Origin of the sequence: Pseudomonas sp. F8002 (genome assembly GCF_013385495.1) — a bacterium.
Classification (GTDB): domain Bacteria; phylum Pseudomonadota; class Gammaproteobacteria; order Pseudomonadales; family Pseudomonadaceae; genus Aquipseudomonas.
The window spans coordinates 1-57,174 of record NZ_JACAPW010000046.1 but is presented as its reverse complement, the minus strand read 5'-3'; the positions used below and the strand labels follow the sequence as shown (position 1 = coordinate 57,174).

Annotated in this window: 49 protein-coding genes and 1 riboswitch (1 of these 50 only partly in view); of the genes, 20 read left to right on the top strand and 29 right to left on the bottom strand. The window is 61.3% G+C overall.

Annotated features, from left to right (window positions below):
- Window positions 1-79, top strand: the end of a protein-coding gene (locus tag HX811_RS29520; protein ID WP_003216842.1) for a cytochrome b. Its footprint begins 473 nt before the window's first position; 79 of the gene's 552 nt are visible here — the last part of the coding sequence; its start codon lies beyond the left edge, outside the window; it ends in the stop codon at window positions 77-79.
- Window positions 80-111: 32 nt separating this feature from the next.
- Window positions 112-708 carry a YceI family protein gene (locus HX811_RS29515; RefSeq protein WP_003216844.1) on the top strand — a complete coding sequence of 199 codons (597 nt, stop codon included), beginning with the start codon at window positions 112-114 and terminating at the stop codon, window positions 706-708.
- Window positions 709-777: 69 nt separating this feature from the next.
- Here HX811_RS29515 and HX811_RS29510 read toward each other — a convergent pair whose 3' ends face one another.
- From HX811_RS29510 to ahcY, 5 genes are all read right to left on the bottom strand, one after another.
- Complete coding sequence (locus HX811_RS29510; protein ID WP_003216846.1) at window positions 778-2,661, bottom strand: DEAD/DEAH box helicase; 1,884 nt, start codon at window positions 2,659-2,661, stop codon at window positions 778-780.
- Window positions 2,662-2,883: 222 nt separating this feature from the next.
- Window positions 2,884-3,687: an ABC transporter substrate-binding protein gene (locus tag HX811_RS29505; RefSeq protein WP_023659310.1), complete on the bottom strand. Its 804-nt coding sequence runs from the start codon at window positions 3,685-3,687 to the stop codon at window positions 2,884-2,886.
- A 70-nt stretch (window positions 3,688-3,757) separates the two neighbouring features.
- Entirely contained in the window at window positions 3,758-4,840 is a 1,083-nt protein-coding gene (locus tag HX811_RS29500; RefSeq protein WP_177048522.1) for a hypothetical protein, read from the bottom strand.
- A gap of 75 nt (window positions 4,841-4,915) precedes the next feature.
- Complete coding sequence (gene metF, locus HX811_RS29495; protein ID WP_177048520.1) at window positions 4,916-5,761, bottom strand: methylenetetrahydrofolate reductase [NAD(P)H]; 846 nt, start codon at window positions 5,759-5,761, stop codon at window positions 4,916-4,918.
- A 175-nt stretch (window positions 5,762-5,936) separates the two neighbouring features.
- Window positions 5,937-7,346, bottom strand: coding sequence for an adenosylhomocysteinase (gene ahcY / locus HX811_RS29490; RefSeq protein WP_003216850.1), 1,410 nt, complete (start codon window positions 7,344-7,346; stop codon window positions 5,937-5,939).
- A gap of 21 nt (window positions 7,347-7,367) precedes the next feature.
- A riboswitch (S-adenosyl-L-homocysteine riboswitch) is annotated at window positions 7,368-7,473 on the bottom strand.
- Window positions 7,474-7,671: 198 nt separating this feature from the next.
- Between ahcY and HX811_RS29485 the strand changes: the two genes are divergently transcribed.
- The 3 genes from HX811_RS29485 to HX811_RS29475 all read left to right on the top strand — a co-directional run bounded on the left by HX811_RS29485 (window position 7,672) and on the right by HX811_RS29475 (window position 11,073).
- On the top strand, window positions 7,672-8,076 hold the full coding sequence (locus tag HX811_RS29485; RefSeq protein ID WP_010167614.1) for an acyl-CoA thioesterase: 405 nt from the start codon (window positions 7,672-7,674) through the stop codon (window positions 8,074-8,076).
- Between the two features lie 97 nt (window positions 8,077-8,173).
- Window positions 8,174-10,117 carry a patatin-like phospholipase family protein gene (locus tag HX811_RS29480; RefSeq protein ID WP_177048518.1) on the top strand — a complete coding sequence of 648 codons (1,944 nt, stop codon included), beginning with the start codon at window positions 8,174-8,176 and terminating at the stop codon, window positions 10,115-10,117.
- Window positions 10,118-10,185: 68 nt separating this feature from the next.
- On the top strand, window positions 10,186-11,073 hold the full coding sequence (locus HX811_RS29475; protein WP_177048516.1) for a formate/nitrite transporter family protein: 888 nt from the start codon (window positions 10,186-10,188) through the stop codon (window positions 11,071-11,073).
- Here HX811_RS29475 and HX811_RS29470 read toward each other — a convergent pair.
- A complete protein-coding gene (locus tag HX811_RS29470; protein ID WP_008434094.1) occupies window positions 11,067-12,332 on the bottom strand; it encodes a sodium:proton antiporter in 1,266 nt (421 codons plus the stop codon). The genes HX811_RS29475 and HX811_RS29470 overlap by 7 nt on opposite strands.
- Window positions 12,333-12,489: 157 nt before the next feature.
- A complete protein-coding gene (locus HX811_RS29465; RefSeq protein ID WP_177048509.1) occupies window positions 12,490-12,636 on the bottom strand; it encodes a hypothetical protein in 147 nt (48 codons plus the stop codon).
- A 149-nt stretch (window positions 12,637-12,785) separates the two neighbouring features.
- Between HX811_RS29465 and HX811_RS29460 the strand changes: the two genes are divergently transcribed.
- Window positions 12,786-13,619, top strand: a complete 834-nt coding sequence (locus HX811_RS29460) for an EamA family transporter (RefSeq protein WP_063026578.1) — start codon at window positions 12,786-12,788, stop codon at window positions 13,617-13,619.
- A 31-nt stretch (window positions 13,620-13,650) separates the two neighbouring features.
- The gene (locus HX811_RS29455) at window positions 13,651-14,037 is read left to right on the top strand and encodes an MAPEG family protein (RefSeq protein WP_003216858.1); all 387 of its coding nucleotides are present in this window, start codon (window positions 13,651-13,653) and stop codon (window positions 14,035-14,037) included.
- 140 nt (window positions 14,038-14,177) lie between these two features.
- On the opposite strand, the gene HX811_RS29450 is transcribed toward HX811_RS29455, so the two are convergent.
- Complete coding sequence (locus HX811_RS29450) at window positions 14,178-15,347, bottom strand: murein transglycosylase A (RefSeq protein WP_177009109.1); 1,170 nt, start codon at window positions 15,345-15,347, stop codon at window positions 14,178-14,180.
- A 128-nt stretch (window positions 15,348-15,475) separates the two neighbouring features.
- Between HX811_RS29450 and HX811_RS29445 the strand changes: the two genes are divergently transcribed.
- Window positions 15,476-15,925, top strand: a complete 450-nt coding sequence (locus HX811_RS29445; RefSeq protein ID WP_008434083.1) for a cytochrome c — start codon at window positions 15,476-15,478, stop codon at window positions 15,923-15,925.
- 7 nt (window positions 15,926-15,932) lie between these two features.
- Here HX811_RS29445 and HX811_RS29440 read toward each other — a convergent pair whose 3' ends face one another.
- The 4 genes from HX811_RS29440 to HX811_RS29425 form a co-directional block, all read right to left on the bottom strand.
- Window positions 15,933-16,328 (bottom strand): DUF1090 domain-containing protein, encoded by a 396-nt coding sequence (locus HX811_RS29440; protein WP_008434082.1) that lies wholly within the window; start codon window positions 16,326-16,328, stop codon window positions 15,933-15,935.
- 81 nt (window positions 16,329-16,409) lie between these two features.
- Window positions 16,410-18,095: an NAD-dependent DNA ligase LigB gene (gene ligB, locus HX811_RS29435; RefSeq protein ID WP_256344486.1), complete on the bottom strand. Its 1,686-nt coding sequence runs from the start codon at window positions 18,093-18,095 to the stop codon at window positions 16,410-16,412.
- A gap of 143 nt (window positions 18,096-18,238) precedes the next feature.
- Window positions 18,239-19,429: a methionine adenosyltransferase gene (gene metK / locus HX811_RS29430; RefSeq protein ID WP_003216863.1), complete on the bottom strand. Its 1,191-nt coding sequence runs from the start codon at window positions 19,427-19,429 to the stop codon at window positions 18,239-18,241.
- 19 nt (window positions 19,430-19,448) lie between these two features.
- Window positions 19,449-20,444 carry a metalloregulator ArsR/SmtB family transcription factor gene (locus HX811_RS29425; RefSeq protein WP_003216864.1) on the bottom strand — a complete coding sequence of 332 codons (996 nt, stop codon included), beginning with the start codon at window positions 20,442-20,444 and terminating at the stop codon, window positions 19,449-19,451.
- Window positions 20,445-20,693: 249 nt separating this feature from the next.
- Between HX811_RS29425 and tkt the strand changes: the two genes are divergently transcribed.
- The 6 genes from tkt (at window position 20,694) to fba (ending at window position 26,976) form a co-directional block, all read left to right on the top strand.
- Window positions 20,694-22,691 carry a transketolase gene (tkt, locus tag HX811_RS29420; RefSeq protein ID WP_102370080.1) on the top strand — a complete coding sequence of 666 codons (1,998 nt, stop codon included), beginning with the start codon at window positions 20,694-20,696 and terminating at the stop codon, window positions 22,689-22,691.
- A 209-nt stretch (window positions 22,692-22,900) separates the two neighbouring features.
- A complete protein-coding gene (epd, locus tag HX811_RS29415; protein ID WP_008434077.1) occupies window positions 22,901-23,950 on the top strand; it encodes an erythrose-4-phosphate dehydrogenase in 1,050 nt (349 codons plus the stop codon).
- Between the two features lie 19 nt (window positions 23,951-23,969).
- Window positions 23,970-25,133, top strand: coding sequence for a phosphoglycerate kinase (locus HX811_RS29410; protein ID WP_003216867.1), 1,164 nt, complete (start codon window positions 23,970-23,972; stop codon window positions 25,131-25,133).
- Window positions 25,134-25,162: 29 nt separating this feature from the next.
- Window positions 25,163-25,390 carry a hypothetical protein gene (locus HX811_RS29405; RefSeq protein ID WP_003216868.1) on the top strand — a complete coding sequence of 76 codons (228 nt, stop codon included), beginning with the start codon at window positions 25,163-25,165 and terminating at the stop codon, window positions 25,388-25,390.
- A 60-nt stretch (window positions 25,391-25,450) separates the two neighbouring features.
- Window positions 25,451-25,786: an MliC family protein gene (locus HX811_RS29400; protein ID WP_003216869.1), complete on the top strand. Its 336-nt coding sequence runs from the start codon at window positions 25,451-25,453 to the stop codon at window positions 25,784-25,786.
- Window positions 25,787-25,911: 125 nt separating this feature from the next.
- Complete coding sequence (gene fba / locus HX811_RS29395) at window positions 25,912-26,976, top strand: class II fructose-bisphosphate aldolase (protein ID WP_003177554.1); 1,065 nt, start codon at window positions 25,912-25,914, stop codon at window positions 26,974-26,976.
- Window positions 26,977-27,035: 59 nt separating this feature from the next.
- Here fba and HX811_RS29390 read toward each other — a convergent pair whose 3' ends face one another.
- The 3 genes from HX811_RS29390 to HX811_RS29380 form a co-directional block, all read right to left on the bottom strand.
- Entirely contained in the window at window positions 27,036-27,329 is a 294-nt protein-coding gene (locus tag HX811_RS29390; RefSeq protein WP_008434070.1) for a hypothetical protein, read from the bottom strand.
- 485 nt (window positions 27,330-27,814) lie between these two features.
- Entirely contained in the window at window positions 27,815-29,044 is a 1,230-nt protein-coding gene (alr, locus tag HX811_RS29385) for an alanine racemase (protein WP_003216875.1), read from the bottom strand.
- Between the two features lie 141 nt (window positions 29,045-29,185).
- Entirely contained in the window at window positions 29,186-29,851 is a 666-nt protein-coding gene (locus HX811_RS29380) for a polysaccharide lyase family 7 protein (RefSeq protein WP_102605035.1), read from the bottom strand.
- A gap of 308 nt (window positions 29,852-30,159) precedes the next feature.
- On the opposite strand from HX811_RS29380, the gene HX811_RS29375 reads away from it, so the two are divergent.
- From HX811_RS29375 to HX811_RS29365, 3 genes are read left to right on the top strand one after another with little or no spacing between them, the layout of a single operon-like run.
- Window positions 30,160-32,271, top strand: a complete 2,112-nt coding sequence (locus HX811_RS29375) for a bifunctional diguanylate cyclase/phosphodiesterase (protein ID WP_087693222.1) — start codon at window positions 30,160-30,162, stop codon at window positions 32,269-32,271.
- Window positions 32,272-32,314: 43 nt separating this feature from the next.
- Window positions 32,315-32,815 (top strand): M48 family metallopeptidase, encoded by a 501-nt coding sequence (locus tag HX811_RS29370; RefSeq protein WP_003216881.1) that lies wholly within the window; start codon window positions 32,315-32,317, stop codon window positions 32,813-32,815.
- Between the two features lie 19 nt (window positions 32,816-32,834).
- A complete protein-coding gene (locus HX811_RS29365; protein ID WP_008434063.1) occupies window positions 32,835-33,131 on the top strand; it encodes a helix-turn-helix domain-containing protein in 297 nt (98 codons plus the stop codon).
- Between the two features lie 115 nt (window positions 33,132-33,246).
- Here HX811_RS29365 and HX811_RS29360 read toward each other — a convergent pair whose 3' ends face one another.
- Complete coding sequence (locus HX811_RS29360; protein WP_003216885.1) at window positions 33,247-33,699, bottom strand: GNAT family N-acetyltransferase; 453 nt, start codon at window positions 33,697-33,699, stop codon at window positions 33,247-33,249.
- Between the two features lie 220 nt (window positions 33,700-33,919).
- Here HX811_RS29360 and HX811_RS29355 point away from each other — a divergent pair, with 220 nt between their 5' ends.
- Window positions 33,920-34,657, top strand: coding sequence for an ABC transporter substrate-binding protein (locus tag HX811_RS29355; protein ID WP_102605038.1), 738 nt, complete (start codon window positions 33,920-33,922; stop codon window positions 34,655-34,657).
- A gap of 104 nt (window positions 34,658-34,761) precedes the next feature.
- Here HX811_RS29355 and yccS read toward each other — a convergent pair whose 3' ends face one another.
- From yccS to betI, 10 genes are all read right to left on the bottom strand, one after another.
- Entirely contained in the window at window positions 34,762-36,945 is a 2,184-nt protein-coding gene (gene yccS / locus HX811_RS29350) for a YccS family putative transporter (RefSeq protein WP_003216889.1), read from the bottom strand.
- A 238-nt stretch (window positions 36,946-37,183) separates the two neighbouring features.
- Complete coding sequence (locus HX811_RS29345) at window positions 37,184-38,362, bottom strand: NAD(P)/FAD-dependent oxidoreductase (RefSeq protein ID WP_177048514.1); 1,179 nt, start codon at window positions 38,360-38,362, stop codon at window positions 37,184-37,186.
- Window positions 38,363-38,522: 160 nt separating this feature from the next.
- Window positions 38,523-39,860 (bottom strand): ATP-dependent RNA helicase DbpA, encoded by a 1,338-nt coding sequence (gene dbpA / locus HX811_RS29340; protein ID WP_236260841.1) that lies wholly within the window; start codon window positions 39,858-39,860, stop codon window positions 38,523-38,525.
- Between the two features lie 130 nt (window positions 39,861-39,990).
- Window positions 39,991-41,418 (bottom strand): multidrug transporter subunit MdtD, encoded by a 1,428-nt coding sequence (mdtD, locus tag HX811_RS29335; RefSeq protein ID WP_003216894.1) that lies wholly within the window; start codon window positions 41,416-41,418, stop codon window positions 39,991-39,993.
- A 36-nt stretch (window positions 41,419-41,454) separates the two neighbouring features.
- Window positions 41,455-42,345 (bottom strand): alpha/beta fold hydrolase, encoded by an 891-nt coding sequence (locus tag HX811_RS29330; RefSeq protein WP_177048511.1) that lies wholly within the window; start codon window positions 42,343-42,345, stop codon window positions 41,455-41,457.
- A gap of 329 nt (window positions 42,346-42,674) precedes the next feature.
- A complete protein-coding gene (locus tag HX811_RS29325) occupies window positions 42,675-43,991 on the bottom strand; it encodes a TldD/PmbA family protein (protein WP_102370073.1) in 1,317 nt (438 codons plus the stop codon).
- On the bottom strand, window positions 43,991-45,433 hold the full coding sequence (locus HX811_RS29320; RefSeq protein WP_003216898.1) for a TldD/PmbA family protein: 1,443 nt from the start codon (window positions 45,431-45,433) through the stop codon (window positions 43,991-43,993). The genes HX811_RS29325 and HX811_RS29320 overlap by 1 nt, the downstream gene beginning before the upstream one ends.
- Before the next feature lie 216 nt (window positions 45,434-45,649).
- Complete coding sequence (betA, locus tag HX811_RS29315) at window positions 45,650-47,353, bottom strand: choline dehydrogenase (RefSeq protein ID WP_087693216.1); 1,704 nt, start codon at window positions 47,351-47,353, stop codon at window positions 45,650-45,652.
- 157 nt (window positions 47,354-47,510) lie between these two features.
- The gene (gene betB / locus HX811_RS29310; protein WP_003216900.1) at window positions 47,511-48,983 is read right to left on the bottom strand and encodes a betaine-aldehyde dehydrogenase; all 1,473 of its coding nucleotides are present in this window, start codon (window positions 48,981-48,983) and stop codon (window positions 47,511-47,513) included.
- 61 nt (window positions 48,984-49,044) lie between these two features.
- On the bottom strand, window positions 49,045-49,638 hold the full coding sequence (gene betI, locus HX811_RS29305; RefSeq protein ID WP_003216902.1) for a transcriptional regulator BetI: 594 nt from the start codon (window positions 49,636-49,638) through the stop codon (window positions 49,045-49,047).
- A gap of 376 nt (window positions 49,639-50,014) precedes the next feature.
- Between betI and HX811_RS29300 the strand changes: the two genes are divergently transcribed.
- Window positions 50,015-51,949, top strand: a complete 1,935-nt coding sequence (locus HX811_RS29300) for a BCCT family transporter (protein ID WP_236260840.1) — start codon at window positions 50,015-50,017, stop codon at window positions 51,947-51,949.
- A 259-nt stretch (window positions 51,950-52,208) separates the two neighbouring features.
- Here the strand turns inward: HX811_RS29300 and choV are convergent, their stop codons facing one another.
- From choV to HX811_RS29285, 3 genes are all read right to left on the bottom strand, one after another.
- Window positions 52,209-53,387, bottom strand: a complete 1,179-nt coding sequence (gene choV / locus HX811_RS29295; RefSeq protein ID WP_177027999.1) for a choline ABC transporter ATP-binding protein — start codon at window positions 53,385-53,387, stop codon at window positions 52,209-52,211.
- On the bottom strand, window positions 53,384-54,229 hold the full coding sequence (gene choW / locus HX811_RS29290; protein WP_003216909.1) for a choline ABC transporter permease subunit: 846 nt from the start codon (window positions 54,227-54,229) through the stop codon (window positions 53,384-53,386). Before choW ends, choV begins: the two co-directional genes overlap by 4 nt.
- A gap of 67 nt (window positions 54,230-54,296) precedes the next feature.
- Entirely contained in the window at window positions 54,297-55,244 is a 948-nt protein-coding gene (locus HX811_RS29285) for a choline ABC transporter substrate-binding protein (RefSeq protein ID WP_003216912.1), read from the bottom strand.
- A gap of 436 nt (window positions 55,245-55,680) precedes the next feature.
- Between HX811_RS29285 and HX811_RS29280 the strand changes: the two genes are divergently transcribed.
- Entirely contained in the window at window positions 55,681-57,057 is a 1,377-nt protein-coding gene (locus HX811_RS29280; RefSeq protein ID WP_177048510.1) for an L-serine ammonia-lyase, read from the top strand.
- The last annotated feature ends 117 nt before the right edge of the window (window positions 57,058-57,174 follow it).

Here is a 57,174-nt window from a genome sequence, read left to right as displayed (position 1 = left end):
GCATGGCGTGGCCGCGCTGAAACACCATTTCATTGATCGTGATGTGACCCTGGTTCGTATGCTGGGGCGCAAAGCCTGATGTTCAACCTCGACTCACAAGGAATAGAAAGCATGTTGAAAAAGACTCTCGCCGCTCTGGCCATCGGTTCTGCCCTGCTGACTGCCGGTCAGGCGATGGCAGCTGACTACGTTGTCGACAAGGAAGGCCAGCACGCCTTCGTTGACTTCAAGATCAGCCACTTGGGCTACAGCTTCATCACCGGTACCTTCAAGGACCTGGACGGCAAGTTCAGCTTCGATGCTGCCAAGCCTGAAGACAGCAAGATTGAGTTCAACGTCCGCACCGCCAGCGTGTTCACCAACCACGCCGAACGTGACAAGCACATCGCCAGCAAAGACTTCCTGGACGTTGGCAAGTTTGCCGATGCCAAGTTCGTCTCCACCAGCGTCAAGACCACTGGCAAGAATGCTGCTGGCCAAGTCACTGCTGACGTGACCGGCGACCTGACCTTTCACGGCGTGACCAAGCCGATCGTCGTCAAGGCGACCTTCCTGGGTGAAGGCAAGGATCCATGGGGCGGCTACCGTGCCGGCTTTGAAGGTACTACCTCCTTCAATCGCCAGGACTTCGGCAAGCAGATGGACCTGGGTCCAGCGTCCAACAACGTTGAGCTGTACGTGACGTTTGAAGGTGTGAAAGCGAAGTAATTTTCGCCGGCCACACAAAAATGCCCCGGATCTCGCGATCCGGGGCATTTTTTATGGCGCTTTGAAAACTCAGCGGTTGCGGGTCAGCAACGCCGGTTTTTCACCACGTGGACGGCCCGGCAGTTGATCCAACTGCTCAGGTGTCAGCGTGCGATCGCTTTTCGACTCTTTGTGGATGATCTTCGGTGCCGGGCCGCCGCGCGGGTTTTGCACCGCTGGCTCCGACAGACGAGGTTGATCATCACGGGCCGGGCGACGGTTGCGCGACTCTTCGCGACGGGCCTGGCCGTCACGCGGTGCACCGTTGCGCGGGCCGCTGCGCTTGGCAGGCGGGGTGCCGGTGGTGGCGCCGTTGCTGCTGCGCGGACCGTTCTGGCGACCTTGTGGCTGCCCGCCAGTACGCGGAGTACCTGCGCCTGCGCCCTGGGCCGGAGCGCCCGGACGACGACCACGGCCCTGGGCCGGCTTGGCCTGGGGCACGTAGTCAACGCGGTTACCGAAGTTGTCCACATCGTCGTCCAGGAACTCGTCCGGAGCACGGTCGGCAGCAGCGCGTGGCGGCTGGCTCGGCTGGCGCTGTTCGCGGGCCGGGGTGCCTTCACGGGGCTTTTGCTCACGGGCCGGGCGTTCGCCACGGCCATTGGTCGCAGCCTTGTCCTTGCCGCCCTTGTCCTTGCCCTTGTCTTTACGACCGCCACCACCGCCGCCGCCGTTCGGGCCATCGCCCTTCGGACCGCGTGGGTTGTTGCGCGGGTTGCGCACGTCCGGACGTTCGCGCACTTCAGGCTTCTCGGCCTCAACGGCGCTGGAGTCGAAGCCCATCAGGTCGCCGTCGGCGATTTTCTGCTTGGTCATGCGCTCGATGCTTTTCAGCAGCTTTTCTTCGTCCGGTGCGACCAGGGAAATGGCCTCGCCCGAACGACCGGCCCGGCCAGTACGGCCGATACGGTGCACGTAGTCTTCATCGACGTTTGGCAGCTCGAAGTTGACCACGTGGGGCAGTTGGTCGATGTCCAGGCCGCGAGCGGCGATGTCGGTGGCGACCAGGATGCGCACTTCACCGGCCTTGAAGTCGGCCAGGGCTTTGGTGCGGGCGTTCTGGCTCTTGTTGCCGTGGATCGCGACGGCGGTGAGGCCGTGCTTGTCCAGGTACTCGGCCAGGCGGTTGGCGCCGTGTTTGGTGCGGGTGAACACCAGCACCTGTTCCCACGCGCCGGCGGTGATCAGGTGGGCCAGCAGCGAACGCTTGTGAGCGGCCGGCAGGCGGAATACGCGCTGCTCGATACGCTCGACGGTGGTGTTCGGCGGCGTGACTTCAATGCGCTCGGGGTTGTGCAACAACTTGCCCGCCAACGCGGTGATGTCGTTGGAGAACGTGGCCGAGAACAGCAGGTTCTGGCGTTTGGCCGGCAGGCGCGCGAGGACCTTTTTCACGTCATGGACAAAGCCCATGTCGAGCATGCGGTCGGCTTCGTCCAGCACGAGGATTTCCACGTGGGACAAATCGACGCTGCCTTGGCCGCACAGGTCGAGCAAGCGACCCGGGCACGCAACCAGTACGTCGACACCGCGGGACATGGCCTGAACCTGTGGGTTCATGCCGACGCCGCCAAAGATGCAGGCGCTGACGAACTTCAAGTCGCGGGCATACAGCTTGAAGCTGTCATGCACTTGGGCGGCGAGTTCGCGGGTAGGGGTCAGGACCAATACGCGCGGTTGGCGCGGGCCGTGACGCTGGGATTTGTCCGGGTGACCGTTGGGGAACAACCGCTCCAGGATCGGAAGGGCGAAGCCGCCGGTTTTACCAGTACCTGTCTGAGCCGCAACCATCAGGTCGCGGCCTTGCAACACGGCGGGAATGGCCCGCTGTTGCACCGGAGTAGGCTCGGTATAGCCCGCTGCCTCGATGGCGCGGACTAAAGCCTCGGAGAGACCGAGGGAAGCAAAGGACATGAGTAATCCTGTTTTAGTTAGGGCTTGGCCCAGAGGGATAGTCTTGCCTGGCGTGAATGGCGTTTAGATGAACGCAATCCCGTCCGGTCCTGCTGGGGCTGGCGGGCACTCAGACGGCTCGCGCGGGCTTGAAAGCTGCGCTGTAGCGGGGTCGGGTGCCTTTTGCAAGACCGAAGCGTCCGGGCGTAAGCCTGGCGGAAAGGCCGGAGTATAACAGAGCAATCACTCTGCGCTGCTTTCCTGCTGCTCAACGGTGCGTACGGGCAGGGCTGATGCGCTGGTTTGCGGGCTGCTGCCTGCATATTTGGCGCTCAAGGCCGCGTAGGCAGGCTCTTGCTTGAAGCGTTTGAGTTCGGCGGCGAAGCGTTGCACCAGCAAATCCATGCCCGCCCCGCGGCGCACGGCCAGGAACTGAGGCTGGCTGCTGACTACCTGGGGTGCCTGGGTGACCTGGTCCTCAAGTCCAAGGGCCTTGAGTACATGCTGGCCAACCCGACGGTCCGTGATCACCAGGTCGATCCGGCCAAGGGCCAGTTTGCCGAAGTTGGCCTCATGGCTGGCGGCCGGCTCCTGCTTGAACAGGGTGGACTCGCTGAATTCGGCGCCATAGAGGTAGCCTGGCGAGGTGCCGATGGTCAGGCCGCGCAGGTCGTCGAAGGTCTGGAACGGGTGTGGGCGCTGATTGGCGTAGAACAGCACGAACTCCACCTCGGACAGCGGCTCGCTGGGGTACAGCAGCACCGCGTCGCGTTCATGGCTATGGAAAATATCCAGTGCGCCGTCGGCCTGGCCCTGGTCGAGCATCGCCAGGCAGCGCTTCCAGGGCAGGAATTGCCAATCCACATCGATGCCCAGGCGCTGGAACACGATCACCGTGGTCTCGTAGTCGAGCCCGCGCATGGTGCCGTTGTCGTCGTAGACGTAAGGCGCCCACGGCTCGGTGACAATGCGCAGTTTCTCGCCATGGGCACCGAGGCTCAGGCAAGCGAAAAGAACAGCAGTCAATAACCGGAAAGTGACAGGCATACCCTGAGATTACGACTGTATCGGGCTAAAGAGAAGCTCTGGCACAGTGATCTGCGGGCGCCCGCCAGGTTTACTTGCCCGGAGATTTGATCAGGTGTTCGTAGATCGCCTCGCGCCGCTCGCCGAGAATCAGCCGCACCACGGGATTGCCAAACCAGTGCTCCAGCAGATGGGCATCCACCGGTCGGCCCTGGCGCTCTTCCTGGTTTTGTCGGGCCTTGTCCCACCAAACCGGGCCACACGCCTGGTCGAACTCGTTTTCATGTTCGTAGCAGCCGTAGAGGATTTCCCGGATGAACTGCTGCTGGTGCTTGGGCAGTGCCAGGGTGATCAGCTTGTACATCAAGCGTTGCAGACGAGGCGGGCGGGGCAGGTGGGCGGAAACCTGGCGCGTGTCATCCAGGGCCGTGGCGCTGGTGGGGTTTGCCCGATGCTTGGCGATCCACGCCTTGACCTTGGCCCGGAACAGCTGCTTGCGGCTCCAGTAGTGGTGGATCAGGTCCGGGCATTCGCGCACGTTGAGGGTGCGATAGGCGGCAATGGACAGGCAGAACTCTTCCAGGGTGTAGGCGCCCTGGGCATGGGGAAACAGTTCGTCCATCAACTCGATCGAGCGGTCGAGGATGTGCGCGTCCTGCTGCGTCAGGCCCATGACCCCGGAATTGAGGGTCATCATGTCATCGTCGGCCACGCCCATGTCCAGCAGGCGCTGGTACAGGGCGCTGTACAGAATGCTTTCGTGGTTGTCGCCGTACTTGGTGTAGAAGGCGTTGCACAGCAGGGTGCCCGGCTGCACGCGTTCAAACAGCGCCAGGGGCGAATGATGGAAAAACGTATCGGTGTCGATCAGCAGCGCCACTTCGGATTCTTGCAACACTTGCCGCAGCACCACGTGCTTGGTGCGAAAGTGGTAGCCGTGAGGCTCGCTCCAGCGTTTGCGCGTGGCTTCGTCCAGCGGGCGTACACGTACCGGCAGCAGGCGATAGGGCTCGGGGTTGTCGCTGAAGACCTGGATGTCGATGCCTGTGTCCGGCTCGTCCCGCAGGAATGACAGGGCGCTGGCGATGCTGAATACCGCTTCCTGATGGTAAGTCTCTGCGCCGAACACCAGGTAGACCAGTTGCGGGCGGGACGTCGGGGCGGTTGTATTCATGGACTGCAGAATTCCGTGGGCGTTTAGAACGGCAAAGGCCCTCATTATGAGGGCCTTTGCATTTCGGAACAGACCTTAGCGTGGCAGCTTCAGGTTGTTCCAGACAGCGAGGCTTGGCTCAGCCTGGTTCAGGGTATAGAAGTGCAACCCTGGCGCGCCACCTTGCAACAATTGTTCACACATTTCGCTGATGACCTGTTCGCCGAACGCCTGGATGCTCTTGACGTCGTCGCCGTAGGCTTCCAGTTGTTTACGAATCCAGCGTGGGATTTCCGCGCCGCAGGCGTCAGAGAAGCGCGCCAGTTTGCTGTAGTTGGTGATCGGCATGATGCCCGGCACGATCGGGATGTTCACGCCCATCGCTTGTACACGCTCAACGAAGTAGAAGTAGCTCTCTGCGTTGAAGAAGTACTGGGTGATCGCGCTGTTGGCGCCGGCGTTGGCCTTGCGCACGAAATTCTGCAGATCGTCTTCGAAATTGCGCGCCTGGGGGTGCATCTCCGGATAAGCGGCCACTTCGATGTGGAAGTGATCGCCGGTTTCTTCGCGAATGAAGCTCACCAGGTCATTGGCGTAGCGCAGCTCGCCGCTGGCCATGCCCATGCCGGACGGCAGGTCACCGCGCAGGGCGACGATGCGCTTGATGCCGGCTTGCTTGTATTGGGTCAGCAGGCTGCGCAGGTCGGCCTTGCTGTCGCCCACGCAGGACAAATGCGGAGCTGCAGGTACTTTGACTTGGCTTTCCAGCTGCAGCACGGTGTTGATCGTGCGATCGCGGGTGGAGCCACCGGCACCGTAGGTGCAGGAGAAGAAATCGGGGTTGAAGCTGGCCAACTGCTTGGCAGTTGCCATCAGTTTTTCATGCCCAGCATCGGTCTTGGTCGGGAAGAACTCGAAGCTGTAGCGACGGTCTTGGGACATGGTCATACCTATGGAAACTCATAAAGCCAGAAGGTGCACACCGTCAATGTGGGAGCGGGCTTGTGTGGGAGCCGGGCTTGCCCGCGATGCAGGCACCTCGGTGCGTCAGTCACACCGAGGTGATGCTATCGCAGGCAAGCCAGCTCCCACTTAGAGCCGGTGCCTACAGTAGGACTTAGTAGCGGTAAGCGTGCGGCTTGAACGGGCCTTCGACCGTCACGCCGATGTAGTCGGCCTGGGTCTTGGTCAGTTGAGTCACTACGCCGCCGAAGCCGCGGACCATTTCCAGGGCCACTTCTTCGTCGAGTTTCTTCGGCAGTACTTCCACGGTCAGGCGCTCGGCTTTCTGGGCGGGCGACAGGTCGGCGTATTTCTGGCCGAACAGGAAGATCTGCGCCAGTACCTGGTTGGCGAACGAGCCATCCATGATGCGGCTTGGGTGGCCAGTGGCGTTGCCCAGGTTGACCAGACGGCCTTCGGCCAGCAGGATCAGGTAGTCATCGTTCTGCGGGTCGAAATCGCCAGCACCGGTACGGTGAACCTTGTGTACCTGTGGCTTCACTTCTTCCCATGCCCAGTTCTTGCGCATGAAAGCGGTGTCGATTTCGTTGTCGAAGTGACCGATGTTGCACACCACGGCGCGCTTTTTCAGGGCCTTGAGCATGTTCGAGTCGCACACGTTCACGTTGCCGGTGGTGGTCACGATCAGGTCGATCTTGCCCAGCAGGGCCTTGTCGATGCTGGCTTCGGTGCCGTCGTTCTGGCCGTTGATGAACGGCGAAACCACTTCGAAACCGTCCATGCAGGCTTGCATGGCGCAGATCGGGTCGACTTCGGAGACTTTAACGATCATGCCTTCCTGACGCAGGGACTGGGACGAACCCTTGCCCACGTCACCGTAGCCGATCACCAGCGCTTGCTTGCCGGACAACAGGTGGTCGGTGCCGCGCTTGATCGCATCGTTCAGGCTATGACGGCAGCCGTACTTGTTGTCGTTCTTGCTCTTGGTCACCGAGTCGTTGACGTTGATGGCCGGGATTTTCAGCTCGCCCTTGGCCAGCATGTCCAGCAGGCGGTGAACGCCGGTGGTGGTTTCTTCGGTCACGCCGTGGACGCGGTCGAGGATCTGCGGGTACTTCTTGTGCAGCAGCTCGGTCAGGTCGCCGCCGTCGTCGAGGATCATGTTGGCGTCCCATGGCTTGCCATCCTTGAGGATGGTTTGCTCCAGGCACCACTCGTACTCTTCTTCGGTTTCGCCTTTCCAGGCGAACACGGCGATACCGGCAGCAGCGATAGCGGCAGCGGCCTGGTCTTGAGTCGAGAAAATGTTGCAGGACGACCAGCGTACTTCGGCACCCAGGGCAACCAGGGTTTCGATCAGCACGGCAGTCTGAATGGTCATGTGGATGCAGCCGAGAATCTTCGCGCCCTTGAGCGGCTGCTCAGCGGCGTACTTGCGACGCAGGCCCATCAGGGCTGGCATTTCGGATTCGGCGATAAAGGTTTCGCGACGGCCCCAGGCAGCGAGGGACATGTCGGCGACTTTGTAGTCGGTAAAACCTGCAGGCGTGATTACAGCGCTCATGAAGAGCCTCCATTCGTAGTGTGCGAATGGGCGCCGTTGTGCGTTTAGTATCCAGCTGGCTAACCAGGCCGGACAACGCCCCATCCGAGCCTGACAGGTCGAGCCTGCTGCAGCGCCCCTCGGACAGGTGGCGGGAGAACGGTATCAATCGAAGATGACCGTTTTGAAGCGGAGGCGATTATAGCCGCCTGCGCCTGACTTCTAAAGCCTTTCTGTCGGCGGCATGAAGATCGCTCATGGGGTTGATAGGCAATGGCTCATAGAGCTTGGGCCCGGCCTCTGCCATGATGTTGCCCATCATTTCGCAACACGCTTTGGAGTGAACATGAACTTCCACACTCGCAAATGGGTAAAACCCGAAGACCTCAACCCCAACGGCACCCTGTTCGGTGGCAGCCTGCTGCGCTGGATCGACGAAGAAGCGGCCATCTACGCGATTGTCCAGTTGGGCAACCAGCGGGTGGTGACCAAGTACATCTCTGAAATCAACTTCGTCAGCGCCTCGCGCCAGGGCGACATCATCGAACTGGGCATCACTGCCACCGAGTTCGGCCGCACCTCCATCACCCTGACTTGCGAAGTGCGTAACAAGATCACCCGCAAGAGCATCCTGACCGTGGAAAAAATGGTCTTCGTGAACCTGGGTGAAGACGGGTTGCCGGCGCCCCACGGCCGTACCGAGATCAAGTACGTGAAGGATCAGTTCCAGGAAGACGGCATCAGCGAATAACCCGGAGCCGGGGTAATTTTTTACTGAATCGTTCCGGACGGATCGCCCTGGGGCTCTCTCGTCACTCAGGACTAACTCCTGAAGAGAGATCCCGCGTATGCAATTGCCTGAAACCTCGCGAAACCACCTCGCCGTGGCGCCGATCATCGAGCGTCCCGCGACCTCTGCGGCGCCCGCCAAAACTGTAGACACTCCCCTGGTAGAGAACGCAGGCGAACGCAAACTGACCCTTGTTCGCGCCAGCAGTGGGCAGACCGAGGTGCTGTTGTCGCCGGGGCCGATCAAACATCTGGTGCTCAGCGGCGGCGGGGCCAAGGGCATTGCATTTCCGGGTGTCGTGCAGGCGCTTGAAGAAAACAAGGCCTTGGCAGGCATCAAGGTTATTTCCGGTTCGTCTGCGGGTGCGATCTCCGCCGCCGTACTGGCCAGTGGCATGGATGCCAAGGCGTTCGAAACGCTTTCCAACAACCTTGATCTCCCTGAACTGCTGAACAGCAAAAACCCTCTGGTGGCGTGGCTGCAAAACGCCAGTTCCAAACTCGGCAAGCTCGCTGGGCGCTTGCCCGGCGCCGCTGGCAATATTTCCCAACTGCTATTCACAATGCTGCCGCGCCTGCAAACCCAAGCGCTGCCGCTTGAGGAGTTGGTGCGTAACGAGTCACGCAAGTCGATTCTTGCGCACATCGCCAAGACGCCCAGGCAGACCCGTCCCGCCGAGGTCATGAAGATTGCCGACAAACTCAGCGCCGGTGGAGCACCAACCTTTGGCGATCTGGCGGTGTTGAGCCGGCACATTCCTGCAATCAAGCAGCTGAACATCACCGGCACCGGCATGTTTGACGGGCGACCGCAGTTGGTGGTGTTCAACGCCAGCCTGACGCCGGACATGGACATCGCCCGGGCGGCGCATATATCCGGTTCGTTGCCGGTGTTATTCAAGAGCCCAAGCGAAAAAGGCCACGGCTTCCAGGCCTCTGCCGAAGAAACCGCGTTCAAAGACGGTGGCCTGTTGCTCAATACGCCTGCCTCGGGGGTGATTGACCCTGCGTTTCCAGAAAGTCCCTTGAGCAAGGCCGAGTCGCTGGTGATCGACTTCGAGTCCGAGGCTCCCGCCAAGCCCAAAGACCGCGGCGGCATTGGCGATAGGCTGGTCGACGGCATCACCGGCACGCCCCACTCGGCTGCCGAGGCCTATCAAAACGTCCGACTCAAGGCAGTGGCAGACCAGAGCGTGACGCTACCCCTGAATACCGACAAGGGGGATTTTCGCAGCCTGCTCACCGGCACGGTGAATTTCACCATGACTGCCGAGCAGAAGAAAAATCTACAGATGCTGGCCCGCAAGGCGGTCGAGACCCACATGGAGAGCCGTGCCACGGTGCGTGAGCAGCATCAATTCAGCTCATTGGACGCAGCCGTACTGGCCATGGACGACGAAATGTTTACCAGTGCGCAGGCAGGCCTGGAAAAGGACAGGGCCGCGGGCGATGTGCTGCTGTTTCGAAAGAGCGCCATCCAGGTTTTGCAGGCCCTGGATAACGCCATCGCCGAAGCCAATCAGGCAAAGGATACATTGACGATCACGCCGAAGATCGCATCTGCCTTGCGTAACCTGGATGCGCTCGCTCGCCGGCCTGAACATGTGGAATGGCTGGGGCGGCGACTTAACGCCGTGGGCAATCCCAATTTCCAACAACTTCTGCAAGTCATGGCCAAGCCATCGGGTGATAAGGCCGCGATGTCCAAGGTCATGACACGCGCGGTTGTCGAGATGAAACGGCGCGATATCTCGGTGATTGCCGGCAACTTCACGCGGGAGGTGATCTACCCGTCGCTGTTCCGCCCAGGCCAGCCGGACTCCAACGTCGCGTTGTTGCGCCAGGCCGAATTTGACCTGACAAAGGTCACGACGCCGGCCGAATTCAACCGGGTGCTCGACAGCATCATCAACCACTATGTGGCGCGCAATAAACCCTGGAAGACGCCACTCAGTTCCACCACTGTCGAAATGGCCAGGGCATGGCGCCTGCCAGTTAAGTGATATGGCCACTGAACAGCCCTGAACGCCGCGTGTCGTAGCTAAAAGCACGCAACGGATTCAGGAACGCCATGACCACTGAAAAAGACGGTAAGACCCCCAATCTGTCGCAGGAAGAGCAGCACGACGTCGACAAGAACCAGCCGCCTCGCGCGGCGGTTCTGCATGAAATCATCCGCACTCAGGGCGATCAGGAACTGGAGCGCAACGTCGCCGCGTTGTGGTGGTCGGCGCTGGCCGCCGGCCTGACCATGGGCCTGTCACTGATGGGCATGGGCTTGCTCAACTCGCGCCTGCCGGATGGCGAAGAGTTCAAGGTGATCGCCAGTTTTGGTTACTGCGCCGGCTTTCTTGCCGTGATCCTCGCCCGTCAGCAGTTATTCACCGAAAACACCCTGACCGCGGTGTTGCCGGTGATGAGCAAACCCACGCTGAAGAATTTCGCACGCCTGCTGCGTTTATGGGCCGTGGTGCTGGTGGGCAACCTGTGCGGCACCTTGCTGGTGGCGTACGTGATGCTGCACTTGCCGATCTTTGACACCAAGACCGACCTGGCCTTCCTGGAAATCGGGCGCAAGGTCATGGAAAACGACGCCTACCAGATGTTCGCCAAGGGCATCGTGTCGGGCTGGATGATCGCCACCATGGTGTGGATGATCCCATCCATGGAAAGCGCCAAGATCTGGATCATCATCCTGATCACCTACCTGATGGCACTGGGAGACTTCACCCACATCGTGGTGGGCTCGGCGGAAGTGTCGTACCTGGTATTCGCCGGCGAGCTGCCGTGGAAAGACTTCTGGCTGGTGTTCGCCGGGCCGACGCTGGCGGGCAATATCATCGGCGGCAGCTTTATCTTTGCGCTGATCAGCCATGCGCAGATTCGCAGCGAAAGCAGCCTGCCGGGCAAAGCCGCTGCGGACCCGAGGCATCCGCAGCAGATCAACAAGGGTCAGTGAGTCTCCGGCGCCGCAGCAGGCGCCGGCTCATCCTTGGTCACATGCTTGACCAGCTTGCCGATGCTCAAGCCCTGCAACAGGATGGACGACAGCACCACGATGTAGGTGATGCTCAGCAGCAAGTCACGCTCCGGGCCCAGTGGCAGGGCCAGGGCCAGTGCCACGGAAACCCCGCCGCGCAAGCCGCCCCAGGTGAGGATGCGGATGGTGCCGCGGGGCACTGTGCGCCAGCGCCGCAGCAGCAGGATCGCCGGGGCCACCGTCAGCAGGCGTGACAACAGGATTGCCACGGCCAGCAAACTGGCGGCCAACACGTGCAGCCAGTTGAACGGCAACAGCAGCAGTTCCATGCCGATCAGCGCAAACAGCAGGGCGTTGAGCATGTCATCGAGCAGTTCCCAGAAGCCGTCCAGGTAGCGCCGGGTCATGTCGTTCATCGCCAGCTTGCGGCCGAGGTTGCCGATGATCAGGCCCGCCACCACCATCGCAATGGGTGCCGAGACGTGCAGTTCAGTGGCCATCGCCGAGCCGCCGATCACCAGGGCCAGGGTCAGCATCACTTCGATCTGATACTGCTCGATGCTCTTGATCATCAGGTACACGATGTAGCCGATCAGCCCGCCAAACACCACGCCGCCAATCGCTTCATGGGCAAACAGCATGGCCGTGGCGCCGACCGTAGGCGTCTCGCCCAGTTGCGCGATGCCCAGCAACACGGTGAACACCACCACCGCCGTGCCGTCGTTGAACAGCGATTCGCCGACGATGGTGGTTTTCAGCGGTTTCGACGCATTGGCGGTCCGCAGCACACCGAGTACGGCGATCGGGTCGGTGGGGGAAATCAGCGCGCCGAACAGCAGGCAGTACAGGAAACTCACGTGCCAGCCGAACAGGGCAAAGATGTAGAAGGCCAGGCTGCCGATCACCACCGTGGCAATCAATACGCCGAAGGTGGCAAGCAGGCCGATGGGCCAGCGGTAGCTGCGCAGGTCGCTCAGGTTGACGTGCAAAGCGCCGGCGAACAGCAGGAACGAGAGCATCCAGTTCATCAGCAGGTCGCCGAAGTCGATCTGGCCGATCAACTGCTGGATGCGCTCTTCAAGGCCGGGGTAGCCGATAAAGCTCAAGCCTTGCAGCAGCAGGGAAAACATCAGTGCCGTGACCATCACACCGATGGTGGGCGGCAGGCCGATGAAGCGGTAGTTCACATAGGTGAGCAGGGTGGTCAGGCAAATAAACGCAGCGACAAGTTCAAGCATCCGGGGTCCTTGGATGGAGGAGTGAGTAGAGATCATATGTGGGAGCTGTCGAGCCCCAGCGAGGCTGCGATGGCATCACCTGGGTGAGGCTGCAAGACCGCAGCGCCTGTATCGCAGCCTCGCTAAAGCTCGACAGCTCCCACACAGAACACATTTATCAGTTGGCTACGTTGACCGCAGCAGGGCGACGACGTTGCAGGTCGATGAACAAAAGTGCCACCACCACCATCCCGCCGATCCATGCACCGAGCGGCAGGCGAGGATCTCCTTCGGTAATCGCGGCGCTCTGATCAGGCATACACATGCCGACGCCCGGATCGGCGAAGATCGGGCAGCAGCAAAAATTTATTGGTCCAGGTCTTTGCGCAACTGAGTGCGGCGTGGTCGGCTTTAGTATAAACAGGTGCTGAAATATGACGAATCAATTCCGCTTTTTATGACTGGGGAGTCACCGTGATTGCAACAGCTCTGGTACTGGTAGCGGCGTTGTTGCATGCGACGTGGAACACCTTGATCAAATTCAGCGGCGAGCGCCTGTTGGTCATCGCGTGCATGGACACGGTGGCATTGCTGTTTGTGGTGCTGGCGGTGGGGTTTGTATCGTTTCCGCCACTGGAAATCTGGCCGTGGATCATCGCCTCGGCGTTGTTTGAATTGCTTTACCGCTACCTGCTGATCCAGGCCTATCGCGTGGGTGACCTGGGCCTGGTGTACCCACTGATGCGCGGCTTGTCGCCTTTGGTGGTGCTGGCGCTGACGCTGGTGTTTGCCGGTGAGGTGCTCAGTACACAGCAGATTCTCGGCATTCTGCTGATTCCGTTCGGCATGCTGTGCCTGTTATGGCAGGGCGGCGGTGGCGACCGGTTGCCCTGGTCGATGCTGCCGGTGGTGGCGTTGATCGGCTTGTGCATCGGTTGCTACACCTTCCTCGATGGCCAGGCATTGCGCCGTTGGTCACACCCGCTGGACTACCTGGTGTGGCTGACGCTGATAAGCGCATGGCCGTTTCCGTTGCTGGCGATGGTGCGCAAACGGGCGGCGTTCGGGCTGTTCTGGCGCACGCAGTGGCGGCTGGGGCTGAGTGTCGGGTTGTGCGTGTTGTTGAGCTACGCTCTGGTGCTTTGGGCCATGCAGTTGGGCTCGATTGCCGAAGCCGCTGCGCTGCGGGAAGTCAGCGTGATCCTGGTGGTGCTGTTCGGCATGCGTTACCTGAAAGAACCTTTCGGCCGCCCACGGCTCATAGCCTGTGGGTTGGTGCTGATCGGCATGTTCGTGATGAAACTCTAACCGTCGGATAAAACTAAAAAAGGAATGGGTTATGACAGTCGCTTTCTGGTGTGTGTTGATCGCAATTTTTCTGCCGTACCTGTGCACGGGCGTGGCCAAGTTCAGCGGCGGCAAGTTCGGGCCCCGGCAGAACCATGATCCGCGGGCGTTCCTCGACACCCTCGAGGGGTTTGCCAAGCGCGCCCACAGTGCGCAACTCAACAGCTTCGAAGTGACCCCGGCCTTTGCGGCCGCGGTGATCATTGCCCATCTGGCTGGCGTTGCGTCGCTGGTGACGATCAACGTATTGGCGGTGCTGTTTATTACCAGCCGGTTGCTCTACATCATCTGCTACCTGGCGGACTGGGCGATGCTGCGGTCGGTGGTGTGGGCGGTGGGGATGGCGTTGATTGCGAGCTTCTTCTTCGTCTCGATCTGAAGCCTGACACTGTTCAAATGTGGGAGCGGGCTTGCTCGCGAATGCGGTGGATCAGTCGATACATCCGGTGACTGACACACCGCATTCGCGAGCAAGCCCGCTCCCACACAAGCCCGCTCCCACATAGGCCGTGGTGTTCTTCAGGTGCCTGTCGGCGCATCCGGCACTTTCGGCAACGCTGCGCCTTTGGGCCACAGCATCCAGATCTGGCCCTGCTGCTTCATGTTGCCCGCCAACTCACCAGCGGCATCACCGGTTCCCCAGAACAGGTCGGCCCGCACTTCGCCGGTAATTGCACCACCGGTATCCTGCGCAGCCACCGGGCGGGCAATCGGCGCACCATCCGGTCGGGTAGTCGACAGCCACAACAGGCTGCCCAGCGGAATCACCTTGCGATCCACCGCAACGCTATACCCCGCAGTCAGCGGCACGTTCAGCGAGCCACGCGGGCCTTCGTTGCTGTCGGGGCGGGCACTGAAGAACACGTAGCTGGGGTTGCTTGCCAGCAATTCAGGAATACGCTGCGGATGCGCCTTGGCCCAGGCCGCGATGGCGCCCATGGTCACGTCTTCTTTTTTCAGCTCGCCCTGCTCCACCAACCAGCGGCCGATGGGGCGGTACGGGTAACCGTTCTGGTCGCCGTAACCCACCCGCAATTGGCGGCCGTCGGCCAGTTGGATACGACCCGAACCCTGGATCTGCAGGAATTGCAGGTCCATCGGGTTGGTCAGCCAGGCGATGGGCTTGGCGGTGGAGCCTTGGTGGTTGATGGTGCTGGCGTCGTCATAGGGTTTGAGTACCCGGCCTTCCAGGCGACCGCGTAGGCGCTTGCCCTTGAGCTCCGGGTAGATGCTTTCCAGGTTGACGATGATCAGGTCATCCGGCACGCCGAACACCGGTACATGGGCGGTGGCGGTTTCGGTGAGGCTGCCGGGGTAAACCGGTTCGTAGTAGCCGGTGATCAGGCCGTTGGGGCTGTTGTCGGCCGAGCGCAGGCCGTAGACGTCGAGGTTGGCCTTGAGGAAGTCACGAATCGCCACTGCGGTCGACGGCACGGTGGCCGATGCCGCACACGTCGCGCCCCATACCGGGTCAGCCTTGAGGCGTTGACAGGCACTGCGCCAGGATTCGAAGCCGGCTTGCAGGTCGCTGTCCGACACGGCCGGCAGGTTTTCCCAGGTGGCGCCGACGTAGGTAGCAATGGCGTGGGGCTTGGCTTTTTCGTCCTTGCCGGTGTCGCAACCGGCCAGCAGCGCGATCATTGGCAGGGCCCACACGAGGCGGCGCCAAGGCTTAAAACGGGTATTCATACACAAAATTCCTGAAGCGATTGCTCGTATCGGCTGGCGTTCGAGCAACCCTTATTATTAATAGGGGTATTGGTCTTTGCGGGCGGGGCGAGGATACTGGCCGCCGTTTCCCGTGACCTTGAGCCATCATGACTTTTAAAAGACTGACCGTTGTATTGCTGGCCTGCCTGACACTGTCCGCCTGCGGCGGGGTTGATCCGAATTCGCCCCTTGGCCAGCGCAAGGCCATTTTCAAGCAGATGCTCAAGACCGGCGAAGACCTGGGCGGCATGTTGCGTGGGCGCATTCCATTCGACGGCGGCAAATTTGCCGAAGGCGCGGTCAAGCTTGATGCGTTGTCCCACGAACCGTGGAAACATTTCCCGAGCGTGCGTGAAGAAGACCACACCAGCGCCAAGGACGACGTGTGGCAGCAACAGGCACGCTTTCAGGAAATGGCTCGAAACCTTGAAACGGCCACCGGTGAATTGGTGATCGCCAGCCAGGTCCAGCCCTACAAGGCCAGCAACCTCGGGCCGGCGGTGCAGAAAGTCGAAGATGCCTGCACCGCGTGCCATAAACAGTTCCGCGATCACTGAGGCCGTCTTACTTGTCCAGTTCGTCCAGGGCTTCCTGCAAGTCCTTGCGTGACTGGGCCAGCTTGTCCTTGCGCTTGTTGATCTTGTCGGAATCACCCTTCTTCATGGCCTTGTCGAGGTCAGCCTGACGGCGGCTGACTTCGTGCTTGGCGTCGAGCACCTTGTTTTCCCGCTCCTTTTTCAAGGAGGCATCGGTGCAGTTGGCGGTGACTTCACTCAAGGCTTTTTCCAGGCCGGCTTGTTGCTCACTGTTGCCGTGGGCCTTGGCTTGTTCGATCTGGGTGCTGATGGACTCGCGCTTGGCGGCGCAGCCTGTGAGTGGCGCAGCTTCCTCGGCTGCCAGCAATGGCGCGGACATAAGGGTAGCGACGGTCAACAGGGCAAAAGGTGCAAGAAATTTCATAAAGGCTCCAAGGCAAACAAGGTCGCAATCAGGTGGGCAGGATGAATTCTGCCGGCACCGGTTAATGCCGTCGGGCGGAGGTCAAAAACCATCTATCCCGGCAGCCCGTAATGTTTCACTCAAGGCCAGTACCTGCGGGTCGCGAAAAAAAGCGCTCAGTTGCGCCGCGCGACCCGGGCCTATGCCGTCTTCGGCCAGCCAGGCTTGAGTGTCTCTGGCGGCCAGGGTTTGCCAGCCGCCTTGTAGATTGTTGCGGGCCGTGGGCGGTACTCCCAGGGCCATCAGCCATTGCGCGAACGGTCGCTGCCGGGCGCTGCGCAAGCTGTCGAGTAAACGCGCACTGCTGCGTTCGCCGAAGCCATCAATGTTAGCAAGCTCTGCCTCATCCAGGGTTAACCAATCGAGCAGGCCGTCGATCAGGCCGGCCTGGATCAAGGTGTTCCAGGTTTCGCGGCCGATGTGTGGCAGGGCCAGGCCCTGGGCGCCGCTCAGCCAGGTCAGGCGCGCGAGCAGCTGTTCTTCGCAACCCGGGGCCAGTTGCCAGCAACTCCAGGGGTGGAAGTCCCTGGCCTGCGGGACCTGCAACTCGGCCCGTGGCTGGCTGCGCAGGATGACGCGGTCAAGGCGTGGGATGACGTGCCCGGCGAGGCTGATGGAGACCTGGTCGCCAGTACGGATATCCAGTTCCCGCCAGCGTTTCAGGGAACCGACACTGACCCGGCTGATCTTCCGGTCATCGAGCAGTACCGGTTCCAACTCCAGGATGGAGGTGATGCGCCCGGTGCGGCCAATCTTGAAGTGCACCTTGCGCACATGGGCCAATGCCTTGGCCACCGGGTACTTCCAGGCAACCGCCCAGTAGGGCGCGCTGACCCGCCAGCGCTCGGCCGGGGCCCGCTGGCCTTGATGCAATACCACGCCGTCGCTGGCGAAGGGCAGCGGGTGGCTGTACCAATAGCTGCGCCAGTGCGCCGCTTCGGTAATGTCCTTGATCGGGTGGCTGTAGCGCCCGCTGTCGGTGAAGCCCCATTGCGCCAGTTGGCTCAGCCGCTCGGAAAAGTCATCGGGGCCCTGGGGCCAGGCCCAGACAAACAGACCGATATTGGCGGCCTCGGCGTCGCTCAACTGCCGGCGATTCATCAGCCCGGCCACTTTGCCGCGGGCGCCGAGGCCACCTTTGGCAGCTTGCACATGGTCATTCAGTCGCCAATAGAGTTCGCCCTGCAACAGCAGGTCAACGGGCTCGGGCAGTTGCTGCACGATCCCGGGAATCCGGCGGGCGGAGGCTGACCAATCCTGGCCCAGCCGGCCATCGCCGCGACTGATGACCCGGCTCAACCGGCCCTTGCGGTAAACCAGCGTGACGGCGACGCCATCGACCTTGGGCTGGACCCACACGTCCTGGCGAGTCCCCAGCCAGGTTTGCACGGCGTCATCGTCCAGCAGTTTTTCCAGGCCGGTGTGGGGCGTCGGGTGGGCGATCGTGCCCCGCGCGCTGCCCAGCGGGTCGTCCGTGACTGGGGCGGAGGGGGTGAAACACCTGCGCCATTGGGCAAGGCGCTGGCTGGCCTGGTCATACAGCTCATCGCTGATCAATGACTGGCCGAGCCGGTGGTAGCTGTCATCCCACAGGCGGATTTGTTGCGCCAGGGTGCTGATCTGGGCCCGGGCGTGATCGGCCTCCCAGTCGGGGCACTCCTGCGACCACGCAGTGAGTGGCGAGAAGCTGAGTAAAAGGAAAAACAGCCAGCGCATAAGTGACGTCATCATGAGCATCCTTGCTCTGAAAAGGGCGCCCAGCCTAAGCCATCCCCGCGGGCATAAAAAAGCCCCGCAACCGCGAGGCTTTTTACCCGATGTTTCTGCTCGCTTGAACAGAACGCCGGGGCTTTGTGTACACCGTAGGACGATTACAAGCCGGCGGCAGTACGCAGGTCGTTGGCACGGTCGGTCTTTTCCCAGGTGAACGTAGTGAACGTGTCGTTGCCGACAGTCTTCTGCTCAGGGGTACGACCGAAGTGGCCGTAGGCCGCAGTTTCCTGGTACATCGGGTGCAGCAGGTCGAGCATGGTGGTGATTGCGTACGGACGCAGGTCGAAGATCTCACGCACCAGCTTGACGATCTTGTCGTCGCTGATCTTGCCGGTACCGAAGGTGTTCAGCGAGATCGACGTAGGCTGGGCCACACCGATTGCGTAGGACACCTGAATCTCGCAACGCTCGGCCAGGCCGGCGGCCACGATGTTCTTGGCCACGTAACGACCGGCGTAGGCCGCCGAACGGTCAACCTTGGATGGATCCTTGCCGGAGAACGCGCCACCGCCGTGACGGGCCATGCCGCCGTAGCTGTCGACGATGATCTTGCGACCGGTCAGGCCGCAGTCGCCCACCGGGCCACCGATGATGAACTGGCCGGTCGGGTTGATGTGGAACTGGGTGTCCTTGGTCAGCAGTTCGGCAGGCAGCACGTGCTTGACGATCAGCTCCATGACGCCTTCGCGCAGGTCGGCGTAGGAAACGTCCGGGTTGTGCTGGGTCGACAGTACCACCGCGTCGATGGCGACGACTTTGCCGCCTTCATAACGGCAGGTCACCTGGGACTTGGCGTCCGGGCGCAGCCATGGCAATGCACCGGATTTACGGGCTTCGGCCTGGCGCTTCACCAACTGGTGGGAGAAGGTGATCGGTGCCGGCATCAGCACGTCGGTTTCGTTGCTGGCATAGCCGAACATCAGGCCCTGGTCGCCGGCGCCCTGATCTTCAGGCTTGGCACGGTCGACACCCTGGTTGATGTCAGGGGACTGCTTGCCGATGATGTTCATCACGCCGCAGGTCGCACCGTCGAAGCCGACGTCGGAGCTGTTGTAGCCGATGTCGATGATCACATCACGCACGATCTGCTCCAGGTCTACCCAGGCAGAGGTGGTGACTTCGCCGGCGATGATCGCCACGCCCGTTTTCACCAGAGTCTCGCACGCCACTCGGGCGAACTTGTCTTCAGCGATGATGGCGTCCAGCACCGCGTCAGAGATCTGGTCGGCGATTTTGTCCGGATGCCCTTCAGACACGGACTCGGAGGTGAAAAGGGAGTATTCGCTCATCTCGATGTTTTCCTGATATTTACCGATGGTGAGTGTCGCCAGCCGGCCGCTGAAAATGGCGGACCTGAATCTGGAAACCATTACGTAAACCTACATAGAGGCTTTCCCCGGGAACGAGTCCCGCAGCGGTGGCCCAACGGGCCAGATCGTCCTGTTCAAAACCCAGCCAGAGATCACCGCAGGCTTCCCTGGCCCAACTCTGGTTGTGGCTGCATAAATCCGTGACCAACAGGCTGCCGCCTGGTTGCAGCAAATTCGCCATCTGCCTGAGGGCGTCTGCCGGGGCGGCGAAATGGTGCAGGACCATGTTCAGCACCACGCAATCGGCCCGCAGGCTGGTGTCATTCAGGGCGTCCGCCAACTGCAGGTGGACATTGCCCAGCGCTTCGCGCTCACACAATTGGCGGGCCAGCTCCAGCATCGCCGGGCTGTTGTCCAGCGCCGTGACCTGATGAAAGCGCCGCGCCAGCTCCGGCAGGAAGCCGCCGTCACCCGGGCCCACTTCAACCGCCGTAGCCTCATCACTGAAGCTCAGCTTGTCCAAAAGTGCCAGCACGCTTTCGCGGTATTGCGCCAAGCCGGCGATCAGATCCTGCTGGGCGCGAAACTTCTCGGCTACCCGTGAGAAAAAGTCCTGGCTGGCGGCAGCACGTTGCCCGTGCACCTGGCTGATGCGCGACTGCACGTCAGCCGGCAGCGCCAGGCTGTCTATTTCTTCGAGCAGAGCGGCGTGCAGCTTGCCGCCCAGTTGCTCGGTGTGGGGCAGGGCGCGACGGTAAAAAATCGCATTGCCCTCGCGGCGGGTCGCCACCAGGTCGGCCTGGGCCAGTACCTTCAAGTGGTGGCTCATGCCGGATTGGCCGATGGCGAAGATCTGCGCCAGCTCCAGCACCCCGAACGAATCGTTGGTCAGCGCGCGCAACACATTCAGGCGCAACGGATCGCCACCGGCCTTGCACAGGGCTGCCAGCTCGTCGCTGTCGTCGGGTCGAATGGAAGGTGCGCTCAGGTTCATAAGGCCAGCAGTCTAGTGACGGTGGGAAAACCCCGCAAGGGCAATATCAAAAAGTTTTGATATTGGTCGATAATCGGTGGTTATAAGCAGCCGCTATAACCCATGGACGAAGCGGGGGGCGGTTTCTCCAGTCAATCCGCAGGAAAAACACCCCCAAGTGACTATCTGTCATTGCCCCGAGGGCCGTGGCTGAGGGAAAATGCCGATCCTTTTTTCCGTTTCTTTTATTCAACCTCCAGGAGATCAGCGATGCCCAGCCGTCGTGAGCGTGCCAACGCCATTCGTGCCCTCAGCATGGATGCCGTGCAAAAAGCCAACAGCGGCCATCCCGGTGCCCCGATGGGCATGGCGGATATCGCCGAGGTACTTTGGCGTGACTACCTGAAACACAACCCGAGCAACCCGTCGTTCGCCGACCGTGACCGGTTCATCCTGTCCAACGGCCACGGCTCGATGCTGATCTACTCGTTGCTGCACCTGACCGGCTACGACGTCACCATCGACGACCTGAAAAACTTCCGCCAGATCCACAGCCGCACCCCGGGCCACCCGGAATACGGCTACACCCCTGGCGTTGAGACCACCACCGGTCCACTGGGCCAGGGCCTGGCCAACGCCGTGGGTTTTGCCCTGGCTGAAAAAGTGCTGGCTGCGCAGTTCAACCGCCCGAACCACAACATTGTCGACCACCACACCTACGTGTTCCTCGGTGATGGCTGCATGATGGAAGGCATTTCCCACGAAGTCGCCTCCCTGGCCGGTACCCTGGGCCTGGGCAAGCTGATCGCCTTCTACGATGACAACGGCATCTCCATCGACGGCGAAGTCGAAGGCTGGTTCACCGACGACACGCCTAAGCGTTTCGAAGCCTACAACTGGCAGGTGATCCGCAACGTCGACGGCCACGATCCTGAAGAGATCAAGACCGCCATCGACACCGCCCGCAAGAGCGAGCAGCCGACCCTGATCTGCTGCAAGACCACCATCGGCTTCGGTTCGCCGAACAAGCAAGGCAAGGAAGACTGCCACGGCGCCCCACTGGGTGACGCGGAAATCGCCCTGACCCGCGCTGCGCTGAAGTGGAACCACGGCCCGTTCGAAATCCCGGCTGACATCTACGCCGAGTGGAACGCCAAGGAAGCCGGCCTGGCGGTCGAAGCCGAGTGGGACCAGCGTTTCGCGGCCTACTCCGCCGAATTCCCTGAGTTGGCCAACGAACTGGTTCGCCGCCTGGCCGGTGACCTGCCTGCCGACTTCGCTGAAAAGGCCTCGGCCTACATCGCCGAAGTGGCGGCCAAGGGCGAAACCATCGCCAGCCGTAAAGCCAGCCAGAACACCCTGAACGCGTTCGGCCCGCTGCTGCCTGAGTTCCTCGGCGGTTCGGCTGACCTGGCCGGTTCCAACCTGACCCTGTGGAAAGGTTGCAAAGGTGTTTCGGCGGAAGACGCCAGCGGCAACTACATGTACTACGGCGTACGCGAGTTCGGCATGAGCGCCATCATGAACGGCGTCGCCCTGCACGGCGGTTTGGTGCCTTACGGCGCGACCTTCCTGATGTTCATGGAATACGCCCGCAACGCCGTACGCATGGCGTCGTTGATGAAGAAGCGTGTGATCTTCGTCTACACCCACGACTCCATCGGCCTGGGTGAAGACGGCCCGACGCACCAGCCGGTCGAGCAACTGACCAGCCTGCGCACCACGCCGAACCTGGACACCTGGCGCCCATCGGACGCGGTCGAATCGGCTGTGGCCTGGAAGCACGCAATCGAGCGCAAGGACGGTCCTTCGGCGCTGATCTTCTCCCGTCAGAACCTGCAGCACCAAACCCGCGACGCGGCGCAGATCGAAGGCATCAGCCGTGGTGGCTACGTGCTGAAAGACTGCATCGGCGAGCCGGAGCTGATCCTGATCTCCACCGGTTCCGAAGTGGGCCTGGCGGTTCAGGCGTACGACAAGCTGACGGCCGCCGGTCGTAACGTGCGCGTGGTTTCCATGCCGTGCACCAGCGTCTTCGAAGCCCAGGACGCCGACTACAAGCAATCGGTGTTGCCGTTGCAGGTCAGCGCACGTATCGCCATCGAAGCGGCTCACGCCGACTACTGGTACAAGTACGTGGGCCTGGAAGGTCGCGTGATCGGCATGACCACCTACGGTGAGTCGGCGCCGGCGCCAGCGTTGTTCGAAGAGTTCGGTTTCACCCTGGAAAACATCCTGGGTCAGGCTGAAGAGCTGCTGGAAGACTAAAGCGCGTCCCCTTGTAGGAGCGAGCTTGTTGTGGCGAGGGAGCTTGCTCCCGCTGGGCTGCGAAGCGGCCCCAAGCCGTGCGATCGAGATGTGTCAGATACACCTCGTCAGCCGGTCTGGGAGTGCTTCGCACTCCAGCGGGAGCAAGCTCCCTCGCCACACAAGCGAGTTCCTGCAAAGGTTTGTGTCGCCCACAATGCGAGAACCCCATGCCTCAACCGCGTCCCTACAAAGTTGCACTCAACGGCTACGGCCGGATTGGTCGTTGCGTCTTGCGTGCTCTGTTCGAGCGAGGGCCGGCGGCCGGGTTTGAAATTGTCGCGATCAACGATCTGGCGGACATGGCCAGCATCGAATACCTGACACGCTTTGACTCCACCCACGGCCGGTTCCCCGGCGAAGTGCGGGTCGAGGACGATTGTCTGCATATTAATGGCAACTGCGTGAAGGTCCTGCGCAGTGCCACCCCTGAGGGCATCGACTGGGCGGCGCTGGACGTCGACCTGGTGCTGGAATGCTCCGGTGCCTATCACACCCGTGCCGACGGCCAGCGGTTTCTCGACGCCGGCGCACCACGGGTCCTGTTTTCCCAGCCGATGGCCAGCGAGGCGGATGTCGACGCCACCATCGTCTACGGCGTGAACCAGGATTGCCTGACCGGTGCCGAATTGCTGGTGTCCAACGCCTCCTGCACCACCAACTGCGGCGTGCCGCTGTTGCGCCTGCTGGACCAGGCGATTGGCCTGGAATACGTGTCGATCACCACCATTCACTCGGCAATGAACGATCAGCCGGTGATTGACGCTTACCACCATGAAGACCTGCGCCGTACGCGTTCGGCGTTTCAGTCGGTGATTCCGGTGTCCACCGGCCTGGCGCGCGGTATCGAGCGACTGTTGCCGGAACTTGCCGGGCGAATCCAGGCCAAAGCCGTACGGGTACCGACGGTGAATGTGTCTTGCCTGGACATCACCATGCAAACCGTCAGCGACACCGACGCCGGCGAAGTCAACCGGATCCTGCGCGACGCCGCCACCAGCGGCCCGCTCAAAGGCCTGTTGGCCTACACCGAGTTGCCGCACGCCAGCTGTGATTTCAACCACGACCCGCATTCGGCCATCGTCGATGCCAGCCAGACCCGCGTTTCCGGCCCACGGCTGGTGAACATCCTGGCTTGGTTCGACAACGAATGGGGTTTTGCCAACCGAATGCTGGACGTTGCAGAACACTATCTGCAAACAGCCTCTCCACAACTTTAGCTCTCAGGAATTGCCCCCCATGACCGTGTTGAAGATGACCGACCTCGATCTGCAAGGTAAGCGCGTACTGATCCGCGAAGACCTCAACGTCCCAGTCAAGGACGGTGTTGTCACCAGCGATGCGCGAATCCTGGCCTCGCTGCCGACCATCAAGCTGGCCCTGGAAAAAGGCGCGGCCGTGATGGTCTGCTCCCACTTGGGTCGTCCGACCGAAGGTGAATTCTCGGCAGAAAACAGCCTCAAGCCTGTAGCTGAATATTTGAGCAAGGCCCTGGGCCGCGACGTGCCGCTGGTTGCCGACTACCTGAACGGTGTGGACGTGAAGGCTGGCGACATCGTGCTGTTCGAAAACGTGCGCTTCAACAAGGGCGAGAAAAAGAACAGCGACGAACTGGCCCAGCAGTACGCTGCCCTGTGCGACGTGTTCGTGATGGACGCCTTCGGCACCGCGCACCGTGCCGAGGGTTCGACCCACGGCGTGGCCAAGTTTGCCAAAGTTGCCGCAGCGGGCCCGTTGCTGGCGGCTGAACTGGACGCACTGGGCAAGGCCCTCGGCGCTCCGGCCCAACCGATGGCCGCCATCGTTGCCGGCTCCAAGGTGTCCACCAAGCTCGACGTGCTGAACAGCCTGAGCCAGATCTGCAACCAGCTGATCGTCGGCGGCGGCATTGCCAACACCTTCCTGGCGGCTGCCGGTCACCCGGTGGGCAAATCGCTGTACGAGCCGGACCTGCTGGACACCGCCCGCGCCATTGCCGCCAAGGTCAGCGTGCCGCTGCCGGTAGACGTGGTGGTGGCCAAGGAATTCGCTGAAAGCGCCGAAGCCACCGTCAAGCTGATCGCTGATGTGGCCGCTGACGACATGATCCTGGACATCGGCCCGCAAACGGCAGCCAACTTCGCTGAACTGCTGAAGTCGTCCAAGACTATCCTGTGGAACGGCCCGGTCGGCGTGTTCGAGTTCGACCAGTTCGGCAACGGCACCAAAGTGCTGGCCCACGCCATCGCTGAAAGCTCGGCATTTTCCATCGCTGGCGGTGGCGACACCCTGGCGGCCATCGATAAATATGGCGTTGCTGACCAGATCTCCTACATTTCTACGGGGGGTGGTGCGTTCCTCGAATTCGTTGAAGGCAAGGTACTGCCGGCTGTCGAAGTGCTGGAAAGCCGGGCCAAGGGATAAGGCACTTGCTGAGGAAAAGGAGCATTCCGATGATCAGGTCGTTGGCACTGGTGATTGCAGCGGGCCTGCTGGCCGGCTGCGGCAGCACGCCGAAAGCGGCGCCCGAGGCTGAAAAGGCCGGGGCGGCGCGGCAAAAGAGTTGCTACCAGGCTGACTGGCAGGCCGAAACCATGCCGGTGATCAACAAGCGCATCGGGCCGGACGGGTTGGAGAAATACGACTCTGCGCCCAACGGTCAGGAACAGGGTTGCCCTTGACGGGTCTGATTCACTAACCGACAGCAGCGGTGGCCGCAGGTCGCCGCTTGAGGATTGGCAATGAAAGGCGTTTTCGCCCTGGCGGCACTGGCGTTATTGGCCGGATGCACCAACCTGAACATGTTCGACAAGAAGGCAGAGCCGGCAGACAAGTGGACCACCTGGACGTGTGACAGCCAGGCGCAAGTCAACTGGCGGTTTGCCGACCAGGCCCGCACCCAGGTGGATGTGCGCCTCGGCGGCTCGGACCAGGTGTATCGCCTCAAGCAGGATGTGGCGGCCTCGGGCGTGCTGTACAGCGACGGCCAGTTGGCGTTTCACACAAAAGGTGAGGAAGGCCTGGTTTACTGGGTTGCCACCGATGATTTGATCGGGCGTGGCTGTAAAGCGCAGTAATCCCGACAGCAATAACGATTCAGCAGGGCAGGCTTTGAAAGCCTGACCTTCAATAACTTGAATAGCAGCCGCCGCTACGGCAGGCTTGCACGATTAACGACCCTCGACCGGGAGAGAGACTCACAATGGCACTTATCAGCATGCGCCAGATGTTGGACCACGCAGCCGAATTCGGCTATGGCGTTCCAGCCTTCAACGTCAACAACCTTGAGCAGATGCGCGCCATTATGGAAGCCGCTGACAAGACTGACTCTCCAGTGATCGTCCAGGCTTCGGCCGGCGCGCGCAAATACGCCGGTGCCCCGTTCCTGCGTCACCTGATCCTCGCCGCGATCGAAGAATTCCCGCACATCCCGGTGTGCATGCACCAGGACCACGGCACCAGCCCTGACGTGTGCCAGCGCTCCATCCAGCTGGGCTTCAGCTCGGTAATGATGGACGGTTCCCTGGGCGAAGACGGCAAGACCCCGACCGACTACGAATACAACGTACGCGTCACCCAACAAACCGTGGCCATGGCTCACGCCTGTGGCGTTTCGGTTGAAGGCGAACTGGGCTGCCTGGGTTCCCTGGAAACCGGCATGGCCGGTGAAGAAGACGGTATCGGCGCCGAAGGCGTGCTGGATCACAGCCAAATGCTGACCGATCCGGAAGAAGCCGCCGACTTCGTGAAAAAGACCCAGGTTGACGCCCTGGCCATCGCCATTGGCACCAGCCACGGCGCCTACAAATTCACCAAGCCACCTACCGGCGACGTGTTGGCCATCGACCGCATCAAGGAAATCCACAAACGCATCCCTAACACCCACCTGGTGATGCACGGGTCTTCCTCGGTACCGCAAGAGTGGCTGGCGATCATCAACCAGTACGGCGGCGACATCAAAGAAACCTACGGCGTGCCGGTTGAAGAAATCGTCGAAGGCATCAAGTACGGCGTGCGCAAGGTCAACATCGACACCGACCTGCGCCTGGCCTCCACCGGTGCAATGCGTCGCCTGATGGCCACCAACCCGAGCGAATTTGACCCACGTAAATTCTTCGGCGCTACCGTGACGGCCATGCGTGACGTATGTATCGCACGTTATGAAGCCTTCGGTACTGCGGGCAATGCTTCGAAGATCAAGCCGATCTCGTTGGAAGCGATGTATCAGCGTTACCTGAAAGGTGAGTTGAACGCCAAGGTCAACTAAGCCTTACGCGTTAATGAAAAGCCCGCAGCGATGCGGGCTTTTTTGTGGCTGAAATTTGATCAGGCGGCTGCGGGGGTGTCGAAGCCGCGGTATTCGATGACGCGGAATACGTCGCTTACGTCCTGCACCAGGATGCGGGCGGTGTTGGCTACGTGGTTCAGGTCACGCTCCGCAAAATCGGGCAGGCTGGAGCAGGCCATCAGGTTGAGGTGTTCGAGGGCGGCGTTGAGGCGTTCACGCAGGCAGGCGTGCAGGTCCGTGAGTGGTGCATCGCTGTCGATCAATAGCACGGGGTATTCGGTGGCTGTTTCGGTGCAAGGGGTGAAACGGCGGGGTGGGAGTTGTGGCTTCATGGCAAATCCTTAACTCAAAAGAAAATTGGCCACCGTTTGCTGCGAAACAAATAGGGTGGCAGCTGTACGCGGGTTCGCAGACCGAGGAGTTAAGACCCGGCAGACCCGAAGGTCTCCCACGTACAACCGCCATAAAAAGCCGAGCATTGGCAGGACTGCCTATGTCGTATTTTGACGGGTACGGTATTAACTCTGTAGGGCTGCGAAACCCTATCGCCGTTCAATGCCGGCGACGGGGCGAACTATAAGCGGCGCTCCGATTCACCGCAACGGCCCTGTAGGACACAGGACCCATGTGGGAGCCGGGCTTGCCCGCGATGGCGGTGTGCCAGTCGAAGAATAAGTTGGCTGATACACCGCCATCGCGGGCAAGTCGAATCGTCGCACCGCCAGCTCCCACAGGGATACGTGTTGTTTAAGTGATTGTGTTAATCACCGAATGATCCTTGGGTCCATAGGACAGTGCCTACGAGATGTGAGGAGACTTAGTTCTCCACCAGCACCTTCGGATTCGAGTTACCCCACACCGTATACAGATCCGCCAGCAACGCACCGTTGATGTCTTCAACCTCCGCCTGGCTGGTCTCCACCGCGCCCTGCTTGCCGAACAACACCACCTCATCGCCGCTCTTCACGGTCGGCACGTCGGTGACATCCACCATCAGGGTGTTCATCGACACCTTGCCCACCACCGGCACCCGGTGCCCGTTGATCAGCACGATGCCTTTGTTGGTAAACGCCCGGCGATAGCCGTCGGAATAACCTACGGTGATGTTCGCCAGTTTCGAATCCCGCGCCAGGGTGTAGGTGCGGTCGTAGCCTACGGTGTTGCCTTTCGGGTAGCTGTTGACCGACGCCACGTGGGATTTGAACTGCATCACCCGCTTGTATTCGGTGAACGACGGCACGGTATCGCCAAACAGCAGGCCGCCCGGACGAACCATGTCCAGCCGCGACTCGGGCACTTCCAGGGTGGCGAAGGAGTTGGCGGCGTGCAGGGTGATTTTGCTGCGGTCGAGCTGGGCGACGTTGATCAGCCAGTTGGCTTGTTCGTTGAACGCCTTGAGGCCGGTGCGTACGTCAGCGGCGTCTTCGACGGCGAAGTGGGTCATGATCGCCGTCACCTGCAGGTTCGGCACCTTGGTAATGGCTACGGCGTCGCGGCGGCCCTGGGCGGTGGTCATTTCCACCCCGTTGCGGCTCATGCCGCTGGAGTTCAGGCCCAGGTGCACGACCAGTGGACGGCCGTGGTTTTCGGCGATCAGGCTGGCGCGCACGGCGAAGTCCAGATTGCCCACCAGCTCTTCGACGTTATACGGCAACGCAGCTTCCAGCTCGCTCAGGGCGGCGGTGCGTACGCGGATCAGTTGGCCCTTGAAGCCGCTTTCACGGACCACGCGGGCTTCTTCGTTGCTGGCGATGCCGACGCAGGGCACCCCCAGTTTGATCACCGAGGGCATCAGTAAACCGATGCCGTGACCGTAGGCATCCGCCTTGAGCACGGCGCAGATTTTCGACTTGTCAGCGAGGCTGGCTTGCAGGGTGCGGATATTGTTTTCGAAGGCGACCTTGTTGATTTCGACCCAGGCGTTGCTGTCCTGGATATTGACCTGGGCCACCCCGTCGGCCATCGAGAGGGGCGGGGCGGCGAAGGCCGGGTTTTGCAGCAGTGCCATGCCCATAGAGAGGGCGAGCAGGGTGCGGGAAAAGGGCATTGGGCAGTCTCCATGACTTTCTTGTAGGGGGTAGTGCGCGTGCGCGGCGCCATACTCGGATTGTCCTACAAGAAAGTCGAGACCCTGGGTCGCGGTTCTGTCCTAAAGCGTCGTGGGATAGATCGCTGAAGCGAATCAGCTTCAGTCGTGATCAATGTCCAGCTTGGCAAACGTCACGCGGGCGCCTTCCTTGCTGTTGCCGCTGTTGTCCTGCACGTAGGCGCCGGCCTTGAAGTACAACGGCTGTTTGCCCCACGCAGCGCCGATGCGTTCGTTCCACTGCCCGTTGGCGGCGTCGACGCTCAGCAGGCCGGCCTTGTTCAGGTGGATGACGTAGGTGAAGTTGCGGTCCAGCGGTACGTTCTCGGCGACGATGATCACCCGGCCTTCCGACTCGTCAGGGCGCATGCGCACCTTGGCGACGATGTTGCCGGTCTGGGTTTTTTCCTTGTATTGGTATTCGACCTTGATCAGTGGCTTCTGGCTTTCGTAGGCGTGGATTTGACCGATCACTACCTTGCCGGACGACGGCACCTTGTTGACCGCCAACGTGGCACGCAGGAAATTGTCGGCGTCGCTGTACAGCCAGTTGCGCAGGCGGCCGTCGGCGTAGGTTTCCCGCAGTTCGCTGCGAGGGTAAACGGCGTTCTCGGTACGCGTGCCGGTGACCGGGGTCCAGAATTGCACGCTGCTGCCTTCGGCCTGGAAGTATTGGTCCTTGAACCCGCTGAGCAGTTTCGGCGTGTCGATGGTCGAGGGCGGGGAGCCGACGGGGATGCTCAGGTTCCAGGTGGACAGATCAATCATTGAATACGCCTTTAACGGGGAGAGAAGGCCTTGGCTCGGGGGCCGGCACTTTCTTTATAGGTGGCTCGAAATGGATTGTTAATGGCTTTGTGGCGGATTGTTGGCGCCAATGAAATGTCAAAAAGCCATGTTTCCCGTAAACCGCGGGCTGTAGACACTGACCGTTAGTCGGTTGTCTGGGCTTTGGCGCAATGATGGCACCGTCGTGGCTTCTGCTTTATGGGATCCAGGGCTAGAGTGAGCCCTTATTGTTTATCCGGTTTTGTCGCAAAAATGACCGGAATGACTCCGACGAAAGAGAAGCAGCAATGGAATGCGCTCCAATCAAGCCTCGCGATGGTTGTTCAGTGCTTTTGGTGGTCGATGACTATCCCGAAAACCTGATCAGCATGCGTGCGCTATTGCAGCGTGAAGATTGGCATGTGGTGACGGCGGCCTCCGGGGTGGAAGCCCTGGGATTGCTGCTCGAACACGACGTCGACCTGGTGTTGCTGGATGTGATGATGCCCGGCATGGACGGGTTCGAGGTGGCCCGGCTGATGCGCGGCAGCCAGCGCACGCAACTGACCCCGATCATCTTTCTCAGCGCTCACGCCCAATCGCCGGCGGCGATGCTGGAAGGCTATGCCAGCGGCGCGATCGACTACCTGCTGAAACCCTTCGACCCGAATATCCTCAAGCCCAAGGTCCAGGCCCTGCTGGAGCACCAGCGCAACCGCCGTGCCTTGCAGCGCCTGAGTCACGATCTGGAATCGGCCCGGGCCTTCAATGCCTCGGTGCTCGACAACGCCGCCGAGGGCATTCTGGTGGTGGGCGAAGACGGCGTGATCAGCTACGCCAACCCGGCGATTTCGCGGCTGATCAATGCGCCGGTCGCTGAGATCCAGGGTGCCGAGTTCCTGGGCTTCCTACAGAAGCCCCATGTGCCTGGGTGGTCCGATTCTGCCTTGTATGAAGGCTACAAACGTGGTGAAACCTGGCGCCTGCACGACGCCATCTTGCGCACCGCGCCCGGCCAGCAGTTGCCCGTGGCGATGTCGTGCGCCCCGCTGCCGGCCGAGCAGAAAGCCATGGTGGTCACGGTGCTGGACATGTCCGAGGTGCGCCATCTGCATCAGCAACTGGAGTTCCAGGCCGTCACCGACCCGCTGACGGGCCTGCTCAATCGGCGTGGGTTTCACCAGTCGGTGGAGAATGTGCTGTTGCGCAGTGAGCGTAACGAGCAGTCGCTGGTACTGCTGTACCTGGACCTGGACGGGTTCAAGCGGGTCAACGATTCCCTCGGCCACGACGCCGGAGACCGCGTGCTGCGCTGGGTCTCGGAGCAGTTGAAGGCGTGCCTGCGCTCCTACGACATTCTTGGCCGCATGGGCGGGGATGAATTCACCGCGCTGCTGGAGCTGGAATTCCCGGAGCAGGCGGCCAAGATTGCGGAAAAACTGATCGAACGGGTGTCGATCTGTCAGCAGGTCGACGGTCTGGATGTGATGCTGGGCGTCAGTATCGGCATCGCCACTTTCCCGGACTGCGGCTCGGACCTCAACGGCCTGCTGCGCGCGGCCGACGTCGCGATGTACGAGGCCAAGCGCGCCGGGCGTCAGCAATATCGCTACTACGACCAGGAAATGAACGGCCGGGCCCGCTCGCGCCTGATGCTCGAAGACAGCGTACGCAGCGCCATCGACAGCAAGGATTTCACCCTGGTGTACCAGCCGCAGGTGTCGTTGCACGACGGCCATCTGCGGGGCGTCGAAGCGCTGCTGCGCTGGCAGCACCCGAGTGTCGGCGATGTGCCGCCGGGGCTGTTTCTGCCGTTGCTCGAAGAGGCGCGGCTGATCAGCCAGTTGAGCACCTGGATCTACCAGCAGGTGGCCGCCCAGCGGCAGGCATGGGCAGGGGTGTTCAGCGATGAGTTGGTCCTGAGCGTGAGCTTGAGCAGCAGCCAGTTCAATATGCCGAACCTGGCCAGCCAGCTGCAGCAGGTGCTGGAGCGACATGGGTTGCAAGGCCGGCAGCTTGAGGTGGAGATCAGTGAAGAAAGCCTGATGCACAATCTGGATGAGTCCACCAAGCAGCTCAAGCTGTTGCGCCGGGCCGGCGTGCGGATTGCCCTGGATGACTTCGGCGCGGGCAACTGCTCCCTGGCCCACCTGCGGGACCTGGAATTCGACACCCTAAAGCTCGACCCGAAGCTGATCGCCCGCCTGCCGGGTTCATCCCGTGACGCGGCGATGGCGCGCAGCATTATCGAATTGTGCCGGCATTTTGATCTGCTGGTGATTGCCGAAGGCGTCGAGACCCAGGAGCAAGTTGAGTGGCTCAAGGCCAACGGCTGCCAGTTCATCCAGGGCCCGCAGGTGGCGCCGCCGTTGATCGCGGATGAAATTGCCGACTGGCGCCTGCGCGCAGCGGCCCGCTGAATTCGCTACACTGGCGCCCATTCAAATACCCGTTGTTGACCCCATGACCGCGCTGAAATACCTCCAGGCCTACCCCCCAGCATTGCAGGAGCAAGTGCGCCAGTTGATTGCCAAGGACCAACTGGGCGACTACCTGACCCAGCGCTACCCCGAGCGGCATGGCGTGCAGAGCGACAAAGCGCTGTACAGCTACGCCCAGGCCCTGAAGCAGGAACACCTGCGCAACGCCCCGGCCATCGACAAGGTGCTGTTCGATAACCGCCTGGACCTGACCCACCGCGCCCTCGGCCTGCACACCACCATCTCTCGGGTGCAGGGTGGCAACCTCAAGTCGAAGAAAGAAATCCGTATCGCCTCGCTGTTCAAGGAAGCCGCGCCGGAATTTCTGCGCATGATCGTGGTACACGAACTGGCGCACTTCAAGGAATCGGACCACAACAAGGCGTTCTACAAACTCTGTGAATACATGTTGCCGGGCTACCATCAGGTGGAATTCGACCTGCGGGTGTACCTGACCTGGCGGGACCTGCAGGGCAAGCCCTGACCTTCAAAGGCGATCGAGCATGGATGTGAGCAAGACCAAAAGCAGCTTCTACCGGCGCCTGTATGTGGCGTACCTGATTGATAGCCAGCTGGCCAGCAGCGTCCCGGCACTGACCGAGGTGACGGGCATGCCCCGGCGTACTGCACAGGACACGATTGCGGCGTTGGCGGACCTGGATATTGTGTGTGAGTTTGAACAGGAAGACGGGGCCCGCAATCATGCCGGGCGCTATCGGATTCGTGATTGGGGCGCGATTGATCGGCGCTGGATCGAGGCGAACCTGGCGAGCATTAAACAGGTGTTGGGTTACCCCTGAAAGCTTGGGGTGACCGGGCTGACGCCTTCGCGAGCAAGCCCGCTCCCACATTCGACCGCATTCCAAAGGTGGAACTCGGTCAAATGTGGGAGCGGGCTTGCTCGCGAAGAGGCCCTCATGCCCGGCGCATGCCTATGTGTGGAATGTCATCCTCAAGATATTCCTCACCCGCCACCACAAACCCGTACCGCCCGTAATACCCCTGCAAATGCGCCTGGGCCGACAGATAGATTGGCACGTCGGGCCACTGTTTCTCCGCCTGCCTGAGGGCCTCATCCATCATCTGGTGGCCCAGCCCGGTACCCCGCGCGCTCGGCGCAACGATCACCCGGCCGATCACCACATCACCACCCTGTGATTCAGGATCCAGCAGTCGCAGGTAGGCCTGCAGTTGACCATCATCCCAGGCCATCAGGTGATGGGTGTCACCGTCCAGGTCCTGGCCGTCGATGTCCTGGTACACGCATTTCTGCTCGACCACGAAGACCTCCGAGCGCAGGCGCAAAATGGCGTACAGCTGCTCCTTGCCCAGGTCACTGTGGTGTTTGCAGACCCATTCGACTGTCATGGTGTTCTCTCGGCTGATTGTCTGGTCAGGATAGTAAGCGCGCGGGAGGCGAGTGTCTAAATTGCGGTTTTTTTGTGAGTGAGATCAATTTGCCATCATTCTCTGCATGCGACGCTGCCGTCTTTGTGTAATCTGCAGTACAGGCTCATTGATGAGCTACTGTTAAATCCTCGGGTTGCCCCAGAGGTCAGGCCATAGAATGCCCGCCAAGGACTTGAGCATGCCGCGATTTTCTCGTGCCGTTGCTTTGATCGGTTTGTTGTTGCTGGCCCAGGCGGTGGCGGCAGAACGCTTGCGACTGGTGGCGGATGCCTGGCCGCCGTTCACTGACGCCACCCTGGTCAATGGTGGTTTGGCCACCGACATCGTGACCACCGCCCTGGCCCGTGCCGGCTACGCCAGTGAGTTTGAACAGGTGCCCTGGGCCCGCGCCCTGATGGGTGTGGGCGATGGGCGTTACGACGTATTGGTGAACGCCTGGTACGACGATGCGCGTACTCAGTTGGGGCAGTTTTCCGGCGAATACCTGCTCAACCGGGTGCTGTTTCTCAAGCGCCGCGACGATCCCATCGACTACCAGAACCTGGAGCAGTTGCACGACTACCCCGTCGCGGTGGTGCGTGGCTATGCGTATTCAGCGGCGTTCGATGCCGATCCGCAATTGCAGAAAGTCCCGGTGCATAACTTCGCCATGGCCGTGCGCATGCTGGCGGCGCAGCGGGTGCGGCTGACGTTGGAGGACGAATTCGTCGCCCGCTACTATCTGGCTCGGGAGTCCGCCACCGTGCGCAACGCGGTGGAGTTTTTGCCGGTGCCGCTGAGCGAAAACAGCCTGCACATTCTGGTTAGCCTGAAAAATCCTCAGCATCAGCAGATTGTTGCCGGGTTTGATCGGGAGATTGCCAGGATGAAAGTGGATGGCAGTTATGCGCGGTTGATGAAGCAGCACGGGATGTAGTGAGGCTAATGGCCCCTTCGCGAGCAAGCCCGCTCCCACATTCGACCGCATTCCAAAGGTGGAACTCGGCCGAATGTGGGAGCGGGCTTGCTCGCGAAGAGGGTTCAGGCTTCGCTGGTATCTTTGATCAGGTGAGCCGCCAACGTGCGCAACGGCCCCAGTTGCCGGCAGATCAGCGCCAATTGCGTCTGCACCAGCCGCTGCCCTTCGTCAATTTCATCCGGCATCTGCTCCAGGTCCACTGCCAAGGCTTCCTCGGCATCACTCTGAATCGCGATCGGCTGCTTGTTCGCCAGCCCTGTGGCGATCTCGTCGATGCTCGCCGCCAGCGTCTTCCCGGCGCCTTCGATCAAGTGCTCGCGCACTTCCGCCGGCAGTTGGGTTTCGCGGTGGGCGCCCAGCCCCGACAGGTAGCTGAGCAGCGTGTGGGACAGCACCAGGAACCTGAACCCCACGTCCGCTTCCTTACGGAAGTGCCCCGGCTCCATCAGCATGTTCGCCAGGGTGGTGGACAGCGCGGCGTCGGCGTTGTGGGCATTGCGCCGGGCGAGGCGGTAAGCCAGGTCGTCGCTTTTGCCCGCGGCGTACTGCTGCATGATCTGGCGCAGGTAGATGCTGTTGCAGGTCAGGGTATTGGCCAGCACCTTGTTCAGGCGCCGGCCCTGCCAGTCCGGCAGGAACAGGAACACCGCCAGCCCGGCGATCAGGCTGCCGAGCAAGGTATCGAACAGCCGTGGCAGGAACAGCCCGTAGCCGTCGCCCACCTGGTTGAAGCAGAACAGCACCATCAGCGTGATCGCGGCGGTCGCCAGGGTGTAGCGCGTGGTGCGGTTGATAAAGAACACCAGGCCCGCGGCGATGGCGAACATCGACTGGATCAGCGGGTTGGGGAACAGGTCGAACAGCGCCCAGGCGATGGTCAGGCCGATGGCCGTGCCGATGATCCGCTGGCCCAGCTTGCGCCGGGTGGCGCCGTAGTTTGGCTGGCACACGAACAGCGTGGTGAGGATGATCCAATAGCCTTGGGACGGGTGAATCAAGTGCACCATCCAGTAGCCGATACTCAGCGCCAGGGGCAGGCGCAGGGCATGGCGGAACAGCAACGAAGTCGGCGTCAACTGCGTGCGCAGGCGCGTCCACATTTCCTTGAGGTTGCGCGGTGCACGGTCCAGCAGGCTGCTGTCGGTGGCATCGGCCAGGCTGTCGGGGTTGGCGGCGTCGCCCAGCAGGCGGTCCAGGGTCGACAGGTTGGCCGCCAGGGCGCGCAGGGAGCGCAGCAGGCCGCGCCAGGCCGGGTTGCTCTGGATGCGCAGGTGTTCCAGGGAGGCGTTGAGGTCGCCCAGGGCTTCGGCGAAGCTGTCGTCATAAACGAACGGCTGGCGCATCTGGATCGATTCGGCCAGGGTCTGGCAGGCCTTGCCTTGCTGGCGCAACAGGCGCTGGCAGCGGAACAGCACGTCGCTGTGGAAGAAGGCTTCGGCGAGGGCGTTGTAAGGGTAGTGCGAGGAGCTGGCGCGCTCGTGGATGTCCTGGGCCAGGAAGTACAGCTTGAGGTAGCGGCTGACCTTGGAGCCCGGGCGACCATTGCCGACCCGGTGCAGGATGATCTCTTTGGCGGCGTTCAGTGCTGCCACCACCCGGCCGTTCTGCTGCGCCAGTTCCAGGCGCCGCGCTTCCACATCCAGTTGGCGGATCGGTTCGAACAGCGACGACTTGAGCTTGAGGTAGCGTCCCAGCTCGCGAAACAGTCGCGCCAGGCTCTGCTGCACCGGCTGGTTGGAAAACAACACCTGCCACAACACCGACAGCGCGCCATACCACGCGGCGCCGGCCACCAGCAGCAAGGGTTCATGCCAGAAGTCGGTGACGGCGCCACCGCGCTGGTCCACGCCGATCATGGTGTAGACCGAGAGAATCAGGGTGGCCGAAGCGATCGCCCCATAACGCTCGCCGAGGGCACCGAGCATGGTCAGGCCGAAGCTGGACAGAGCCAGGAAGATCGCGAAGATCCAGGGATAAGGGAAAAGCAGTTCGACGGACAGTGCCGCAGTGCTGAAGCACACCAGTGTCACGGCCAGGGCGTTGAGCCGGCCTTGCCAGTTGTCATCGGTCTCGGCCAGGGCGCTGGCGATAATCCCCAGGAACAGCGGGATCAGCAGCGCCATTTCATTCTGGTACCAGCACAGCGCCATGCTGCCGGTCAGGGCGATGAATACCCGTACGCTGTAACTGAACTTATCCAGTGCCCAAAGGCGCCGCATGGACTGCTTGAAGGAGGTCGATGACATGAAGTCTGGGGTCTTCCGGGACGATGCCGCTAAATTGAGCCAGTAATGACGCCACGGCAAGCGTGGCGATCACATCCAACAGCAAAATTTATTACAGGCATTCTCTCAAGAACACCCCAAACCAATGTGGGAGCTGGCTTGCCTGCGATGGCGGTGTGTCAGTCAATCAAGATGTTGAAGGTGCCGGCCTCATCGCAGGCAAGCCAGCTCCCACAGTTTGACCGAGTACATCCTTGAATCAGGCAAATTGGGCAGCGGCATAACCGGAAGCCCACGCCCACTGGAAATTGAACCCGCCCAGGTGACCGGTCACATCCAGCACTTCGCCGATGAAGTACAAACCGGGGCTTTTCAGGGATTCCATGGTCTTGGACGAAACCTCCCGGGTGTCCACGCCACCCAGGGTGACCTCGGCGGTGCGATAGCCTTCAGTACCCGCCGGCACCAGTTGCCAGCTCCCCAGTTTGCCGGCGATGTCGGCAATCTCGGCGTGGGTGTACTGCTTCATCGGCTTGGAAACGAACCAGGTTTCCGCCAGCAGGTTGGCCATTTTCTTGGTGAAGATCTCACCCAGCAGGGTTTTCAGCTCGCTGTTCGGGCGCTCCACCTGTTGCGCTTGCAGCCAGGTGTGGGCGTCGTGGTCGGGCAGCAGGTTGATTTCCACCGTGTCGCCGGGTTCCCAGTAGGAAGAAATCTGCAGGATCGCCGGCCCGCTCAGGCCGCGGTGGGTAAACAGGAGGTTCTCACGAAAGCTCTGGTCGTTGCAGCTCACCAGGCAATCCACGGAAGTACCGGACAGCTCGCCGCACAATTCCTTGAGCTGGTCGGTGATGGTGAACGGCACCAGCCCGGCGCGGGTTGGCAGCAGTTCATGGCCGAACTGCTTGGCGACCTGGTAACCAAAGCCGGTGGCCCCCAGGGTCGGGATCGACAGCCCGCCGGTGGCGATCACCAGTGATTCGCAGCGCAACTCACCCAGGGTGGTTTGCAACTGATAGCCGCCATCGACCTTGGCAATCTCCTGCACCGAGGTGTCCAGGTGCATGCTTACGCCGACCTGGATGCACTCATCCAGCAGCATCCCGAGGATGTCGCTGGACTTGTTGTCGCAGAACAGCTGGCCGAGTTTTTTCTCGTGGTACGGCACGCCGTGCTTGGCCACCAGCGCGATGAAATCCCACTGGGTGTAGCGGGCCAGGGCGGACTTGCAGAAGTGCGCGTTGTGGGAGAGGAAGTTGGCAGGCTCCGTGTACATATTGGTGAAGTTGCAGCGGCCACCGCCGGACATCAGGATCTTTTTGCCGGCCTTGTTCGCGTGGTCGATCAACATCACCTTGCGCCCACGCCCGGCGGCGGTCAGCGCACACATCAAGCCTGCGGCGCCGGCGCCAATGATCACAACTTCGGTCGAGCGCACAGCCATGTCCTCATACAAATTCTGAATTGGAATACAGTCAAATGTGGGAGCGGGCTTGCTCGCGAATGCGGTGTATCAGTCGACAGATTCGGTGACTGACACTCCGCATTCGCGAGCAAGCCCGCTCCCACATTTTTGATCTCGGTATAGCTTGAGATCTTTACAGGATACGCACGCGCAACGAACGGCCTTTGATCTTGCCGTCATTCAAACGCTGCAGCGCCTGCTTGGCGATCCCGCGTTCCACGGCCACGAACGCCTGGAAATCAAAGATCGCGATCTTGCCGACCTGGGCTCCCGGGATCCCGGCTTCACCGGTCAGTGCGCCAAGGATATCGCCCGGGCGAACCTTGTCCTTACGGCCGGCGGCAATGCACAGGGTGCTCATCACCGGCAGCAACGGGCCGCCGCTCTGAGGCTTGAGGTTGTCCAACTGGTCCCAGTTCAGCGGCGACTTCTGCAACTGCTCGATGGCCTGGGCGCGGTGGGCTTCAGACGGGGCAACCAGGCTGATAGCGATGCCAGTCTCACCCGCGCGACCGGTACGGCCCACGCGGTGAATGTGGATTTCCGAGTCGCGGGCCAGTTCGACGTTGATCACCATGTCCAGTGCATCAATGTCCAGGCCACGGGCGGCAACGTCAGTGGCGACCAGTACCGAAGTACTGCGGTTGGCGAACATCGCCAGTACCTGGTCACGGTCGCGCTGTTCCAGGTCGCCATGCAGGCCAACGGCGGAGATGCCCTTGGCGGTCAGGTGATCCACGGTTTCCTGCACTTGCTGCTTGGTAAAGCAGAAGGCTACGCAAGACGCCGGGCGGAAATGCGCCAGGACCTTGGTCACCGCGTCCATGCGCTCTTCCGGGGAGATCTCGTAGAAGCGTTGCTCGATCTGGTCGTCCGAGTGGAACGCTTCGGCCTTGACCTGTTGCGGCGCGCGCATGAATTTCGAGGCCAGCTGCTTGATGCTCACCGGGTAGGTGGCCGAGAACAGCAGGGTCTGGCGGCGGGCCGGGGTCTTGCTGATGATGTCTTCGATGGCGTCGTAGAAGCCCATGTCGAGCATGCGGTCGGCTTCATCGAGGATCAGCGTGTTCAAGCCGTCCAAAACCAGCGAACCCTTGCGCAGGTGCTGCTGGATGCGGCCCGGGGTGCCAACGATGACGTGGGCGCCGTGCTCCAGGGAAGCGATCTGCGGGCCGAGGGACACGCCGCCGCACAGGGTCAGCACCTTGATGTTGTCTTCGGCGCGGGCCAGGCGACGGATTTCCTTGGCCACCTGGTCAGCCAGCTCGCGGGTCGGGCACATGACCAGTGCCTGGCAACCGAAGTAGCGCGGGTTGATCGGGTTCAGCAGGCCGATGCCGAAGGCGGCGGTCTTGCCGCTGCCGGTCTTGGCCTGGGCAATCAGGTCCAGCCCTTTGAGGATCACCGGCAAGCTTTGCGCCTGGATCTGCGTCATCTCGACATAACCCAGCGAGTCGAGGTTAGCCAGCATGGCGGCGGACAGGGGCAAAGTATTAAAAGCGGTGGCGATGGTAGTCACGGGACTGGCTCTGCAAAACAAAATGTCGCGCAGTGTACCAGCCTCGTGGGATTTTCCCTGCAAGTTCTAGACGAGAAGCCTGTTAATGCTCAATGTCGTGCTCACGGCTGACCACGCGTTTGCCGTCTTTTGGCGACAATTGCAGGAAGATCGCCGCCGCCAGCATCGCCATGATGCCCACGGTGACGAAGGTCAACTGGAACGCCCCAAGCACCGTGTCGACCCCGTCGTTGCCCACTTCGGCGGTAAAACCACCCAGCAGCGCACCGGCGCAGGCCACCCCAAGGCTCAGGGACAACTGCGCCACCACCGACAGCAAACTGTTGCCGCTGCTGGCCTGGGCGTCGTCGAGGTCGATCAGGGTCACGGTGTTCATCGCGGTGAATTGCAGCGAGTTGATCGCCCCGAGGATCGCCAGCATGCTCAGCAGCAGCGGGTAGGGCGTGTGTTCGCTGACCAGGCCCATGCTCGCCAGCATGATGCCCAGCGCCAGGGTGTTGCCGGTCAGCACCACGCGGTAGCCCAGGCGCTCGATCAGCGGCCGGGCGATGGACTTGGCAAACATCGCCGCCGCCGCCAGGGGCAGCATGCTCATCCCGGCTTCGGACGGTGAGTAACCGAGCGCCACCTGCAGCAACAGCGGCACCAGGAACGGCAACGCGCCGCTGCCCAGGCGAGCGAACAGGTTGCCGAGGATGCCCACCGCAAAGGTCCGGGTCTTGAACAGCACCGGCGAGAACAGCGGGTTGTCGATATGCCCGGCGCGCAGCCAGTAAGCCGCCAGGCACGCGAGGCCGCCGAACAGCAGCAACATCACCCGCAGGTGCGGCAGGTGCAATTCGCCGAGGCCTTCCATGGCGATAGTGATCAGCACCATCGCCGCGCCGAACAGCAGGAAACCCACGCCGTCGAACCGCGTACGTTCGCTGCCGCGCAGGTCGGGGATGAATTTCCAGACGGCGTAGCAGCCGATGATGCCCACCGGCAGGTTGATCAGGAAGATCCAGTGCCAGGTCAGGTATTGCACCATCCAGCCGCCCATGGTCGGGCCGAGCAGTGGGCCGAGCAGCCCGGGAATGGTGATGAAACCCATGATCCGCACCAGCTCCGAACGTGGGTAGGCGCGCAGCACCACCAGCCTGCCCACCGGCAACATCAACGCACCGCCCAGGCCCTGGATCACCCGGGCGCCCACCAGCATGGTCAGCGTGCTGGAGAGCGCGCAGAGCAACGAGCCAATGCTGAACAGCATGATCGCGCCGAAGAAGATCTTCTTGGTGCCGAAGCGGTCGGCCACCCAGCCCGAGGCGGGAATCAGCAAGGCCACGGTGAGCATGTAGGCGATTACTACGCCTTGCATGCGCAAGGGGTTCTCCGCCAGGTCTCGAGCCATGGCCGGCAACGCGGTGTTGAGAATCGTCCCATCCAGCGATTGCATGAAGAAGGCAATCGCTACCACCCAGGGTAGCCAGCGGGCGGTCTTGGCATCGAGAGGGGCGCGATTCGGCATGAGTTACCTTTTTGTTAGCAGCCTATGTGTCGGCGATTATGCGCCATCGGCAGCTCCTTTTCCCACTGGCGCTTCGTCTATATCTGACAACGCCACGTGTTTGCCCACCAGGAAATCAATCAGCGCGCGGTGCACGGCCAGGGCCGCTTCGCGGGATTCCAGGTCGAGCAAATGGCCAGTGTGTTCGGCGGTGGCGAAGCTGCTGCGGCCTACGTATTTCTTGAACAGTTGGGCTTCGTCTGCCGGGGTGTACTCATCCAGCACGCCGTTGAGGAAGTGCACCGGGGTTTCGATCCGGGTCAGTTGCGGCAGGTAGTTGCCGTCACCCAGCGCCAGCACCTGATGGATATGGAAGCGTGCCTGGCGATACTCGGTGGTGGCCATGGTCGACAGGTGCCGGTGATTGTTGCGCTTGAGCCGGGGCGACAGGTATTTGCCCACGGTTTCATTCAGCAGATGGCCGACGGCGGATTTGTCATCGGCCTCGATCAGCACGCGCACCCGCTCTACGTATTCGAGCATGGCCTGGTTGAGGTTGGGCGCCAGTGCCATCACCACCGAGCTTTCAATCGACGGCGGGTTGTGGGCGAGGGTCAGCAGCGTGGAAATCCCCCCCCATGAGGCAGACACCAGGTGGTTGACCTCAAAGCGTTCCACCAGAGCGCGCAGGATCTGCACTTCATCGTCCTTGGTCACAAGGTCGAGGTCGGTGTTGTGCGGGCGTGAATAGCCGGAGAACGGCAGGTCGAACATCAGCACATTGAAGTGCTCGGACAGGCACTTGCTGGTGCGTGCAAACGAGCGGGTGGTGGACAGCGCGCCGTTGACCAACAGCACGGTTTTCTTATCTGGGTTGTTACCAAGCTGTTCTACGTGAACGTTGTAGTGCTTGAACAGCTTTTCAATGACAAAACTTCCATGGTTCATGTCAACGCTCCAGCTTGCCCTATCCCGGACAAGGTCGTGCATCACTTGCGTGCAAGTGGGTTGAGGACGGCGGGGTGTTGTTTGAGTTTTTTTACCGCGCGGACGTGGCTAGGTGCCACCAACCTTTATAACGAGGTTTTTCGCGAGCGACAACTGGCCGGACGGCCAGGTGTCTGGAGTGGGGTTTTGAGGATGAACCGAATCAAAATGTGGAATGCAATTAAATGTGGGAGCTGGCTTGCCTGCGATAGCGCAGTGTCATTTAGCAGATCTGGCACTGATACACCGCTATCGCAGGCAAGCCAGCTCCCACATGGGTTTTGCGTTGCTTATAAGGTCAGGGTCAGGCGTTTTACCAGCGCCCCCGGCAGCAGATTGGATGAGGTATTGCGCTGGCTATACGTACTCGCCGACAGCAGCAATTCCCGATCAGCGGTCAGCGCTTCCAGTTGCGAGCCCAGCAGGCTGTACACGCTGTCATCAAAACGCATGGTGCTGACCGGCGCCTTGATCTCGCCGTCTTCGACCCAGAACGTGGCGAAGCGGGTCATGCCGGTCAGGCGTGCGGCGGGCTGGTCGGAGTAGTTCAGGTACCACAGGTTGCTGATGTACAAGCCGGTGCCCAATTGCTTGAGGATATCGGCCTGGGCCAGGTTGCCGGCCGCCATCTGCAGGGCGCTGGGAGATTCATCGCCGCTGGCGCCATTGGTGCTCAAGCCGTATTCGGCGGCACTGCGGGAGTTCACCAATTGGCCTTCAGCCTTGCCGGCATTGATCAGCTTCACATCACTGCGCGGATAGCCGTCACGGGAAAACGCCGAACTCAGGGAGCCGCTGACCTGTTCGTCCAGGGTCACCAGCGGGCTCAACGACTGATCACCGCCATACAACCGTTGCAACGGGCTGCCTTTGCTGGCGATGGCCTGGGCGGAAAACCCGCCCCAGGTGAGCATGCTGATGATCTCTTCCATGGCCGCCGGTGCCAGGTAGGCGCGGTATTGCCCCGGTGCCAGCGGGTGTAGCGGGCGACCAAGGTATTCCAGTTGCTCACGGGCCTGCTTGAAACGCTGGGCGAAGGCCACGCTGTCCCAATCGTTGCCGGCGTAGCTGGCTTTCACCGCTTCACCGTTGGCGTGGAACAGGCTGAAGTCGAAGTTGAAACTGTTGGCCTGGTGCCAGCCGAAGGCGCCTGATGAGCTGGCGAAACCACGGCTGATAGGGCCGGCGGCGTAGAAGCCGACCATGTCCACACCTTCAGCGGCCAGGCTGATTGCTTCCAGCACCTGGGCCAGGTCCGGCAGTGGTCGGTCCTGCTGGTCCTTGTTTTGCCAGGCGTTGTGGTTGAGCAGCAGGTACGGGTCCTGCGGCAACAACGGCAAGGTTTCGCGCAGTTGTTGCAGGCCGTCGGCCAGGCGCTGGCGATCCAGTTCAGGCTCGCCCGCCAGGGTGATACCGAGGTCGGCGTGGCGCCCGTCGTTGATCAGCTTCAGGTTCAGGCTGGCCTGTTGCACCTGGCCGGCCTGGCGCACTTTGCCGTGGTTGAAACGCACAAACTCGGAGGACTCGTCGGCGTAGCCGAGGTGGAATTGTTCGTGGTCGGTGATGGCCTGCTTGAGCCAATCCACCAGGGCTTTGAAATTATTCATCAGGCGTCTCCCCCGAACACGTCCACGTTGCTGAACACACAGGCCGGCGACGCATGGCCGACGCGGATCACCTGGTTGGGTTCGCCCTTGCCGCAGTTCGGCGTGCCCAGCACCTTGAAGGTGCTGGCGTCGCCGACGGCGCTGAGGTTGCGCCAGAACTGCGCGGAAATCGCCCGGTAGTTGGGGTTCTTCACCACGCCTTTGAGTTCGCCGTTTTCAATCAACTGGCCCCACTCGCAGCCAAACTGGAATTTGTTGCGTGCATCGTCAATCGACCACGAACGGTTGGTGGACATCAGGATGCCGTTCTCGATGCCGCCAATCAGCTGCGCCATGTTCTGGTCGCCGGCCTCGATATTCAGGTTGGCCATGCGGTCGATCGGCGCGCGGTTCCAGCTGCAGGCACGACTGTTGGCCACGCCTTGCATGCCGGCGCGGTATTGCGACAACGCACCGCCCAACGGCTTGAGCAGCAGGCCTTCGCGGATCAGGAATTGTTTGCTGGCCTTCGTGCCGTCGTCGTCATGCCCGTAGCTGGCGAGCTGCTCGGGAATGTCCGGGTCGAAGGTCACGTTCAGCAGGTTGGAGCCGTATTGCAGGTGACCGAAATCGCTGGCCTTGACGAAGCTGGTGCCGGCGTAATTGCGCTCGTCACCGAGGATGCGGTCGAGTTCCAGCGGGTGGCCGATGGATTCGTGGATCTGCAGGATCATCTGGTCGGGCATCAGCAGCAGGTCGCGCGGGCCCTGTGGCGTATTCGGGGCCAGCAGCAGTTGCAGCGCCTGGTCGGCAATCTGCGGCGCGGCGCCCACCAGGCCGAAGCGGCTGATCACGTCAAAGCCGCCTTGCTGGCCGAAGTTGGTGCCGCCCAGGGTGCGGGTCTGGCTGTCATTGCCGTCGTAGGCCGTGACGTTGACACCCGGGAACACAAACCGCTGGGCCTGGCGCAGTTCGGCGCCGGCGCTGTTGAGGTAGATCTGTTCGACGTGGGTGGTGCCCAGGCTGACTTCCCAGTTCACCAGGCGCTCGTCCTTGGGCACGGCGGCCGATTCGGCGCCGAGCAGTTGGTAGCAGTCGCTCAGGGACGGGAAGGGCTGGTCGAGGCTCGGCGACAGGTAGTCGGCAGTGTCGCTGGACACTGGCTGGTCGCGCAGGTCGAGCAGGGCGTGGGGCTTGATGAGCCGGGCTTGCTGTTCGGCGCGCTCAAGGGCGGCTTGCAGGCCGGGCAGGGAAATGTCGTGGGTGGCGGCGTAGGCTTCGACGCCATTGAGGCGCACGGTGAGCATCGCGCCTTCGTCCTGGCTGAGGTGTGGTGGCTCGGCGACGTTCTTGCGTACCGACAGGTACTGGCCGGACTCGCGGACGTAGCGCAGGGAAAAGAATTCGGCGGTAGTGCGCAGGGCACTGAACTGCTTTTTGAGTGTGGCGTGGTGTTCGAACATGGGGCCTTCCTTGTGGGCGGCTCGGCGCGGGCAGGCAAACAGAGTAGGCCTGGGCTGGGAGCTGATCAAGGAAAGTGTAGGAGAGGGGTTTTGCAGTGTCTGGTCGGGCCTCATCGCGGGCAAGCCCGGCTCCCACATTTGACCGAGTTGTTCTGGCGAACGAGGTCAAATGTGGGAGCCGGGCTTGCCCGCGATGCAGGCACCTCGGTCCATCAGTTACTGCGCAGTAGGACCCACTTCACGCATCGGCTTGCCACGCACCGGCGCATCGCCTGCCACGTAGTAATCCGCAGTGCTGCGCGGCAGTGGCTTGCGGCCACGGATCTTGTCGGCGATTTTCTCGGCGATCATGATCGTCGGCGCGTTCAGGTTGCCGGTGGTGATGATCGGCATGATCGACGCGTCAACTACGCGCAGACCCTGCATGCCATGCACACGGCCTTCGGCGTCAACCACGGCCATCTCGTCGGTGCCCATCTTGCACGAGCAGGACGGGTGGAACGCGGTCTCGGCGTGCTCACGGATAAACTTGTCCAGTTGCTCGTCGGTCTGTACGTCGATACCCGGGCTGATTTCGCGGCCACGGTATTGGTCCAGTGCCGGCTGCTGCATGATTTCACGGGTCAGGCGGATGCCGTCGCGGAATTCCTGCCAGTCCTGTTCGGTGGCCATGTAGTTGAAGAGGATGCTCGGGTATTCCCGAGGGTTCTTCGACTTCAGTTGCACGCGGCCACGGCTCGGCGAACGCATGGAACCCATGTGCGCCTGGAAACCGTGCTCTTTCACACCGTTGCTGCCGTTGTAGTTAATCGCTACCGGCAGGAAGTGATACTGGATGTTCGGCCAATCGAATTCTTCACGGGTACGGATGAAACCGCCCGCTTCGAACTGGTTGCTGGCGCCGATGCCGGTGCCGTTGAACAGCCATTCGGCACCAATGGCCGGCTGGTTGTACCAGAGCAGCGACGGGTACAGCGAGACCGGTTGGGTGCACGCGTATTGCAGGTACAGCTCAAGGTGATCCTGCAGGTTTTCGCCGACGCCTGGCAGGTCGTGGACCACCGGGATGTCGAGGCTTTCCAGCAGTTTTGCCGGGCCAACACCGGAGCGTTGCAGCAGTTGCGGCGAAGCGATTGCGCCGCTGCACACCAGGACTTCCTTGCGGGCACGGGCTTCAACGCGCTCTTCGGCAGCACCGATCAGGTAACGCACGCCAACGGCACGCTTGCCTTCGAACAGGACTTTGTCGGTCAGGGCGTGGGTGACGATGGTCAGCGTCGAGCGCTTCTTGGCCGTGTCCAGGTAACCGCGAGCGGTGCTGGCGCGACGACCGTTTGGCGTCACGGTACGGTCCATCGGGCCGAAGCCTTCCTGCTGGTAGCCGTTCAAGTCTTCGGTACGTGGGTAACCGGCCTGTACGCCGGCTTCAACCATCGCGTGGAACAGCGGGTTGTTGCCGGCCTTTGGCGTGGTCACGCTGACCGGGCCGTCGCCACCGTGGTAGTCGTTCGGGCCGATGTCGCGGGTTTCGGCTTTACGGAAATACGGCAGGCAGTCCAGGTAGGTCCAGTCTTCCAGGCCCGGCAGTTTCGACCAGTTGTCGTAGTCCATCGCGTTGCCGCGGATGTAGCACATGCCGTTGATCAGCGAGGAGCCGCCGAGGCCCTTGCCGCGACCGCACTCCATCCGGCGGCCGTCCATGTGTGGTTCTGGATCGGTTTCGTAGGCCCAGTTGTAGCGGCGGCCTTGCAGCGGGAATGCCAGGGCGGCTGGCATCTGGGTACGGAAATCGAAACGGTAGTCCGGGCCGCCGGCTTCCAGCAGCAGGACGGTGACGCCTTCGTCTTCGGTCAGACGGGTCGCCAGGGTGTTACCGGCAGAGCCGGCACCCACAATGATGTAGTCGTATTCTTGGGACATTAAATGCACCCTCACTTAGATATGGTCAGGTCAGGCGAGTGCTTCGCACTCATCGCAGGCAAGCCAGCTCCCACAGTTAATCGGGTTCACACGGTCAACATGTGGGAGCCGGGCTTGCCCGCGATGGCGGCCTCGCGGGCAATACAAAACCCAGGGGTTAGAACACCGAGGCGTAGTCGCCCAGCTCAACCTGTACCGATTTGATGCGAGTGAAGTTGTTCAGCGAGCTGATCCCGTTTTCACGGCCCACGCCCGACTGCTTGTAGCCGCCCACCGGCATCTTCGCGTCGGACTCGCCCCAGGCGTTGATCCAGCAGATACCGGCTTCCAGCTGATGAATCACGCGGTGGGCGCGGTTCAGGTCCTTGGTCACCAGGCCAGCGGCCAGGCCGAAGTCGGTGTCGTTGGCACGGCGGATCACTTCTTCTTCGGTGTCGTAGGTGAGGATGCTCATCACCGGGCCGAAGATTTCTTCACGGACGATGGTCATTTCGTCGGTGCAGTCAGTGAACACGGTCGGGGCCACGTAGGCACCCTTGGCGAATTCACCGTCGGTCAGACGGTCGCCGCCGCACAGCACGCGGGCGCCTTCTTCTTTACCTTTGGCGATGTAGCCGAGCACGCTTTCCATGTGGGCGAAGCTGACCAGCGGGCCGAAGTTGGTGTTTTCATCTTCCGGGTTGCCGATGCGGATGCGGGCAACGCGCTCGGCGATCTTGGCTTCGAACGCGCCTTTGAGGGCGGTCGGAACGAACACGCGGGTGCCGTTGGTGCAGACCTGGCCCGAGCTGTAGAAGTTGGCCATCATCGCGATGTCGGCGGCGCGGTCGAGGTCGGCGTCGTCGAAAATGATCAGCGGGGATTTGCCGCCCAGTTCCATGGTGACTTCCTTGAGCGAAGAGCTCGAAGCGCTGGCCATGACTTTCTTGCCGGTGTCGGTGCCGCCGGTGAAGGAGACTTTCTCGATGCGCGGGTGTTCGGTCAGCCAGGTGCCGACTTCACGGCCACTGCCGGTCAGGACGTTGAACACGCCATCCGGAACGCCGGCGGCGGTGTAGATTTCAGCCAGTTTCAGGGTGGTCAGCGAGGTGACTTCGCTTGGCTTGAAGATCATCGCGTTACCGGCCGCCAGGGCAGGTGCGGATTTCCACAGGGCGATCTGGATCGGGTAGTTCCACGCGCCGATACCGGCCACGACGCCCAGCGGCTCGCGACGGGTGTAGACGAAAGAAGTGTCACGCAGCGGGATCTGCTCGCCTTCGATGGCGGGCACCAGGCCTGCGTAGTATTCCAGCACGTCAGCGCCGGTGACGATGTCGACGTATTGGGTTTCGGAATACGGCTTGCCGGTGTCCAGGGTTTCCAGGGCGGCCAGTTCGTCGTTGCGCTCACGCAGGATATCGACGGCACGACGCAGGATGCGCGAACGCTCCATGGCAGTCATGGCGGCCCAGATTTTCTGGCCCTTTTCGGCGCTGACCACAGCGCGCTCGACGTCTTCTTTGGTAGCGCGTTGCACGTTGGCGAGAACTTCACCGTTAGCCGGGTTGATGGCTTCGAAAGTGGCATCGCTGCCAGCGTCGGAGTAGCCGCCGTCAATGTAGAGTTTTTGCAGTTCGAAACGGGCCATAAAGTCCTCGCAAGTGCATTAGTGGTTGGCGCGGTTCGGGAGTTGAGCGTTTATGTGTGCTCTAACTCACCTGCTTGGCCAATTGGAAATCCATGTATTCGTAAGCGATCCGTTGCGCCTGCTCCGTGTCAAAAGCGTCTCCCGACAGGGCGCCGCGCAACCACAAGCCGTCGATCAGGGCCGCCAGGCCTCGGGCTGCGCTGCGTGCCTCGGGCAACGGCAACGCTCGGCGGAACTGGCAACACAGGTTGGAATACAGACGGTGATCGTTGATCCGCTGCAGCCTGTGCAATGACGGGTGGTGCATGCTGGTGGCCCAGAAGGCCAGCCAGGTTTTCATAGCCGGGCCGTTGACTTGGCTGGCGTCGAAGTTGCCTTCGATGATCACCTGAAGATGGGCCCGCGGGCTGTCATCTTTCAGCGCCAACCGGCGCTCGGTGACGTTCTCGATCAGCACGTTCATCAGGTACCGCATCGTGGCGGCGATCAGGCCATTCTTGTCCTGAAAATAGTGACTGATGATGCCATTCGAGACACCGGCCAGACGGGCGATCAGCGCAATGCTGGCATCCCCCATTCCGACCTGATCGACCGCCGTCAATGTGGCTTCGATCAACTGCTGGCGGCGTATGGGTTGCATACCGACCTTGGGCATCGTGCACCTCTCCTTAGGCCTGCCAACGGGCGATAAACGTCCGTCGGCTTGAGGGCCAGTCTATTTTGTTTTGATTGAACGTTCAATCAACAAAGAATAAGATCTGCGACAAATGGTCGCTGCCTACAGGTATTTCCTACGTGCATGTGGCGCCACCTGACATCGGGAAAACCCATGAAACAGCCCGGCACAGCGGTTCGCCGGGGGTTTATGGTTTTTCGGGGTGTCTTTATACACCCGTCCGTCGACTGCCGAAAAATCGATGGCTCGGGTCAAGCGTTGCCTTGTGTTTCTCTGCACTGCCCGGAGCATCTGTGCCATGAGTTCTGCCTCTCTTATAAAGACCCCGCCAGAAAAGGTGCGGGTCAACGGTTGGGTGTTCTACACCTCCACCGCGCTGATTCTGTTGTTGACCGCGATTCTGATCATCGCCCCGCAGGAAGCCGGCAGGATGCTCGGTGTGGCCCAAGCCTGGTTGTCGAAAAGCTTTGGCTGGTACTACATGGTCGTGATCGCTGCCTACCTGGTGTTTGTGGTGGGCCTGGCGTTTTCGTCCTATGGGAAATTGAAACTGGGCAGCAAGGACGACACCCCGGACTTCAGCTACGGCGCCTGGGCCGGCATGCTCTTCTCGTCGGGCATCGGCATCTCGCTGCTGTACTTCGGCGCCTCCGAGCCGCTGGACCACTACTTCAACCCGCCTGAAGGCGCATCGGCCACTGGCGAAGCTGCACGCCAGGCGTTGCAGTTGACGTTCCTGCACTGGGGCCTGCACGGCTGGGCGATCTACGCACTGGTCGGCCTGGCCGTGGCGTACTTTGCCTACCGTCATAACCAGCCGCTGGCCCTGCGCTCGGCGCTGTACCCGCTGGTGGGCGAGCGTTGGGTCAAAGGCGCGGCCGGTCACGCGGTGGACGGCTTCGGCATGTTCGTGACCCTGCTGGGCCTGGTGACGAACCTGGGGATTGGCTCGATGCAAGTGTCGTCCGGGCTGGAAAACCTGTTCGGCATGCAGCACAGCAACACCAACCTGCTGATCGTGATCATCGTGATGAGCACCGTGGCGACCATTGCCGCCGTGTCGGGTGTGGAGAACGGCATTCGCCGCCTGTCCAACCTGAACATCGTGCTGTTCAGCGGCCTGCTGATTTTCGTGCTGCTGTTCGGCCCGACCCTGCACCTGCTCAACGGCTTCGTGCAGAACATCGGCGACTACATGAACGGCATCGTGCTGAAGACCTTCGACCTGTACGTGTACGAAGGCGACGCCGACAAGACCGAACGCTGGATGGGCCTGTGGACCCTGTTCTACTGGGCCTGGTGGATTTCCTGGGCGCCATTCGTGGGCATGTTCATCGCGCGTATTTCCCGCGGTCGCACGGTGCGTGAACTGGTGGCCGGCGTGCTGCTGATCCCGCTGGGCTTCACCCTGGCGTGGCTGTCGATCTTCGGCAACTCGGCCCTGGACCTGGTGGTGAACCATGGTGCGGTGGAGTTGGGCAAGACGGCGCTGGAACAGCCGTCCATGGCGATCTACCAACTGCTTGAGCATTACCCGGCGTCGAAAATCGTCATCGGTGTGTCGATCTTCGTCGGCTTCGTACTCTTCCTGACCCCGGCGGATTCCGGCGCGGTGATGATGGCGAACCTGTCCTGCAAGGGCGGCAACGTTGACGAAGATGCGCCGCACTGGCTGCGGATTTTCTGGTCGGCGGTGATCACCCTGGTGACCATCGGCCTGTTGTTCGCCGGTAACTTCGAAGCCATGCAAACCATGGTGGTGCTGGCGGGCTTGCCGTTCTCGGTGGTGCTGGTGTTCTTCATGTTCGGCCTGCACAAGGCGATGCGCCAGGACGTGGCGATCGAGTTGGAGCAGGCGCAGTTGGCCGAGCGTGGTCGGCGTGGTTTCAGCGAGCGTTTGACTGCCCTGGACCTGCAACCGAGCCAGGGTACCGTGCAGCGCTTTATGGACAAGCACGTCACGCCGGCGCTGGAAGAAGCGGCGACTGCGTTGCGTGACCAGGGGCTGGAAGTGCAGACCCTGCTGGGCAAATCCAAGCGCTGCATTGGTGTGCGCATCGAGATGCAAGAGGGCAATCCGTTTGTCTACGAGGTCAGCCTGGATGCTTATTCGTCGGCACCGAACGACTTGCCCGAGGAAGAGCGCACGCGCTACTACCGCGCCGAGGTTTACCTGCACAACGGGCCTCAGGAATACGACCTGATGGGCTTCACCCAGGAGCAGATCACCCGGGACGTGCTCGATCAGTTTGAAAGCCATCGGCAGCTCCTTGGCCGTGTCTATAGCTAAAGGTTGGTGGTGATGATCGTTCCCACGCTCCGCGTGGGAACGCATCCTGTGACGCTCCGCGTCACGATTTCAAGAGCGGACGCAGAGCGTCCATTGCGGCGTTCCCACGCAGAGCGTGGGAACGATCAAATACTGACACCACCTGAGCAAAATGTGGGAGCGGGCTTGCTCGCGAATGCGCAGTGTCAGTCAGTACATCTGACACTGATACACCGCATTCGCGAGCAAGCCCGCTCCCACATTTATTTTGCGGTGTCTGTTAGCCAAGGTTCTTGCCCAAAAGGGCGTGATAGAGCTCGCTGTCACCCAGAATCCCCACCACCTTGTTGTCGTCCTGCAGCACCAGCTTGTTGCCTGTCTGGTACCGAATCTGCAACGCATCGCGCATTCCGATATTGGAATCCACCAGCGTCGGCATCCGGCCCAGGCCCTCCACCGATTGCCCCGGTGCCCAGTTCTGCAGGTTCAGCACCGAACCGTTCTGCCGCGCGCCCTTGATGGTGTTGCCTTCGGCCAGGTCCAGCCACGAGTCACCGCCCGGGTCCAGGCTGATGGAGCCGTTGACGTGGGTGCAGTTATCCACCGTGCGCATCAGGCTGCGGCCACACAGCACATTCAGCGGGTTGGTGTGGGCCACGAAGGTCCGCACATAGTCATCCGCCGGGTTCAGCACGATCTCTTCCGGCACGCTGTACTGGATGATCCGCCCGTCTTTCATGATCGCGATGCGGCTGCCGAGTTTCAGCGCCTCATCCAGGTCATGGCTCACGAATACGATGGTCTTGCTCAGCTTGCGTTGCAGCTCCAGCAACTCATCCTGCAAGCCCTGGCGGATCAGCGGGTCGAGTGCCGAGAAGGGTTCGTCCATCAACAGGATATCGGCGTCCATCGCCAATGCGCGGGCCAGGCCGACACGCTGCTGCATGCCACCGGAAAGCTCGTCGGGCTTCTTGTTGCGCCACTGCGACAGGCCCACCAGTTCCAGCTTGTCATCCACCAGCTTGCGTCGTTCTTTTTCCGGGCGGCCCTGCATCTCCAGGCCGAAGCTGATGTTCTCGCGCACCGTCAGCCAGGGCATCAGGGCGAACTTCTGGAACACCATGGCGATGCGCTGGGTGCGCATCATTTTCAGCTCGGCGGGGGTGCAGGATGCGATGTCGATCTGGCGACCTTCATGCTCCACAAACAGCTTGCCGCGGCTGACGGTGTTCAAGCCGTTGATGCAGCGCAACAAGCTCGACTTGCCCGAACCGGACAGGCCCATCAGCACGCAGATCTCGCCTTTCTCGACATCCAGGCTGGCGTTTTCAACGCCGACAATCTGCCCGGTCTTTTTCAGGATCTCGTTGCGCGTCATGCCCTGGTCCAGCAGCTTGAGCGCCTCGCGTGGGTCTTTGGAGAAGATCACGTCGACATTTTCGAATCGGATAATGCTCATGCATCACCCCCTACTTTGGCGTCGGGTTGTTTGCAGATGCGGTCGAGCATGATGGCCAGCAGTACGATCGCCAGGCCGGCTTCAAAGCCCAGGGCGATGTCGGCGGTGTTCAGCGCGTTGACCACCGGTTTGCCGAGGCCGTCGGCGCCCACCAGGGCCGCGATCACCACCATCGACAACGACAGCATGATGCATTGGGTAATGCCGGCGGCGATGCTCGGCATGGCGTGGGGCAGTTCGATCCGCGAGAGCAACTGACGGCGCGAGCAGCCAAAGGCCTTGCCGGCGTCCATCAACTCTTGCGGCACATCACGGATACCCAGGTAAGTCAGACGGATAGGCGCGGCAATCGCAAACACCACCGTGGAAATCAGCCCGGGCACCACACCCAGCCCGAAGAGGGTCAGGGTAGGGATGAGGTAGACGAAGGTCGGTACGGTCTGCATCAGATCGAGCACCGGCCGCATCAGGGTGTAGAACATCGGTTTGTGCGCGGCAACAATGCCCAGCGGCACCCCGATCACCACGCAGACCAGGGTGGCGAACAGCACTTGCGCCAGGGTCTCCATGGTTTCCTGCCAGTACCCCAGGTTGAGGATCAGCAGGAAGGAGGCGATGACAAAAACGGTCAGGCCCCATTTGCGTTGAATGAAGTGAGCGAGCAGCGCAATCAGACCGATCAATGCCAGTGGATTGAACCAGGTCAGCGCGAACGTCACGCCGTGGATCATCGTTTCCAGGGTCGATGCGATTGCGTCGAAGTAGGCGGCCCCGTGTTGGGTCAACCACTCAACGAAGGCAGCGATGTACTGGCCTAGCGGGATTTTATGTTCAGTCAGCATGGTAGTGAATGTCCACATGCGAAGAGGAAAAACATCCCGGGCCAGCGTACCGGCCCGGGGTCAGCGGTTACTTGGCGAGGTAAGCTTTGACGGCCTCCAGTCCTGGTTTGCCATCGACCGTGGTGACACCGGCGAGCCAGGTGTCGAGCACTTGCGGGTTCTTCTTCAGCCACGCCTTGGCGGCGGCGTCAGGCTTCATTTTGTCGTCCAGGACATTACCCATCAGGGTGCTTTCCATGTTCAGGGTGAACGACAGGTTTTTCAGCAACTGGCCAACGTTGCTGCATTCCTGGGTGTAGCCCTTGCGGACGTTGGTGTAGATGGTGGCCTGGCCGTAGTTGGGGCCGAATGAATCATCACCCCCGGTCAGGTACTTCATCTTGAAGCGGGTGTTCATCGGGTGCGGTTCCCAGCCGAGGAACACGATGGCCTGGTCGCGCTTGGTGGCGCGTTCCACCTGCGAAAGCATCCCGGCTTCGCTGGATTCGACCACTTTGAAACCGGCGGTTTTCAGGCCGAAAGCGTCCTTGTCGATGAGGGTCTGGATGGTCCGGTTGCCGTCGTTGCCTGGCTCGATCCCGTAGATCTTGCCGCCCAGCTCATCCTTGAATTTGACGATGTCGGCGAAGTCTTTCAGGCCCTTGTTGTACAGCGCTTCCGGTACGGCCAGGGTGTACTTGGCGTTTTCCAGGTTGGCGCGCACGGTTTCCACGGTGCCGGCATCACGGTACTGCTTGATGTCGTTTTCCATGGTCGGCATCCAGTTGCCGAGGAAGATGTCCATGTTCTTGCCGTCGGCCAGGGACTTGTAGGTCACTGGTACTGAAATCATCGTGGTGCGGGGTTTGTAGCCGAGGCCCTTGAGGACTTCGCTGGTGGTGGCCGTGGTGACGGTGATGTCGGTCCAGCCGACATCGGAGAAGTTGACGGTCTGGCATTGCGCCGGTTCTGCAGCGTGAGCCACGACTGGCAGACTCAGCATGGCGGCCAACAACAACGACGGGGAACCTTTCATGGGGGTGGACTCCTGGTGTTTTTCTGGCGGCAATAACACCGCGCTTATAGGTGTTGCGGTTGGGCGTGCGGCACAGCTCTGCCACGCAACTGTGCAAACGAGTCGAGACTGATCATGTACCAGTGAAAATCTGACGCCTACAGGGGGCGTCGTATCCAGTACAGGGATGGTCGTATCCAGTGTCGGTGACGTCGCTTACAGATTTTTTCCACGGCAAAACTGCACTTTTTACCGATCTGCACCGCAAAAAACGGCCAAAACGTCGCCTTCCACAACAGCGGCGCTGATGAGCATGGGTACGTCGGTGTGAGACGCCGTGAGCGCCAGCAAAAGCTTGATGATGGCCGCATCTGGGCGGATTGCGACATGAGCGTAGCAGCTCCGTCACCAGGCGTTATGTGCGCCTGGCCTGTGCTCATCGAGGAGTTTCACGGCAATGGCTATCAGCGTTTTCGACCTGTTCAAGATCGGCATTGGGCCTTCGAGTTCTCACACCGTCGGCCCCATGCGCGCCGCGGCGTTGTTCGTTCAAGGATTACGTGAACGTGATGTCTTGGAACAAGTCAGGCGCGTCGAAGTTCAGCTGTATGGCTCCCTATCGGCCACGGGCATCGGTCACGGCAGCGACAACGCGGTGGTCATGGGCCTGATGGGCGAGTGGCCGGACGCGATCGATCCGTCACAGATCGGCATCCGCATTGAAACCCTGCGCGAGACCAACACCCTGCTGCTGGACGCACGTTTGCCGGTGCCGTTCATCTGGGCGCGGGACATGCGCCTGATCGACGAAAACCTGCCGTTCCACCCCAATGCCATGACCCTGGTGGTGTTCGGTGATAACGGTGAGCTGCACCGCGACACCTACTACTCGGTAGGCGGCGGATTCGTGGTGGATGAAGCCCAGGCCGCCAGCGGCGTGGCGGACATGGACCGCACCGAGCTGCCCTATGATTTTTCCAGTGCGGTGGAACTGCTGCAGCTGTGCAAGACCCACAACCTGCGCGTCGCTGAGCTGATGTTGGCGAATGAAAAAACCTGGCGCTCGGAAGACGAGATCCGCAGCGGCCTGATGAAGCTCTGGCGCGCCATGCAGGATTGCGTGGAGCAAGGCCTAAAGCACGAAGGCATCCTTCCCGGCGGCCTCAATGTAAGGCGCCGTGCAGCCAAGTTGCACCGCAGCTTGCAGGAGCTGGGCAAGCCGAATGTGATCGGCTCGACCTTGAGCGCGATGGAATGGGTCAACCTGTTCGCCCTGGCGGTGAATGAAGAAAACGCCGCCGGCGGGCGCATGGTCACGGCACCGACCAACGGCGCGGCGGGGATCATCCCGGCGGTGCTGCACTACTTCATGAAGTTCAGCGAAGAAGTGACCGAAGCCAACGTGGTCGACTATTTCCTCGGCGCGGCGGCGGTGGGCATCCTGTGTAAGAAGAACGCGTCGATCTCGGGTGCCGAAGTCGGCTGCCAGGGTGAAGTCGGCTCGGCGTGCGCCATGGCGGCGGCGGGGTTGGCGGAGATCCTCGGGGCGACGCCGGAGCAATTGTGCAACGCGGCGGAGATTGGCCTGGAACACAACCTCGGCCTGACCTGCGACCCGGTAGGCGGGCTGGTGCAGGTGCCGTGCATCGAGCGTAATGCGATTGCCGCGGTGAAGGCGATCAACGCGGCGCAGATGGCGCTGCGGGGGGATGGCCAGCACTTCATCTCGCTGGACCGGGTGATCCGCACCATGCGCGATACCGGGGCGGATATGCATGACAAGTACAAGGAAACATCGCGGGGTGGGTTGGCGGTGAGTGCGGTGGAGTGTTGATACCGCTTTATGTGGTGAGGGAGCTTGCTGTGGCGAGGGAGCTTGCTCCCGCTGGGCTGCGTAGCGGCCCCAAAATCTTGGGAGCGCTGCGCACTCCAGCGGGAGCAAGCTCTTATC

Excerpts from the sequence above, each read along its gene's own strand:
- betI (WP_003216902.1), bottom strand. The coding sequence starts at position 49,638 with ATGCCCAAGGTCGGTATGCAACCCATACGCCGCCAGCAGTTGATCGAA.
- HX811_RS29375 (WP_087693222.1), top strand. The coding sequence starts at position 30,160 with ATGGAATGCGCTCCAATCAAGCCTCGCGATGGTTGTTCAGTGCTTTTG.
- HX811_RS29485 (WP_010167614.1), top strand. The coding sequence starts at position 7,672 with ATGAACTTCCACACTCGCAAATGGGTAAAACCCGAAGACCTCAACCCC.
- epd (WP_008434077.1), top strand. The coding sequence starts at position 22,901 with ATGCCTCAACCGCGTCCCTACAAAGTTGCACTCAACGGCTACGGCCGG.
- fba (WP_003177554.1), top strand. The coding sequence starts at position 25,912 with ATGGCACTTATCAGCATGCGCCAGATGTTGGACCACGCAGCCGAATTC.
- mdtD (WP_003216894.1), bottom strand. The coding sequence starts at position 41,418 with ATGCCGAATCGCGCCCCTCTCGATGCCAAGACCGCCCGCTGGCTACCC.
- HX811_RS29465 (WP_177048509.1), bottom strand. The coding sequence starts at position 12,636 with ATGTGTATGCCTGATCAGAGCGCCGCGATTACCGAAGGAGATCCTCGC.
- HX811_RS29475 (WP_177048516.1), top strand. The coding sequence starts at position 10,186 with ATGACCACTGAAAAAGACGGTAAGACCCCCAATCTGTCGCAGGAAGAG.
- alr (WP_003216875.1), bottom strand. The coding sequence starts at position 29,044 with ATGCCCTTTTCCCGCACCCTGCTCGCCCTCTCTATGGGCATGGCACTG.
- HX811_RS29480 (WP_177048518.1), top strand. The coding sequence starts at position 8,174 with ATGCAATTGCCTGAAACCTCGCGAAACCACCTCGCCGTGGCGCCGATC.
- ahcY (WP_003216850.1), bottom strand. The coding sequence starts at position 7,346 with ATGAGCGCTGTAATCACGCCTGCAGGTTTTACCGACTACAAAGTCGCC.
- betA (WP_087693216.1), bottom strand. The coding sequence starts at position 47,353 with ATGTCCCAAGAATACGACTACATCATTGTGGGTGCCGGCTCTGCCGGT.
- ligB (WP_256344486.1), bottom strand. The coding sequence starts at position 18,095 with ATGACGTCACTTATGCGCTGGCTGTTTTTCCTTTTACTCAGCTTCTCG.
- HX811_RS29455 (WP_003216858.1), top strand. The coding sequence starts at position 13,651 with ATGACAGTCGCTTTCTGGTGTGTGTTGATCGCAATTTTTCTGCCGTAC.
- HX811_RS29320 (WP_003216898.1), bottom strand. The coding sequence starts at position 45,433 with ATGTTCGAACACCACGCCACACTCAAAAAGCAGTTCAGTGCCCTGCGC.
- betB (WP_003216900.1), bottom strand. The coding sequence starts at position 48,983 with ATGGCCCGTTTCGAACTGCAAAAACTCTACATTGACGGCGGCTACTCC.
- yccS (WP_003216889.1), bottom strand. The coding sequence starts at position 36,945 with ATGTCATCGACCTCCTTCAAGCAGTCCATGCGGCGCCTTTGGGCACTG.
- HX811_RS29510 (WP_003216846.1), bottom strand. The coding sequence starts at position 2,661 with ATGTCCTTTGCTTCCCTCGGTCTCTCCGAGGCTTTAGTCCGCGCCATC.
- HX811_RS29380 (WP_102605035.1), bottom strand. The coding sequence starts at position 29,851 with ATGATTGATCTGTCCACCTGGAACCTGAGCATCCCCGTCGGCTCCCCG.
- HX811_RS29365 (WP_008434063.1), top strand. The coding sequence starts at position 32,835 with ATGGATGTGAGCAAGACCAAAAGCAGCTTCTACCGGCGCCTGTATGTG.
- HX811_RS29370 (WP_003216881.1), top strand. The coding sequence starts at position 32,315 with ATGACCGCGCTGAAATACCTCCAGGCCTACCCCCCAGCATTGCAGGAG.
- choV (WP_177027999.1), bottom strand. The coding sequence starts at position 53,387 with ATGAGCATTATCCGATTCGAAAATGTCGACGTGATCTTCTCCAAAGAC.
- HX811_RS29400 (WP_003216869.1), top strand. The coding sequence starts at position 25,451 with ATGAAAGGCGTTTTCGCCCTGGCGGCACTGGCGTTATTGGCCGGATGC.
- HX811_RS29405 (WP_003216868.1), top strand. The coding sequence starts at position 25,163 with ATGATCAGGTCGTTGGCACTGGTGATTGCAGCGGGCCTGCTGGCCGGC.
- HX811_RS29360 (WP_003216885.1), bottom strand. The coding sequence starts at position 33,699 with ATGACAGTCGAATGGGTCTGCAAACACCACAGTGACCTGGGCAAGGAG.
- HX811_RS29440 (WP_008434082.1), bottom strand. The coding sequence starts at position 16,328 with ATGAAATTTCTTGCACCTTTTGCCCTGTTGACCGTCGCTACCCTTATG.
- HX811_RS29500 (WP_177048522.1), bottom strand. The coding sequence starts at position 4,840 with ATGAATACAACCGCCCCGACGTCCCGCCCGCAACTGGTCTACCTGGTG.
- HX811_RS29515 (WP_003216844.1), top strand. The coding sequence starts at position 112 with ATGTTGAAAAAGACTCTCGCCGCTCTGGCCATCGGTTCTGCCCTGCTG.
- HX811_RS29470 (WP_008434094.1), bottom strand. The coding sequence starts at position 12,332 with ATGCTTGAACTTGTCGCTGCGTTTATTTGCCTGACCACCCTGCTCACC.
- choW (WP_003216909.1), bottom strand. The coding sequence starts at position 54,229 with ATGCTGACTGAACATAAAATCCCGCTAGGCCAGTACATCGCTGCCTTC.
- HX811_RS29325 (WP_102370073.1), bottom strand. The coding sequence starts at position 43,991 with ATGAATAATTTCAAAGCCCTGGTGGATTGGCTCAAGCAGGCCATCACC.
- HX811_RS29425 (WP_003216864.1), bottom strand. The coding sequence starts at position 20,444 with ATGAACCTGAGCGCACCTTCCATTCGACCCGACGACAGCGACGAGCTG.
- HX811_RS29390 (WP_008434070.1), bottom strand. The coding sequence starts at position 27,329 with ATGAAGCCACAACTCCCACCCCGCCGTTTCACCCCTTGCACCGAAACA.
- HX811_RS29330 (WP_177048511.1), bottom strand. The coding sequence starts at position 42,345 with ATGAACCATGGAAGTTTTGTCATTGAAAAGCTGTTCAAGCACTACAAC.
- metK (WP_003216863.1), bottom strand. The coding sequence starts at position 19,429 with ATGAGCGAATACTCCCTTTTCACCTCCGAGTCCGTGTCTGAAGGGCAT.
- metF (WP_177048520.1), bottom strand. The coding sequence starts at position 5,761 with ATGTCCCAAGACCGTCGCTACAGCTTCGAGTTCTTCCCGACCAAGACC.
- HX811_RS29280 (WP_177048510.1), top strand. The coding sequence starts at position 55,681 with ATGGCTATCAGCGTTTTCGACCTGTTCAAGATCGGCATTGGGCCTTCG.
- HX811_RS29445 (WP_008434083.1), top strand. The coding sequence starts at position 15,476 with ATGACTTTTAAAAGACTGACCGTTGTATTGCTGGCCTGCCTGACACTG.
- HX811_RS29355 (WP_102605038.1), top strand. The coding sequence starts at position 33,920 with ATGCCGCGATTTTCTCGTGCCGTTGCTTTGATCGGTTTGTTGTTGCTG.
- HX811_RS29505 (WP_023659310.1), bottom strand. The coding sequence starts at position 3,687 with ATGCCTGTCACTTTCCGGTTATTGACTGCTGTTCTTTTCGCTTGCCTG.
- HX811_RS29410 (WP_003216867.1), top strand. The coding sequence starts at position 23,970 with ATGACCGTGTTGAAGATGACCGACCTCGATCTGCAAGGTAAGCGCGTA.
- dbpA (WP_236260841.1), bottom strand. The coding sequence starts at position 39,860 with ATGCTGGCTAACCTCGACTCGCTGGGTTATGTCGAGATGACGCAGATC.
- HX811_RS29285 (WP_003216912.1), bottom strand. The coding sequence starts at position 55,244 with ATGAAAGGTTCCCCGTCGTTGTTGTTGGCCGCCATGCTGAGTCTGCCA.
- HX811_RS29450 (WP_177009109.1), bottom strand. The coding sequence starts at position 15,347 with ATGAATACCCGTTTTAAGCCTTGGCGCCGCCTCGTGTGGGCCCTGCCA.
- tkt (WP_102370080.1), top strand. The coding sequence starts at position 20,694 with ATGCCCAGCCGTCGTGAGCGTGCCAACGCCATTCGTGCCCTCAGCATG.